Source organism: Pseudarthrobacter sp. S9 (assembly GCF_050156545.1).
Classification (GTDB): Bacteria; Actinomycetota; Actinomycetes; order Actinomycetales; family Micrococcaceae; genus Arthrobacter.
On record NZ_CP189576.1, the window covers coordinates 1,983,278 to 2,038,598 of the forward strand.

Sequence of the window (55,321 nt, forward strand, 5' to 3'; positions counted from 1 at the left end):
TCCGGGTGAGGGCACGCGGACTTCGAGGACTCCGGCGTTGTAGGAGGCCTGGATGTCGTCCTCCTTGACGCCCGGGGGAAGCTGAAAACTGCGCGTGAACACCCCGTAGCGGAATTCGGACCGGTAGTTGTGCTTTCCTTTGTGTTCGGATTCCTCTTCACGACGGGCTTCGATGGTGAGCGTGTTTCCCGAGACGGTGATGTCGACGTCCGTCTCGGGATCGACGCCGGGCACCTCGGCCCTGACGACCATGGTGGATCCGTCGTGGTATTCCTCTACGCGCAGCCAGGAGCCGATGTCCCCTTGCAGGAAGCGGCGGACCGGTTCGGGTACATCGAAAGGCATGTGCCGCATCATGTCGCTCATGAATTCCTCCCTGTGATGAGCGCGCTGCCCCGGGCCGCAGTCGGTGCCCGTGGGAGTCAGCGCTGTGTTAACAGCAACCTACGCCGTCCGGGTGCTATCTGGAAGAGGATTTCAGGGCCGCATGGATGGGCCTTCGGCAGCCGGTGCAGATGTGTCCGACGCTCCGTGGACCATCCCCTCGATCGGGTCGGGGCTGTTCTCCTCGACAGCCCGATCGACAGCCCCGACATCTTGCATGGACGCTGCTGCACGGACCATGGACGGGCTGCTCATCGCGCGGTAGGCTCTCACTGCCGAAGAGCGACAGTCGTCAATCACAAAGGTAAGCCGATGACCGAGAAACCGAACGACGGAGAGGCCACCGCACCGCCTCCGCACGGTGCAGATGTGGGCGAAGCGATCGAGATCGCTGAGTCGGGTACCAAGGCGCAGGGGGAGCACGCGCATCCGGAACAGGCCAAGTCAGGCGAGGCGCCCGTCGAGCAGGTGCTCAACGACCCGGCCATGACCGAGGGGCGCATCGTAACTGGCTCCGCGAAGGCAGCAGGTGCCATACCGCCGGGACCTTCACCTGCTGAAGCCGGATCCGGTGGAGCCCAGTCCTCCACCGGGGCTCGAGAGTCGGACCGTCTCGCGGCTGGCGAACCGCCGACCGCGGGCAGTCCCTTCGACACGGACACGAAGGACACCGAACCCGACGCCGAGGGATAGCGCATTTTGAGTCTCAGCCCGACAGGGTCCCGTGAACTTTCGACCCTCCGTGAGCGAGGCCGCGCGACCGGCCAGGTGCGACCCTGGAGGCGGTGCCCTCCCCGGTGTGGACTCAGCGTTGCAGGAATCGCGCCGAGGCGAAGGCCTTCCTCGTTGCGGTTTCTTCTCGGCAGGCATTCAGCACTGACGTCATAGGCTGTCTGAGTTGAGCGCACTCCATGCCAGCCAGAGTTTCCTTGTCGGTTCCCGCCAGACAGAGCCTCCCCGGTGCCCGCCCGGTCCAGGCCTGTAAGAGCGTGGACGCCCCTGACAAAATGGGTGTGTTGCGCGCAACCTCGTTTGCATGTGCGCCTGCACTAAGGACCGGACATGAAGAAAGAGATGAAAGAGGCCGCGAACGCGGTCGAGGAGGCATCGAACTCCAGGGCTCTCGTGATCGCGGCCAGGGCAGGATTTGCCGTCAGCGGCCTGCTGCACCTTCTGATCGGGTTCGTCGCCATCCGGTTGGCCTTCGGCAAGGCCGGTCAGGCGGACCAGGGCGGTGCCGTTGCCCAGCTCGCCGGCCAGCCCGGGGGACTGCTGCTGCTGTGGACGGGATTCGCCGCCTGCGTGGCTCTGGCGCTCTGGCAAACCAGTAACGCCGTTTTCGACTACGGTCAGCTGGAAGCCAAGAAGAAGGTGGGGAAGAAACTTTCCGCAGGCGGCAAGGCGGTGGTGTTCGCCGTGATGGCGCTGACGTTCGCTGCCTCCGCGAGTGGAAACGCCAAGAACAGCGGACAGTCCACCAGCGATTTCACGGTTTCAATCATGAAAGCGCCCGGGGGTCCGTTCCTGCTGGTCGCCATCGGTGCCGCGGTCGCCGTCGTCGGCATTGTCTTCGTGGTCCACGGATTCAAGGCGTCGTTCAAGAAGGATCTGCGGCTGCCATCCTCGGGCACCGGCCGGTCCGTCGTGACGGGGCTGGGCGTGGCCGGCTATGTGGCCGAGGGCATCGCACTGCTTCTGGTGGGGTTGCTGTTCATCATTGCCACCGTCAGCGCCCGCCCTCAGGAGTCCACCGGCCTGGATGGCGGATTGAAGGCGCTGCGCGAGCAGCCGTACGGGGTCTATATGCTGGCCGCCGTCGGCGCCGGTCTGATCTGTTACGGCCTCTACCTGATGGTGAAGGCCAAACTCGCGCGCATGTAAGCTGCCCGCCGACGCGGCCGACTCCTGCTGCATTGAGTTGACGGCTTGAGTCAGGTCCATCGCGGGGCCCTTTTGGGTACTGGATGCCTGCTGCATGGTGAGTGTGCGGCGGAGCCCGTGTGTGTTGGGGATGACAGCCTCGCCGCGGCCGTCGGCTCAATCCGCTCGCGCACACGCAGGCGGCGTCCTTTTGCGAAGCGTGCCCCGGATACCCTTATGTTGGCCGGATCACACTCCGTGCCTCAACGGCCGGTCCGGCTGACCGAAGACGACGGAATAGTCGTGGCTGTCTCACCAAGGTTCACGACGATTGAGGGAGTCGTGGACGGCATCACGGCTGTGCGTGAAAACGCGGCAATGGGGCTCGTGGTGGACCGTTCTTCCTGCGGACCACTGATACCTTCCAGGATCGTGCCGTCCCTTACTCGTAAGGCGCTGACGGCCGCCTGATTTCGAGCTTTTCCCCGCGGCGGCCGAGACAAAACCTGCGCGACGCGTCAGGCGGCGGCACATGGTTGAGGAGCCTGCCCATGTGATTTCCGGACTAAGCGATCAGCGTGTGCAGATCGACGCCGAAGAACGCGACGAGCGGCCAGAGAATTATCGCCGCAAGGCCTTCGAGAATGTTTCCGGGAATGTTCCAGGCCACGAGGTATCCGTGCGTGGCGGCGACCAGCAGACCGATGGCCAGATAGACCACCCCGAAGAAACCAATTCCGCGTCCGCCCGTTCCGCGTCTGCCAAATCCGCGCATCATCGCTTCTTTCCCATTGTGGGGTGGGAGCTAAAGTATATTCCGCCCAGCCGTCTTTGGATATGGAACTTCCTGCTGGCCCTTTGACCCTGCCGCGGACGGTATTCCTTCGCGGCGACGGGATTCTGCAAAGTGGCCTTTTACGCTTGGAAGGTCCCTCCGCTGAAACGCCGCGACCGCCTCAGATTCATGGCCCTCGGCCGCCGAACTCTCCAGCAAAGACAAAACCGCTGCACAGACAGGCGGTCACGGTGATATCCGGGCTGCGAACGACGGCCGCTGCTTCCACGGCGGCCACATGTGCGAAGTGGTGGACGGCGCCGATGACCTGCTGCTGGCCGTTCGCCACCGGTTCCGCACCGGTGCCTCCGCGATCAAGCTCATGACCTCCGGCGGCGTCATTTCACCCGTGGATCCGCTGGGCGTGCCGCAGTACAGCGCGGCCGAAATCCGCGTCATGATGGAGGAGGCTTCCCTGCGGGGCAGCAACGCTACAGCGCACGCATATTCGCCCGAGGCAATCCGTCATTCGGTGCTCAACGGAGTGCGCTGCATCGAACACGGCAACCTGCCCGATGCCGAAACCGCCCGGCTGATGGCCGAAAATGAGGTCTCCCTGGTACCCACGGTGGTGACCTACGACGCGATGGACCGCCGCGGCGCGGAAATCGGTCTCACCGATGTGGGACCGGCCAAGAACCGGGAAGTATTGGAAGCCGGCAGGAACGCCGTCGGGCTGGCAGGCGATGCCGGAGTCCGGATTGGGTTTGGAACGGACTTCATGGGCGAGCTGGAGGATGAGCAGCTGGAGGGGCTCCGCCTGCAATGTGACGCGTTGGGCGTGTTCGAAGCTTGCGATCGGAAACGTCAGCCAGCTCTGCACCCGGCTGCGGGGCGGTTATCCTTGCCCTGGAACCCGTTTGTCTTCGCAGCCAGGGAACGGCACACTCTCCCGGTTCCTTCATTTTCCGGGTTGTCCCTGTCGGCCCCTGGGCATGAAGTCTGCACCTTGTCGTTGCTGCAAAAATTATTGCTAAATGGTCGGGATCGTTGACAAGGCAAGAAGGCGGCTGTTTAGCTTGCTGCTTGAACTCAGCCCCCGTGGAAGGAGGGCGCGGCGTGAGCACTGCAATGCGGCCGGAGCGCGATCTGCGCCCGCTTTCCGAGGCGGAGGCTGAAATGTATGTGGCCTCCGTGTGCTTCAAGACGGGGCCGCCGGGCGCCGCCGGTGTGGAGATCGAGCGGCTGGTCCACGAGGTCGCGGGGCCACGATGCCCCGTCCCGGTTGCACGGGTCCGCGACGCCGTCGAAGCTTCAACAAAACCGCTTCCGGGCGGGGGCGTCATTAGTTTTGAGCCCGGGGGTCAGCTGGAGGTGAGCTCAGCATGCGCGCCCGACCTTCCCACATTGGCGGCGGCGACCCGCGCCGATCTGGCAACTGTGGAGACCCTTCTCGCGGACGCGGGACTGCGGATCAGCCCGGTGGCTCTTGACCCTGACCGGCCCCCGGTGCGCTCGTTGGAGCATCCGCGTTATGCCGCCATGGAAGAGCATTTCGACCGCCTCGGTCCCGCCGGACGCACGATGATGTGCTCAACGGCGTCTCTGCAGATTTCACTGGACGCTGGATTCGACAACCCGGGGACCGCCGGCGCAGCCGAACGTTGGGCGCGGCTGCACACTCTGCTCCCTGTGTTTGTCGCTATGTTCGCAAATTCCCCCTTCTGCCACGGCATCCCCAGTGGATGGCGTAGCACCAGGCAGCGGGTCTGGCTGGGCACCGACCCTACCCGGACCGCCCCGGTCCCGGCATCGGTGGATCCCGGAGGGGCCTGGGCACGCTACGCCCTTGATGCGCTCGTGCTGTGTATCCCTTCGGGGCAGGGCAGCTGGAACGCTCCGCGCGGATTGACGATGCGGGGCTGGCTCCGCGGAGAAGGCCCGCGGCCTGCGACGCTCAGCGATGTGGATTACCACCTGACGACGCTGTTTCCTCCCGTGCGGCCCCGGGGATTCATGGAGCTCAGGGTGATCGATGCGCAGGCGGGCGGTGGCTGGGAACCTGTCACGGCCATGGTGATGGCACTCATGGACGATGAACACGCGGCCGACATCGCGGCCGAGGCCTGCGGCCCGGTATCCGCCCTTGCCGATCCGATCGGAACTGCGGCCCGGGACGCGCTGGCGGATCCTGTGCTCGCGGCCGCCGCGCTTGGTTGTGCGGAGGCCGCCCTGGAAGCGTTACCGCGGTTGGGGGCCGATGCCGGCACGTGCGCGATGACGGCAGCCTTCATCGACCGGCATACGTCCCGGGGACGGTGCCCGGCTGATGCCCGCCTGGACCTTTGGCGGCGTACCGGCAGCTATTTTGATCCGCCGGAGACAGGGGAGGTCTTCTGATGATGGGGTCCGAGCTGTCCGGTCCCGCCCCTGAAGCCCTCAAGGGTTTCATTGCTGCGGCGCTCGAGCGGGCCAGGGAGCGGACCCACGCGCTCACGGAGTGTGACGAGGAGGATCTCAGGAAGCAGCACTCGCCCCTGATGTCACCGCTGGTCTGGGATCTGGCGCATATCGGCAGCCAGGAGGAACTCTGGCTGGTTCGTGACGTCGGCAAGATGGAGCCAGTCCGGTGCGACATTGACCGGATCTACGACGCTTTCGAACACCCGCGCAGTACCAGGCCCTCTCTGCCGCTGCTCTCACCCGAGGAATCCCGGCGCTACCTGGCACAGGTCCGGACCAAGGCGCTGGACATCCTGGACCGCACCCCGCTGGAAGGATCCCCGCTGCTGGATCAGGGTTTTGCCTTCGGGATGATCATCCAGCATGAGCAGCAGCACGATGAGACGATGCTGGCCACCCACCAGCTTCGGGTCGGCGCGCCGGTTCTGCAGGCCCGGCCGCTACCGCCTGACGTGCTGCCCGGGGAGGCGGACACTCTGGCGAAGGAGGTTCTGATCCCGGCCGGGCCCTTCATGATGGGCACCTCGGTGGAACCGTGGGCGCTTGATAACGAACGCCCCGGCCACGAAGTGGATGTTCCCGCTTACTGGATCGACACGGTTCCGGTGACCAACGACGCGTACCGGTGTTTCATCGGCGACGGCGGCTACGAGAACCCCCGCTGGTGGGCCCCTGGGGGATGGGACCATCGCAAGGAAGCCGGGCTGGTGGCCCCGAAGTACTGGGAACGTGACGGGCAGGGATGGATGCGGACACGTTTCGGTGTGCGCGAGCAGGTGCCAGCGGGGGAACCGGTGCAGCATGTGTGCTGGTTTGAAGCGGACGCGTACGCCCGCTGGGCCGGCCGCCGGTTGCCCACGGAGGCTGAATGGGAGAAAGCGGCGCGCCATGACCCGGTGTCCGGGCGTTCCCGGCGCTACCCCTGGGGCGATGAAGATCCGACACCCCATCATGCGAACCTGGGCGGATCAGCACTGCGTCCGTCTCCGGCCGGCTCGTATCCTTTCGGTGCCTCACCGCTTGGGGTCCGCCAGCTCATCGGGGATGTCTGGGAATGGGTTTCCAGTGATTTCCACCCTTATCCGGGGTTCAACGCGTTCCCCTACCGGGAGTACAGCGAGGTATTTTTCGGGTCCGACTACAAAGTGCTGCGAGGGGGATCCTGGGCCGTGGACAGCTCCGCGTGCCGGGGAACCTTCCGGAACTGGGACTACCGGATCCGGCGGCAAATATTTTCCGGCTTCCGCACCGCCCGGGATGCCGCGCCGGACCAGGTGCGCTGATCGTGTGCCGCCACCTCGCCTATATCGGTCCGCCATTGTCGCTCGCGGATCTGCTCAGCAGCCCCGCACACGGGCTTTTCACGCAGTCATGGGCGCCGAGGCGCCAGCGCCACGGGACCGTCAACGCTGACGGCTTCGGCGTCGGCTGGTACGCAGAAGGTGATCCCGTGCCTGCCCGCTACCGCAGGGCCGTACCGATCTGGGCGGACCGGTCATTCGCCGACGTCGCGCGGGTGACCTCGAGCCGGGCCGTGCTCGCGGCCGTACGGTCGGCGACGTCAGGGATGACGCCGGAGGAGTCAGCGGCCGCCCCGTATGCGCACGGCCCCTGGTTGTTCAGCCACAACGGCCGCGTCGAGGGCTGGCCGGATGCACTGGAAATTCTGGCCGCTTCGCTTCCGCCCGCCCGTTTGCTGACACTCGAAGCCCAGGTGGACTCTGCCCTGCTCTGGGCCCTCGTTCTTGAACGGCTCACTGCGGGGGACTCCGCCGCGGATGCGCTGGCCCGCGTGGCCGCCGATGTGCGGGCCGTCAGCGGTGGCCGACTCAACTTTCTGCTCACCAACGGAACGAGCATCGCTGCCACGGCCGCCGGGGACACCCTGTGCTGGCGGACCGTCCCCGGGGGTGTCGTCGTGGCCAGTGAACCCTTCGACGACGGCCCCGGCTGGCACGATGTGCCCGACAATTCAGTCCTGACCGCCACACACGGCCACGTTGACATCCGTCCGATTCCCGTTCCCGGAAAGGAACAGACACCGTCATGACCTTCTCCACTGACCACCGCAGCGTCTTCCACCACCTCCCGCCGGACCATGTCGGACGCAGCCTGCGCGCCGACGTGCTGGCAGGACTGACAGCGTCGCCGAAAACACTGCCGCCCAAGTGGTTCTACGACGAGCGGGGCAGCGGGCTGTTTGAGCAAATCACCGAACTGCCGGAGTACTACCCGACCCGGGCCGAACGTGAAGTGCTCGAACTCTTCTCGGAGGAAATAGCCGCCGCGAGCCCGGCCGAGATACTGATCGAGCTTGGCTCGGGATCCTCCCGGAAAACCCCGCTGCTGCTCGATGCCCTGAACGAAGCGGGTCCTCTTCGTCGCTACGTCGCCGTCGATGTCAGCGAAAGCGCCTTGGTGGACGCGGGAAACGCCCTGGCCCCGGCCTTTCCCGACCTTGAACTGCACGCCGTGACAGCGGACTTCGAGACCCAGCTGCACCTGTTGCCTCGGCAGGGACACCGGATGGTCGCCTTCCTGGGCGGCACGATTGGCAATTTTGAACCCGCAGCCAGAGCCCGCTTCCTCTCCGACATACACGAGCTGCTTGGAAGCGGCGGTGGTTCGCTGCTTCTTGGCACGGATCTGGTGAAGTCCCCGCGGGTCCTTGTACCGGCCTACGCCGACGCGGACGGCGTCACAGCGGACTTTAACCGCAACGTGCTGCGTGTCCTCAACACCGAGCTGGGGGCGGATTTCGACGTCGAGGCGTTCGAACACGTGGCCGTCTGGAGGCCCCGGGAGGAATGGATCGAAATGCGGCTACGGGCCAGCCGGCCCATGCGCGTGCACCTACCGGGTGTGAATCTGGACATCCGGTTCCACGACGGGGAGGAGCTGCGTACAGAGATCTCCGCCAAATTCCGGGTCGAGGGCGTCGCCGAAGAGCTTCAGGGCGCGGGATTCTCCGTCCTCGGACAGTGGACAGACCGGCAGAACCGTTACGCGCTCACCCTGGCCGACGCCACTTAGCTGACCATGGACGGTGACCGAAAGCGGCCAGGGGCCGTTCACTGTAGGGCGTCAACCAGACGCTGGATCTCGTCCTCGGTGTTGTAATAGTGCGCCGAGGCCCGCACGACCATCTCCGGCGCCTGTGCCCACCGGAGGGCCGGGTCGGACGGGGCAGAGAGAGGGGCCACAGAGACATTGATCCGGAGTTGGGCCAGCCGCCCCCTGATGCCCTCGGCGTCGCGTCCCTGCGCTGAAAACGTGACGATGCCGCATCTGGTTAGCCCACGGTCGTGGACGGTGAGGCCCGGAAGCGCCCCGAGTCCGGCCCGCAACAGTTCCGCCAGCCCGGCCACACGCTCCCGGATCGCGTCCAGTCCCAGTTCGAGGGCATAATCGACTGCCCGTCCCAGGCCCAGCCTTCCGGCGGCGCTGGCCTCCCAGCTCTCGAAACGGCGGGCATCGCCGCGGACTTCATAGGACACCGTTCCGGACCCGACGGCGGAATGCCGGTCCAGCAGGACCGGCTCAAGCCGTTCCAGCACCGATCCACGCACGTAGAGGAATGCGGTGCCACGCGGGCCCCGCAGAAACTTCCGCCCCGTTCCCGTCAGCACATCGCAGCCCAAGGACTGCACGTCGAGCGGCAGTTGGCCCACCGATTGGCAGGCATCGAGGACAAACATCACCCCGGCAGCGCGGCAGCGCCGGCCCACCTCCGCCGCCGGATTTACCAGACCGTTAGCCATCGGCACATGGGTCAACGCGACCAACGCCACGTTTCCGCGCTCGAGCTCGTGCTGCAGGTGATCCACGTCCACCTGCCCATAGGAATCGTCCTCGAGCACCACGATCCGCAGATCATGGCGACGCGCCAGCTGCCGCAGCGCAATGACGTTGCCTACGTACTCCGAACGGCCAACCAGGACCCGCGCCCCGCGGACAAACGGGATACTGTACACCGCCATCGCCCAGGCGCGGCTCCCGTTCTCGGCCAGGGCGATCTCCTTCGGCTCCGCCCCGACCAGCCGCGCCACCGAGGAGTACACGTTCTCCAGCCGATCAGCAGCCTCCTCCGCCGCTTCATAGCCGCCGATCTCCTCCTCACGGCGCAAATGAGCCACCACCGTGTCCATCACGGGGCGCGGGACCAGCGCGCTGCCCGCGTTGTTCAGATGGACCACCCGCCGAACACCGCGGGTCTCACTGCGCACTGCTTCGACATCGATCGGCATACACAACATCCTGCCGCATCCGGGTCAAGCAGCGATCCCAATCCGGCATTTAGGAGGTCGGGACTGCTGAAGATTTGGTTGCTCCTAGTCTTGTCGAGCACTAATTTTTGGCTGCTCGTCCAGCCATCAGTTTCGGGACGAGCCGACGACAGGTCCCGCGAAGGAGACCGGAGGATGCGGACGTGAACGAAAGGCGTCTGACCGGGATGCGGGATTCGCGGCGATCGTCGGGATCGTGCTGATCGAGGCCGCCGGTGCGCCGTGAACGGCCAGGCCGACGTCTCCAACCGTGGAGGCCACCGTTTGGGGTAGGTGCCGTTGCGGAACCGGAACCCCTACACAATCCATCTGACACCCTCACCATGAATCGATCGGATTTTGCTACATTCATTCGGCAGCGCGGAGTGGCCGTCGTCGCAACTCGGGCCCCGGCGGCGAACCGCAGGCTGCCTTGGTCGGCATCGCCGCCACCGACCGGGGTGAGCCTGAACCGGTCAATGACGGCTGTCCCGGATCGATAAGGTCTCACACCTGCCCGTGAGCCGGAGCGCGGCAGGGCCGTCACCGGCCCGGCGCTGCCGCCCAAGAATAGTCACCGGGCTCGGCAATGCTGGGGTGCCGCGCCCGGTGACCAGACCCGAAGTGCGCGGACACCGTGCAACATCAGGACAGGGCAAGTCTGGTCGAAACTCCTTGTGAAAACCCCGAACGTGGACCCCGCCCGCGGGCAAGTCACGGACCCACTCCGGGGCCAAGAGGGTCGTCCGCTGCGCGGCGGGCTGTGGGTCCGACGCCGCGTCGCATGGCTCCGGGGCGCCGCACCCTTGTTCTTGTCGGCGACGCACTTTTGGCCGCAGTCCTTCATCCGGGATGCGCCCGGGGAAGTGGCCACCGGAAGGGCACCTCGCCCCGGGCATCAACATACGACCGCTATGTGGAGCCTCCTAGTGATGTCGTTGATGTAGTTCACAGGGGTTTGAGGCGCTGGTTGCGTCGTTGTGGATGCAGTAGCGCCTTCCGACCAAGAGGCAGCCGACGGGAGTCGCGCTGCGAGCACCAAATGGGAAGGCTCAGCGTGCTTCTCTTCGTCGGCCCAGCTCAACGTCAGTGCCAAAGAGGCTCGGCAGGAGGCATTTGGTAAAGGCTAAGGTGCCGAGTGCCGGAACCGTCGTTGCGGGAAGCGCCAGGAAATACAGAGGGACGGCGGAGGTGGAAAGTTCTAAAGGGTTTGTGGTCGGTCACCGATCAAAGCCCAAAAAGCGATGATCACCACAACTATGACGACCAGCAGTGCTGCTGCCATCAGGATTCCGCGAGGTTTCATGCCGGAAGTGTAGTCCGGGCCGCCGTGATGATCGCGGTTACCGGCGCAGGCGGCTAAGCGACCCTTCAGACCAGGACGAACGGATCGCAAAAGCCGAATGGCAAAATGTATCCCTCCGGCGTTCCCGCCCTTTCTGCAGCCCGAGCGCATCACGTCCGCTCCCGCGCGAGGAAAGCGGAGCGCCGCCCATGCCCGTATTGGACAATGTCCAGAACAGAACGCGCCCTTCCATCACGGCGTTAAACGAGCGGGACTAAAGATATCGTTCGTTTGTTGTTCACAGTGGCGTCGCTGCGTCTGCGATGGGTGCGGTACCGGTTCCAGGGACTGTGCAGCCTTCTGACCAGGGATGGACCGCCGTCCGCCGTTGAAGTTATCGCCGCCGAAGCCCGGCATCGGCTCGGTCACGAAGTTCGCATCCTGGATGAAATGCCGATCCGTACGGTGGCACAAGCTGCCCGACGACCGGTACCGGGGTTGAGGTGGTCACGTCCCGCTGAGTGGCAGCGTGCGGGCCAGTTGTATAGGCGGCGGCGAGTTCCGGGAATGTCACTACTTCTCTGATGGCCTCGACGGGAATATTCATCGTGGTCGCTCGAGCCTGGACGCCTCGGAGAAGTAGCGTCGGTCTGCCGCTTTCCACTCGTCGTGCCGCTCGATCAGGACGGCCCCGGCCAGGCGCAGGAGCGCTGCAGCATTGGAGAACACACCGACGACGTCCGTTCGACACATGCGTCGGTAGGCATGGTTCGTGTTTCGCTGTTTCCGCAGGCAGGGCAGGTCAGGGTGCTGACGGGGGGCATATCACTCACGCCGTGGGTGCGGCGGTGCCGGCGAGCCGGCTGATCAGTGTGAGTCCGGCCGGTGTGCCGGGCCAGTGCCGCTCCAAGGCCTCTATCCCGGCGCGGCGGATGCCGGAACGCAGGATCAGGGCCACGATGATGGCGTCATCGGCGTTCCCGATGACGGGCAGGAAATCCGGCACGAGATCGATGGGCGAGGCAAGATAGATCAGCAGCGCCAGCAACCGGACACGGATCCCGCGCGGCAGTGCCTGGTCAGCGGTGAGGCGGCGCAGCAGAGTGAGTAGGTCCGGAAGCAGCCGCAGGGCGTCCTTCATGCCCACGGTCTCCGCATGCCTGCGGGCATAAAGAGCCAGGAAAACCAGCAGTACCGCGTAGATCAGTACGATGCCGCCGACGACGGCGATGAGAGCGTCCCACCCGTTCCTGATGTGCCGCGGCCGAGGGCCAGGCTGACGGCATTGGGTTCGGGAGTGGAACCACAGCCCCCACAGCAGCCGGAAGCCTCGCCCCGCCCGGCGTTCTGCTCCGCTGCCACATGGGCGCCGGGATCAACCCGACGGCCGTCGTGGTCGCCGCCCCGGCCCGGATCAGGGGCGGCGCAGCAGTCTACCGGTTCGGCGTCGCGCGCCGCAGCGGGGTGCGGGACGGTGCAGCAGACGTCGCCGCGCCAGGCGCTGATGCCCTCGCGGACAGCGATGGCGGCGATGACCAGCGCCGCGCCGGCGTCTGCCCACCACCAGCCCAGCGTGCTGTTCAGCACCAGGCCAATCAGGAGGACGGCAGAGAGGTAGGTGCACAGCAGGGTCTGTTTGGAATCGGCCACCGCTGTCCGGGAACCGAGTTCCCTGCCTGCGCGGCGCTGCAGCCAGGACAGCACGGGCATGATGGCCAGGCTCAGGGCCGCGATCACGATGCCGGGGCTGGAGTGCCGTGCCTCGCCGCCGCCGGTGAGGGAACGGATGGAATCCGCGGTGACGAAGGCGGCCAGGGCGAAGAAGGAGACGGCGATGATCCGCAGGGTCAGGTGTTCGCGGCGTTCGGGAACCCTGGCGGAGAACTGCCAGGACAGGGCAACGGCGGATGCCACCTCGATCACCGAGTCCAGCCCGAAGCCGATCAGGGCGGACGAGTCGGCGACGCCGCCGGCCCAGAGGGCCGCGACGGCCTCGAGGACGTTGTACGTGATGGTCGCGGCGGCGAACAGCCGGATGCGGCGGCTCAGCACGGCGCGGCGGTCTGATGTGGGTGCGAGCTGGAGGGCCGTCATGCCAGGCACGTCCCGTCGGGTGCGCAGCAAGCCGGGTCCACGGCCAGCACGACGCCGATCAGGTCCCTGATCGCGTGGCCCAGCCGGGCATCGGCCAGCTCATACCGGCTCCGCCTGCCGTCCGGCACGGCCACCACGAGGCCGCAGCCGCGAAGGCACGTCAGATGGTTGGAGATGCTCTGGCGCGACACGCCGAGGGAATCGGCAAGGTCGGAGGGGTAGGCCGGTTCGTCGGCGAGGGCCAGCAGGATCCGCGCCCTGGTGGGATCCGAGACCGCGTAGCCGAACCGTGCCAGCACCGGGGCGTGCGTGAGGGTTTCCATAGGTCTAAAGTACATTCAATCGTGTATTCACGCCATCGTGTAGTAAGCCGGTGGTTCAGCCGGCGTCACGGGGTGCGAACATGATGACGGCCACCCCGAGCAGGCAGATCATCCGGACGGCCGGACAGGCGGCTGGCATGAATTGCCTGCCGCCGCTGCACTCTTGCACGCCGGGCCGGCAACCACGTCGCCGTCTACACGACCCACGACACGGTGATCTGTCCGCGCCACCAGCTCTGGCTGGGAGAAGGAACTTACGACCACCGGGACCAGATACCACTTCAGACGTGCCCGGAACTGCCGGCCGCTTTCCGTCATCATCGGAAACTCCTCGCCAGGTTCGGCCCACCTTGCGCAAAGCGTTCTCCACCGCCGACACCCTCAGCTGGCGATGGCATGACCAGGGCCGCCAACCGTCCAGCTTCACCGCCCGGTATCACGCGCTGGTCCCCGCCGGCGAACTGTCCTGGGCCCGGCGCCGGGTAACGGTGGCCGCCGCACTATATCCAGCCGTCGTGGACCTCACCGCGGCAATAGCTTCACCAGTCTGGGCTGCAATCGCCCACTCGTCCCGGCCGGGCGAATTCCTCGACAGAATCCGCCGCCAGGTCACCGGAGGCTGGATGCCCCAGGGCTCCGGCGACCCGCTCCGGCACTGAAACGAACTAATTGCTGCGCCACTTTAGGTGAGACGGGACAGTGGGTCCAGCGACCTCGGATCCTGGCCGTCAGCAACCCCGCCCCGCGTCCGGAAACGCTCACTCCCCGTGGACGGAACTCTGCTTCTCCTCGGACCGGTCCAGGTAGGCCAGCAGGAGATCGCCGGCGCGGTCCAGGTCGCCGGCCTCCAGCGCCTCGCAGATCTCCTCGTTGTCGCCCAGATATCCGCGGTAGAAGTGCGCATCCATTGTGGCTTTGTGGAAGAACAGGCGCATCTCGGCCAGGACCTGGGACATGATGGTGTCCAGCCGCCGGCTCCCGGCCAGGGCCACGATGGCGCCGTGGAAATGCTGGTTGGCGTTGCCCAGGCCTTCCTCATCATCCGCGGCCGCCGCGGCTTTGCCTTCCTCCACCGCGGCGCGGACCGCCGCCACGCGCTCGGGGGTGCCCCCGCCGCGGATCGCGCTGACTTCGATCGCCCGGCGCACCGTATAGACGTCGTGGATGTCGCCGGCCTCCAGGCTCGCGACGAACATCCCCCGGTTGGGGTGCCGCACGACGAGTCGTTCGGCCGCGAGTTCGGCGAACGCCTCACGGACGGTGTTGCGGGAGACGCCGAGTTCCTCGGCAATCGTCGACTCCGTCAGCCGGACTCCCGGCAGAAGTATGCCTTCCGCCAGTTGCAGGCGCAGTTCAGTTGCCACCCTGTCCGCCACCGACGGGACCGCGACGCGCAGCCGGGCTGCGGCGCCGAGGGCCGCCCCCGCCCCGGCGACGCGCAGCCGTGCCGCTCCGGGAAGTGGGGTGGCAGAGAGACTGCGGATTCCTGCTTCGGAGCTTGTCATACTCCAAAATTTACACGATCGTCACATCGTTGAATTGAAGGATTGTTGAATTGAAGGATTGTTGAACAATCTGAATTTTTGGTGCATCCTTGAAGAAGCACTTCAATGAGACGAGGATCACAATATGGCAAGCATCGACCTGAACAGCGACGTCGGGGAGTCCTTCGGACGCTGGACGCTCGGCGATGACACAGCGATGTTCCGTTCTGTCACCAGCGCCAACGTGGCTTGCGGTTTCCACGCCGGCGACCCCAGCGTGATCCGCCGGACCTGCCGCGAGGCCGTGGCGGCGGGCATCGTGATCGGCGCCCACGTCGGCTACCGCGACCTCGCCGGATTCGGCCGCCGTTTCCTCGACATCGATCCGCTCGAATTGGCGGACGACGTCGTCTACCAGATCGGCGCGCTGCAGGCGCTGGCCGCAGCCGAAGGCGGCCGCGTCAGGTACGTCAAACCGCACGGCGGCCTCTACAACGCGATCGTCTCGCACACCGCCCAGGCGCGGGCCGTCGTCGACGCCGTGAAGTCGGTTGATCCGAATCTTCCCATCCTCGGGCTGCCGGGCTCGGAAGTGCTGCGCCTGGCTGAGGCCGCGGGACTCCGCGCCGTCACCGAGGCCTTCGCGGACCGTGCCTACAACCCGGACGGCACCCTTGTTTCCCGTTCGCTCCCCGGAGCCGTCCTGGAGGATCCGGCGCTCGTGGCCGAGCACGTCCTCCGGATGGCCGCCGATTCCGCCATCCGCACGATCGACGGCTCCATCCTGAAGATCCGGGCGGAGAGCATCTGCGTCCACGGCGACTCTCCGGGAGCAGTCGCCATGGCTGCCGCGGTGAGGGAGGCGCTCACCGCCGCCGGCATCACCACCGCCGCCTTCGTAAATCCGCACTCCGCCCAACTCTTCAATCCACCAAGCAGCACAGGCAGCACCCCGCACACCTGGAGGAAAAAACCATGACAGCACAGCACCCGGCATCACCGGACAAAGCCACCAGGAAGCTGCCGCCCGGCGCCCTGAAGGCCTACATCGCCAGCCTCACCGGCACCTCGCTGGAGTACTACGACTTCGCGATCTATTCCGTGGCCTCGGCCCTCGTCTTCCCCAAGATCTTCTTCCCGGGCAACGACGAGTTCGTCGGGCTCTTGCTCTCCTTCTCCGCGTTCGCGGTGGGCTACCTGGCCCGCCCCATCGGCGGCATCATCTTCGGCCGGCTCGGCGACATAATCGGCCGCAAGCAGGTCCTCGTTATCACGCTGCTGCTGATAGGCGTAGCCACCGTACTGATCGGTGCCCTCCCCGGCTACTCCGTGATCGGCGTCGCGGCGCCCGCCATCCTGGTGCTCCTGCGCCTGGCGCAGGGAATCGGCGTCGGCGGTGAATGGGGCGGTGCGGTGCTGCTCTCCAGCGAATTCGGCGATGCTAAGAAGCGCGGATTCTGGTCCTCGGCCGCGCAGATCGGCCCGCCGGCCGGCAACCTGATGGCCAACGGCGTGCTGGTCCTGCTCGCAGCAACCCTCAGTAATGAAGCCTTCCTCTCCTGGGGCTGGCGCGTGGCCTTCCTCGCCTCCGCGTTGCTGGTGGTCTTCGGCCTGATCATCCGGCTCAAACTGGAGGAAACCCCGGTCTTCAAGGCGATCAAGGCACACGGCGAACAGCCCAAGGCCCCCATCAAAGAGGTGTTCACCAAGGAACCCCGCGCCCTTGTGGCCGCCGCCCTCTCACGCGTTTGCCCCGACGTCCTCTACTCCCTGTTCACCGTCTTCGTGGCCGTTTACGCCACTAAGGAACTGGGTATGACCACCGGCAACGTGCTCAGCGCCATCCTCATCGGCTCGGCCTTCCAGCTGGTCCTGATCCCCGCCGCCGGCGCCCTCACGGACCGCTTCAACCGGCGCCTGGTGTACGGCATCGCCGCCGTCGGCACCGCGGTCTACATCCCGCTGTTCTTCCTCATGGTCCAGGGCAAGTCGGTGCTGCTGCTTATCGTCGGCGTCGTGATCGGCCTGGCATTCCACGCATTCATGTACGGGCCCCAGGCCGCCTACATCACCGAGCAGTTCCCGGCCCGGCTGCGCTACGCCGGCAGCTCGCTGGCCTACACCCTCGCCGGCGTGATCGGCGGCGCCGTGGCACCCTTGGTCTTCACCGCGCTTTACGCTGCCTCCGGCAGCTGGCTCCTCATCGCGGCCTACCTCCTTGTGGCCTCCGTGGTGACTGTGATCGGCCTGGCCCTCGGCCGGGATCCGCACACCGACGAGGAAGAGCGTCTCCTGCAGGAATCCCACGCCTGAGCGGCGCGGACCCTGTTGATTTGGCACCGGCGATGATTGAGGCAGCTATGGAATCCCAGGCAGTACACAAGGTCCGCTCCGTGCGGGCCGTGGGAACACGCGCGGTACTCGCCGAGCTGTCCGGGACCCAGGACGTGCTCGCCCTGCAGGCACTGCTCCTCGAAAACCCCCTGCGGGGCCAGCAGGACGTCCTGGCCGCGGCCGAGACGGTCCTGGTCAAGGCCGACTCCCCGGTGTCGGCCCGGCGCATCGCCGATCTCCTGCTTCAGCTTGACCTCGCGGCGCCCACCCGCCGGGACGGCGGCCTGGTGGTCATTGACACCGTGTACGACGGCGAGGACCTCGCCGAGGTGGGCCAGCTGACCGGCCTCGGAACGGACGGCGTGATCGCAGCCCATTCCGGCCAGATCTGGACCGTGGCCTTCGCCGGCTTCGCCCCCGGATTCGGCTACATGGTGGGGGAGAACCAGGCCCTGGAAGTCCCCCGCCGGAGCTCCCCGCGGACCGCCGTCCCCGCGGGCTCGGTAGCGCTGGCCGGGAACTACTCGGCCGTGTATCCGCGCAGCTCCCCCGGCGGCTGGCAGCTGATCGGCCGCACCAGCGCCAAGATGTGGGACCTGGACCGGGAGCAGCCCGCGCTGGCCAGCCCCGGGCACCGCGTGCAGTTCCGCGCCGTCCGGGATGCGGTGGCCCTGGCTCCAGAGCCGGCCGTCAGCGCGTCCGCACCAGAACCGGACGCCGGACAGGAAATCGCCTCCGGGCTGCGGATCGTTTCGCCTGGCCTCCACAGCCTCATCCAGGACCTCGGCCGGCACGGCCACTCCGCCCTCGGCGTCTCGGCCGCCGGGGCGCTGGACCGGGCCTCGCTGCGCCGGGCCAACCGCCTCGTGGGCAACGCCTCCTCCGCGGCCGCCATTGAGACCGTCGCCGGCGGGCTCAAAGTCCAGGCCGTGGGCGACCAGGTCCTGGCCGTCGCGGGGGCGCCGTCGGAACTGACCGTCGAGTCGCCGTCGGACGCTGAAGCGCCGCACCGGCGCACGGTCCCGATGGCCACCCCGTTCGCCCTGCTGGACGGGGAAATCCTGAGCATCGGTGCGCCGGAGGCCGGCTTCCGCAGCTACGTAGCCGTCCGCGGCGGCGTGGACGCCGCCCCGGTGCTGGGCAGCCGTTCCACCGACACCATGTCCGGCATCGGCCCGGCACCCCTGGCCGCCGGCCAGCTCTTCGCCGCCGGCGGCGAGGCCGAATCCGGCGTCGTCGGCAACCCTGAGCTCCAGCCGGACTTCCCGGGCACCGGCGTGACCGTGCTCGACGTCGTCCCCGGCCCGCGTGCCGACTGGTTCGATGACGAGGCCCTCGTCTCCCTCTGCAGCCAGGACTGGGAGGTGACGCCGCAGTCGAACCGGGTGGGCATGCGCCTGCAGGGAACCCCGCTGCATCGCAGCCGCACCGGCGAACTGCCCAGCGAGGGCACCGTTGCCGGGGCCATCCAGATGCCCCCGGAGGGCCTGCCCGTGCTCTTCCTGGCCGACCACCCCATCACCGGCGGCTACCCGGTGATCGCTGTGGTGGTCGACCACCAGCTCGACACCGCAGCCCAGGTCCCGATCGGCGGCAAGATCCGCTTCCGCCGGGCCGGATCTTCCCAACAGCCGCCCTCCGAACAAGTCACCTCCGAACAAGTCACCCCCGAACAAGTCACCCCCGAACGAAAAGCGAGTAACTGATGCGCAAGGTCCTGATCGCCAACCGTGGAGAAATCGCGGTCCGGATAGCCCGGGCCTGCGACGACGCGCAGCTGGGTTCCGTCGCCGTCTACGCAGACATCGACGCCGACGCGCTGCACGTCTCCGCCGCGGACGAGGCCTACGGACTGGGCGGCAACTCGCCCGCGGACACCTACCTGAACATCCCGAAGCTGCTCGCCGTGGCGGCCGAGTCCGGGGCCGACGCCATCCACCCCGGCTACGGTTTCCTCTCGGAAAACGCCGACTTCGCCCAGGCAGTCCTCGACGCCGGCCTCGTGTGGATCGGACCCACGCCGGACGCCATCCGCCTGCTCGGCAACAAGATCACCGCCCGCGAGGCGGCCGTCCGGGCCGGTGCGCCGCTCGTTGCGGGCAGCGACGGCCCCGTCGAGTCCGCCGCGGAGGCCCGCGCCTTCGCCGAACAGCATGGGCTTCCGATCGCCATCAAGGCAGCCTTCGGCGGCGGCGGGCGGGGAATGAAGGTGGTCCGGGCGATCGACGAGGTCGAGGAAGCCTTCGACTCCGCCGTCCGCGAGGCCGTCACCGCCTTCGGCCGCGGCGAATGCTTCGTTGAGCGCTACCTGGACCGTCCGCGCCATGTCGAGGCGCAGGTGCTGGCGGACGCGCACGGCAATGTCGTCGTCGTCGGAACCCGTGACTGCTCGCTGCAGCGCCGGCACCAGAAACTCGTGGAGGAGGCCCCCGCGCCGTTCCTCAGCGAGGACCAGACCCAGCAGCTTTACGACGCCGCGAAGGCGGTCTGCCGGGAAGCCGGCTACTCCGGCGCCGGCACGGTGGAATTCCTCGTGGCGGCCGACGGCACCGTGGCGTTCCTGGAGGTGAACACCCGCCTGCAGGTGGAGCACCCCATCACCGAGGAGACCACCGGAATCGACCTCGTGCAGGAACAGTTCCGCATCGCCGCGGGGGAGCCGCTGCGCATCACGGAGGACCCGGCACCGCGCGGGCATTCTTTCGAGTTCCGGCTTAACGCCGAGGACGTGGGACGCGGCTTCCTGCCTTCGCCCGGCACCATCGGCGACTTCACCGGCCCCACCGGCCCGGGCATCCGCCTCGACACCGGGGTCCGCTCCGGCTCGTTCGTCCCGCCGCAATTCGACTCGCTGCTGGCGAAGCTGATCGTCACCGGCGCGGACCGCCAGCAGGCGCTGCGCCGGGCACGCCGGGCCCTCGCCGAGCTCAGCATCACCGGGGTGGCCACGGTGATCCCATTCCACCGGGCCGTGCTTGAATCGCCCGACTTCACGTCCGAGGCCGGCCTGGGCATCCACACCCGCTGGATCGAAACCGACTTCGCGGACCGCATCCCGGCCGACCCCGGGTTCAGCACCACCCCGCCCGACGGCGAACGGCGCACCATCACCGTCGAAGTGGACGGCCGCCGGCTCGCCGTCGGACTCCCGGCGGAGCTCCTGGACGGCTGGGCCCGGTCCGGTCAGGCACTTCCGGGCGGGGTTTCCTTCGGTTCGGAGTCCGACGGCGGTTCGGCCGCGGGTGGCTCGGCCGGCGGCGCCGCTGACCCCGGCGAGCTCCGGGCCGACATGGCCGGCACCGTGGTGAAATGGCTCGTCGAGCCCGGCACCGAGGTTTCTGCGGGGGATCCCGTCGTCGTCCTCGAGGCGATGAAGATGGAGACCCAGGTTTCCGCCCACCGGGCTGGCACCGTGACGGATGTCCGCGCGGAAGCCGGCGGGGTGGTCGCTGCTGGAGCGGTGCTGGCGCTGATCGGCTAGGCGCTGGTGGCTCCCGGCCACCGGACATGCCCACCTCCGGTGCCCAGGGATGGACATAACCCCACTATGTCCATCCCTGGGGCGCGGCGCAGGGCATGTCCGCACCGGGCTTCGGGACATGTCCACCGCTGGGCCCCAGCAGAGAGCATGTCCCAGCCGGGGTGCCGGAACCGCTAGGTGGCTGGTGTCGAACGGGCGTTGCGCGGGGCGGGGCTGAGAGGGATACCGGCTGCGGAATAGTTGAACGCCGGCTTCTGGGTCGCTGATTTCCGGCGAGGGATCCCCATCATGGGCTGAGCGGCGGCGTCCAGGGCCGTCACAGGCGCCTTGGCGACGTCCATGTGTCCCCGTGGTCTGCCCCTGGGCCTCAGGCCGGGGCGACTACCCATCCTGAATGGGTGGTTTTGCTCAATCCCAGGACGCCGAGGCGTGCGAGGTTGGTCGCGGCTGCCAGGATGGAGAAATCTGCTGCGACCTTGTCCCGGCCGCGGACTCTGGCTCTTCGTCCGCCGTGTTTACGGCGCATCAGGTGCCCGATTTTGCGTTCGACCTTGGGACGGGTTGCCCGGTATTCGTCACGCCAGGCCGGGTCTTTCTGCGTGGTCCGGGCCCTGGCCAGCTCGGCCTCGTACGGGCTGATCGTGATGGTGCGCCCGGTCCTGGCACTGGTGCAAGCAGACGCCAGCGGACAGGTGGCACACGCCGTGCCGAAGGCGGCGGTGCCCCCACCGGCCTTGGCCGGGCGGATGGGCACCGATACCTCCGCCGGACAGGTCACCGTACCGGCGCCGGTATCGATGACGAACCGGTCCTTCGCGAAGCGCCCGCCCGCGGCCGCCGGCGGCTGGACCTTGACCATCACCGCGGCCCCTGCCGTCTCCAGCTCCCGCAGCAACGCCCCCGCCCCGTAGGCGGCGTCACCATAAACAGCCAACGGCCCGGGCCCGGCACCGGCGTCCTGTGTCCCGTTCACGGCACTATCTGCCTCCCGATCGATTACGTCGGTGGCTGGTCCGTCGGGGCGCGCAATACTGTCGCCTTCCGCCTCCCCGGCTCCGGCCTCCCCAGGCTGGGCCTCCCCGGCTCCGGCGTTCGGGGGTGCGGGCATGTTCAGATCGGAGGCGAGCAGATCCGCCGCCGGTGCCGCATCGCCGGTGTTGCCGGCGGTGACCTTCGTCGCGGTGATGATCTCGGTGTCCGGGTCGATGGCCAGGTGCCCCTTGTAGCCGTCGAAGCCGCGAGCCGCTGTCTTGTGCCCGTGGCGGGCCTGCGGATCGACGGTCGAGATCACCCGGTCCTTTGCGACCCGCCGGGCGATATGGAACACCCCGTCCTCGTGGCAGTCCAGGTCCTGGCCCACCACGGTGGCCAGCAGGGATGCGGCCTCGAGGACCGCCGTCCCCGGCTCGCGGCCTTCCAGCAGTGCCAGGGCCGCCATCGCGTCCCTGGCCAAAGCGTCCACCAGTCCCTTCCGGGCGGCGGCATCGTCGTAGTCACAGACCGGTTTGCCGGCCTGGGCGTAGTCGTCATCGCGGGTCAGTACGGCGCGGAGTTCGGCTTCCAGCCCTGGCTCGGCGGCTTTGAGCAGGCCCCGGATGCCCGAGCGCACCAGCGTCACGGTGTCCATGGTGGCCACCGCATCATAAAGCGGCGTCGAATCCAGCACCCGCTTGCGCCCCACCAGACCGGCGGCTTTGGCCGCTTCCAGCGTCACATCGAAGATCCGGTCCGGGCGCGTCGAGGCGGCCAGCCGTGCCCGCATGTCCACCAGCACCGTGTGCACGAATCCCGGGTAATCAAAGGCCAGCCCGCCGGCAGCGTATTTCCATCGTGCATCGAAGCAAAACCGGTCTACTGCCTCCCGGTCCGAGCATCCCTCGATGCGCTGCAGCACCATCACGACCGCCACGATCATAGGTGGCACGCTGCGCCGGCCCACGTCGGTGAACAGGTCCCCGAACAGCCCGTCCGGGAACAGGTTGAAGCACTCCCGATGAAGAACGGCGTAAATCGAGTCCTGCCCGATTCGTCCCTCACAAAAGGACACTGTCGTGCGCAGCAGATCACCCTGTGTAGGCGCCAAACCTAAAGTCATTGACCGCTCCGGGACTTGATGGTTCACTCCACCACCATTTTCCCAAAGTGATCACCGCAACCCGGTCAGCGCCACGCGAAAAACACCAGCCACCTAGGGGCGGACGAGGACTTTCAGTGCCTCGCGGTCGGCCATGGCCTGATACCCCGCGGGGACGTCTTCGAGGCTGACGCTGCGGTCCAAGACCTTGCCGGGCTGGATCCTGCCGTCGAGGATGTCGGGCATGAGTTCCTCGATGTACGGGCGGGGGCGACGACGCCGGTGAGCGTGATGTTGCGCATGACGGTCCCGAAGCCCATGGGCACGTCGGTGTACTGGGCCGCGCCGACCCGGCCGATGGTGCCGCCGTCGCGCACGACGGCGATCGCGGTGTCTATGGCCGCCTGCGTCCCGACGCACTCGAGCACCGTGTGGGTGCCGTCGCCGCCGGTCAGCTCACGGACCCGTTCTATGCCCTCGTCGCCGCGCTCTGCAATCACGTCGGTGGCGCCGAACTCGCGTCCGAGGTCCGTCCGGTCCTTGTGCCGCCCCATGAGCAGGATCCGCTCGACGCCGAGCCGCTTGGCGGCGAGCACCGCGGAGAGCCCGACGGCGCCGTCGCCGATCACCGTGACGGTGGTGCGCGGGTTCACCCCGGCCGTGACGGCGGCATGGTGGCCGGTGCAGAACACATCGGACAGCGTCAGCAGGGAGGGCAGCAGGGCCGAGTCCTCGCTGACCGGAAGCCTCACGAGCGTGCCCTGGGCCTGCGGCACGCGCACGGCCTCGCCCTGGCCGCCGTCGAGGGCGTGCCCCCAGCCTCCGCCATGACGGCACAAGGTCTGCAGCCTCTCACGGCAGAAGTCGCACGTGTTGTCCGCCCAGACGAACGGCGCGACCACGAGATCGCCGTGCTTCAGTCCGGACACTTCCGCGCCGAGTTCCTCCATGACGCCGAGGAACTCGTGGCCCATCCGCCGGCCGTTCCCCGAGGCCGCCAGCGACCCGTAGGGCCAGAGGTCGCTGCCGCAGATGCAGGAGAGCACCACGCGCACGACGGCGTCGGTGGGTTCCTTGATCGCCGCGTCCGGCACGTCCTCCACGCGCACGTCTCCGGCTCCGCACATCACTGTTGCTCGCATGAGCTTCCTTCATTCTGTCGATGCGGCGGCCAGCCGTGCCGGCTGACGCCACGTACCGGCCGTGGTTCCTTCACGTCAGTTCGGTCCGCTGGCTGGCAACCGTGCGTACTCAACGGCTGCGGGTTTCACGCACGAACCATGCACTATCCAGAAAACCGCGGACTGTTATTCCGCGGAAGGTCCTGTCGTTACGGGTACCGTCAGGGCCTCCCACCGGCGCTGGAAGGCTTCTAGGGTTGAACGTATGGACAACCGGAATGAGATTCGCGAGTTCCTGGCGACGCGTCGCGGCAGGGTAAGCCCTGCCCAGGCCGGGCTGCCTGCCTTCGGCGGCAACCGGCGCGTGCCCGGCCTCCGCCGGGAAGAGGCAGCTCTTCTCAGCGGAGTGAGCATCGACTATTACATCCGCCGGGAGCGGGGCAACCTGAGCGGTGTCTCCGAGGTCGTCCTGGAGCCACTCGCCCGGGCGCTGCAACTGGACGATGCCGAGCGGGCTCACCTGTTCGACCTCGCAGGGGCTGCGGGCACGCCTGCTCGGCCGCGGCACCGCCCGCCGCAGCAGATCCGGCCAACGGTACAGAGGGTTATCGACGCCATGACCGATTTGCCGGCCTATGTGCGCAACGGCCGCCGCGACATCCTCGGCGCCAACCGGCTCGGCTACGCGCTTTACTCGGAGCTGTATGCCGATCCGGTCCGGCCGGTGAACGTCGCCCGGTTCGTGTTCCTCAGCCCGGGCGCTCGTGACTTCTTCCTTGACTGGGACCGTGCCGCGAGCGATCTCGTGGCCAATCTGCGCACCGAAGCCGGCAGGAATCCGTATGACCGGGCCTTGTCGGACCTCGTCGGCGAGCTCTCAATGCGCAGCGAGGAGTTCCGCACCCGCTGGGCGGCGCACAACGTCCGCTACCACCACACCGGACTCAAGGACATCCATCACCCCGTGGTCGGCGACCTTCATCTGGCGTTCGAATCCATGGATCTCCCGGCCGACCCCGGGCTCTCCCTCGTTGTGTACAGCGCCGAGCCCGGATCCGCCGCCGAGGAGGCGCTGAGTCTGCTCGCGAGCTGGACCGCCACCTCCGACGGCGAGGCAGCACCCTTGCCAGCGGAGACACTTCGCACGGCGACAAACACAGCGGACGGAGCGACGTCTTGAGCGGCTCCGTGCCCAGCCGCGTCCTGGTCATCGGCGCCACCGGGCAGACCGGGCGCCTCGTCGTTGCCGCCGCAACCCGGCACGGACTGCACGTGCGGGCACTGGCCCGCAACGTCGAGCGTGCACGCAAGGTCCTGCCCGGCGTCGACATCGTCCAGGGCGACCTGGAAGACCCTGCAACCCTGACAGCGGCCGTCAATGGCATCGACGCGATCGTCTTCACCCACGGCGAGAACAGCGCCGGCCGATCCAACGCTTACCGACGCGTCGACTACGGCGGTGTGGCCAACACACTGCGCGTCCTGGGCCGACGGCCGGTGCGGATCGCCCTGATGACCTCGATCAACGTCACCCGTGCCGACAACGGCGCCTACCAGGACCTGCTCGACTGGAAGCGGCGGTCCGAGCGGCTGGTGCGGCTCAGCGATAACCCTTACACGATCGTGCGCCCGGGGTGGTTCGACATGACCGGCCCGAGGGACAACCGCCTGGTGCTCGAGCAGGGCTGTTCAACGCCGCCGTTCCCGACGACGCGGGCGGGCTCGACGGTGTGAGGGACACCGACACTCTGCCGCTGAGCGGGGAGCCTGGGCGCGTCTTGGAAGACCTGCCCCGTTCCGGGGCTGAAACCTCATATCAGAAGGAGAAAGACATGGAGATCCAAGCCAAACAGCCCAGCAACAAGGGACCCGCGTAGATGTTCGCCGGCGACGTGTGGTGCGACGTCATAGCGAAGGGCGAAGACCCTTCGCGGCTGCGCGTGAACATGGTCCGCTTCGCGCCCGGCGCCCACACCGCATGGCACAGGCACGCGAACGGCCAGACCCTGCATGTCACGGAAGGCCGGGGCCTTGTCCAGTCCCGAGACGGCGAAGTCATCGAAATCCGCCCCGGCGACACCATCCACACGCCGCCCGGCGAATGGCACTGGCACGGCGCCGCCCCGGACCACTTCATGAGCCACCTGGCCATGTGGGAAGCCCTGGGCGAGGGCCAGGATGGACCGGAAACGCAGTGGGGCGAGCACGTCACGGATAGGGAATACCACATTCGGTAGAGGATCGCGGTGCCCTTGCGGACCCAAGAAACCCATAAGTTCCTCGCCGTTGCCGCGCCACAAACCGCCTGAGAGGTGCATCGTGCTTGGACTTGAACTGGTCGTGGTCCTGGGTGTGGCGGTGCTGGTGTGCAACGTCGTCGCGCGCCGCTTCGGTTGCCGCACCGGTGCTGCTGCTCGCCAGCGGTGCGCTGCTGGGGTTCATCCCGACGTTGCGCCAGGCGCACCTGCCGCCCGAGGTGGTGCTGCTGCTCTTCCTTCCGGCGTTGCTGTATTGGGAGAGCCTGACGACTTCCCTGCGGGAGATTTGGAACAACCTACGCGGCATCGTACTGATGAGCACCGCCCTGGTGATCGCCACCGCGGCAGCGGTGGCCCTCTCCTGTTCCGCCGGCAAGGAAGACCCCGTCAGGGCATCGCCGAAACTGGACGCGTTCAAACCCCTTATCGACGAACGGCAAGGGCCGCCGACGGGCCGAAAACGAACGCTCGACCCTGTTCCGCTCGCACTACGGGTTCGATGCGTCTACTGCCAGCCCGGCATTGCCGGCGCCCATGAAAAGGGCGGGGTCGAAGGCGACGTCGGCCCCTTCCGACGCAATCGGCTCTCACCGATGCTATTCACGAACTCGCGGCATAATCTCGTGTCCACAAAAGCGGGAACAGTCCAACCATAGTTAGTTTACGTACGAGCTTCCGGTGGGGTGAGTGGTTGGGTTCAGCCGGGGGTGGACGCTTTGCCGGTCTGCGCGCTCTTGCGGTCCGGGTTACGGTGCGTGTGTTTGTATCCAGTTGGGTATGTCGTGGGCGGGGAGCGGCACGCACCAGAGGTAGCCCTGGGCGTGGGGGACGCCGAGGCGGCCCAGTTCGTCCAGTTGTGCCGGCGTTTCGACGCCTTCGGCGATGACGTCAAGGTTCAGGACGCGGGCCATGCCGAGGACGAGCTGGATGATGGAGGCGCTGCTGGGGTCCTTATAGCCGAGTTCGGCGACGAAGGACCTGTCGATTTTCAGGGTGTGGGCGGACAACCATCGCAGGTAGCTCAGGGAGGAGTATCCGGTGCCGAAGTCGTCGATGGCCAGGCGGACACCGCAGGCGCGCAGGCCCTGGAGGGTGATGGTGGCCTGTTCGTCTTGGCTCATGAGAACGGATTCGGTGATTTCCAGGGTGACCGCGTCCGGGTTAATGGCGGTGGCCCGGAGGGCGTCCCTGACGGTGTGGATGAACCCCAGATCCTGGAGTTGGCAGACGGAGACGTTGACGGAGATGGTGAGATCCTCGGCGCCGGGCAGGGCATCGCGCCATTGCTGGGTCTGCAGAAGGGCCTGGTTGAGTACCCAGCGGCCGATGGGGACGATCATGCCGTTGTCTTCGGCGAGGCTGATGAAGTTGCTGGGTGCGAGGAGGCCGTGTTTGGGGTGTTCCCACCGCAGGAGTGCTTCGAAGCCGACCGGCGTGCCGGTTTTGAGGTCGATGACGGGTTGGTAGTGGAGTCTGAACTCGTTCCGGCCCAGGGCGAGCCGGAGGTCGGATTCGAGGTTGAGCCGGTCGGTGGCGGTGGCCTGGGTGCGGGCGTCGCGCACTGCGATGCGGTCGCCGCCGGCGTTTTTGGCCTGGTACATGGCCATGTCGGCTGCGTCGAGCACGGTCTCCGCTGTGTCCCCCGGGCTGGCGGGGGCGATGCCGATGCTGATGTTCAGGAAAATCCGGCGGCCGCCCAGGAGGAAGGCCTCTTTGACGGCCTCCCGGAGACGTTCGGCCACCGCCTGGGCTTCTCTTGCGCGAAGGTTTTTGCAGATCACCACGAATTCGTCGCCGCCGAACCGGCCGACGGTGTCGCCCGGCCGGATGGCGGGGCGGAGTCTGGCCGCGAGTTGAATGAGGATGGCGTCTCCGGCGGCGTGGCCGATGGCGTCGTTGACGGTTTTGAACCGGTCAACGTCGAGGAAGAACACCACAACCTTGGGTGCTTTGCGGCCCAGGAGGTCATGCAGGATGGCGTTGATAAGGATTCTGTTGGGCAGCCCGGTCAGGGCGTCATGAGAGGCCTGATGGGTCAGGACCGCTTCGGCGAGTTTGCGGGCCGTGATGTCCAGGGCCGTGATGAGCACCCTGGTGGGGACGCCGCCGGTGTCGGTGACTCTGACGTTGGCGTGAATCCAGCGGATGTCACCGGAGGGCTGAATGATCCGCACTTCTCGCTCGAGGTGCCCGGAGCCGGCCCGATCCAGGGTGTGCCAGTCTGTCCTGACGCCGTCGCGGTCCTGGGCGTGCGTTTTTGCCAGCAGCATGGCGCCTGAGATTTTTTCCCCGGTCGTGAGGTCCAGGAGGCGGCCGAATTCCTCCGAGTGCCACCACTGGCCGGAGGAGACGTCGTATTCGGCGCTTCCCACGTGGGCCATTTCCTGAGCCTCGATGAGCCGTTCGCGTTCCTTTCCGGCCTCGTCCTGCAGCTGCTCAACCGCCGTGATGTCCCGGGCGATGGTGGAACCGCCGATAAGCATTCCTTCGGCATCGAACACCGGTGAAAGCGTCAGTAGCACCTCGGCGAGCCGTCCGTCGTTGCGCCGCCAGCGGGTCCGGACTGCGGTGGCGGGTCTCCCGGCCCGGAGATGTGTGAGGATCTCCGGATGGAAGACAGATCCGTGCTTGGTTGTGAGCAGGTCATAGTTCCGGCCGATTGCTTCGGCAGGGGTGAAGCCGAACATTTCGGTGGCGCCGGCATTCCAGGCGGTGATCATGCCGCCCAGATCGCTGGTGATCTGGGCCTCGTGGACCGTCGGGTCAGGAGGGCGCATGGGCGGTACCTGTTTCAGGGTCTGGCTTCTTCAGGTCCGGGGCTTGACAGCGGCGGTTTGGCATGTCGGCCGGCGCCTGACGGGCCGGCGGACTTGGCCGTGCGGGTGAGGGCGATGGCCTGCGGGCACGCCGCAGGAACGGGTCACGGAAATCCCAGCTCGGGGCCACCGAGGCGGGCGAACGGCCCGAGGAAATCACCAAGGCGACGGCATCGGCCTTGAACTCATCGGAATAGGATTGGTCGAGCAGACAAGAGCACAATCCTTCAAAACTCGGTCTCACATCAGTAGTACAGCTCAGTCAGGGATTGGGAAACCAACGGTGGGAGGTGCCAGCTGGTCCAGTCCTGGGGCCGGGTGGTGGGCCGGCCCAGGAAGTAGCCCTGTCCGGCGGTCATGCCGAGACCGGTCACCGTGGCGAGTTCTGCACTGGTTTCGATGCCTTCGGCGACGAGTGCCGCGCCGATCTGTTCGGCGAGGCCGGCCATGGCTTCGCCGAGGGCGTGGCGGAGGGTGTCCGAGTCAATTCCGGAGATGACATTGCGGTCCAGTTTGATGATGTCGGGTCTGAGGTGGCTGATGTGGCGGATCGAGCCGAAATACGAGCCGGCATGGTCAATGGCCAGGCGGACCCCCTGCTGGCGTAAGGGCGCCAAGGCCCGCAGGAGCGCGTCGGGCTGGTCCAAGGTCAGGGCCTCGGTGAGTTCAAGCACCGTGCGGCCGGGGGACAGGGTCGAGCGCTCCAGAAGGCCGGGCAGAAGTGGATCCAGGCACGTGGCCGGGGACAGTTTCAGCGCGACATACACGTGTGCCGGGAGCTGCCGGGCTGCGGCGAGGGCCGACTCCAGAGCCGCGAATTCCAGATCGCTTCCCAAACTCGCTTGCCCTGCTGCGGCGAACCAGTAATCCGCGGTGTCGGCCCCGTCTGTGATGAACCGGGTCAACGCTTCGGCGCCGATGACGGCGCCGGTGGAAAGTCCGTGGATCGGCTGGAACGCGGTCAGCAGCATCCGTCCTGCGAGAACCGCCTCGATCCGCGACCGGACGCTCTCCGGTCCGGGGGCCGGCATTCCGACCGGCGGTTGCTCCTCAGACGCTGCCGCGGTCGGCAGGCCGGGGTCGGAGGCAGGAAATCTGTTCGGGGACCTGAGGGAGATCAGGTGTTCCAGCAGCGCCCTTTCCGGGTGCCCGGGATGGGCGGAAATGTGTTTTCGCAGGTTTTCCCGGGCCCCTGCCTGCCCTGGCGCAGGGTCGGAGAGGACCGCCTCGATGATGGCGGAAACCTGGCGGTGGAGCCCCAACGCATCACCGCCACGGGCTGTGCCGGACGACGGGTCTGCAGGATCGTGACCGTCGGTGCATCCTGGAAAGAACGATGGCTCCATCGACATGGACTATTCCTTTGCTTTCCGTGTTCCGGCTGAGTCCGGAACCGGTCCCCGTTCTCCTGCCTCGTGGCCTGGGGCGTCGCGGTGCAGGAGAGCAAAACACCGTGAAGGCACTGTACAACAGGACCGACCGGTCTGATTCGGGGCGCGTTGACTCATCAAAGATGCCCGCGTAGCCGTATTCGAAGAATCATTTGAGAATGCCCGCGTAGCGGCGTGTCCGCCGGGCCGGTGTCCGCCGCTTCGGCATTGTGAGCCATGGAGCTTTCGATGAGTGAACGCAGGGCTGTCACGAAGACCATCGCAACCCGCTACGTCCGTTCGGGCCGGGCGGCGAAGAAGCAGGTTCTGGATGAGCTGTGCGCGACGACGGGCTGGCACCGCGACCATGCCCGCAAGGCGCTGCGGATGGCACTGGTGCTGAAGGTTGCCCGGCCCAGGGCGCCCCGGCCGCCGCTCTACGGGGAGCAAGTGATCGAGGCTCTGCGGTTCTGCTGGGCGGTCCAGGGCACCCCGTGCGGGCGGCTGCTCGCGGCCGCGCTGCCGGATCTGGTGCCGCGCCTGCGACGGTTCAAGGAACTTCAGATTGATGCCGGCACGGCCGCACTGCTGCTGCGGATCGCGCCGGCGACGATTGACCGCCGGCTCCGGGCGGACCGGGTGAAACTGGATCCGCGGGGCCGGTCCCATACCAAGCCCGGTACGTTGCTGAAGGACTCCATCCAGATGCGGACCTGGGCTGAATGGGATGACGCGGTGCCCGGTTTCGTCGAGATTGATCTGGTCGGCCACGAGGGCGGGAACAGTGCCGGTGAGTTCTGTTTCACCCTTGATATCACTGACATCGCGACCGGCTGGACCGAAACCCGGTCCGTGAAGAACAAGGCGCAGAAATGGGTCTTCGAAGCCATCAGGGACGCCACCGCGGCGTTTCCCTTTCCGATCCTGGGCATCGACTCGGACAACGGCTCGGAGTTCATTAATTGGGAGCTGTTCCGGTGGTGCGAGCAGGAGAAACTGACGTTCACGCGGTCCCGGTCCGGGAACAAGAATGACGGGGGCGCACGTGGAGCAGAAGAACTGGCACATCGTGCGCCAGACGGTCGGCTACCACCGGTACGACACTGCCCGCGAGCTGGAGCTGCTGAACCGGATCTGGGACCTGCAGAGACTGCTCACCAACCATTTCGGACCCCAGCAGAAACTCGTCGCGAAGGTCCGCACCGGCGCGAAGATCAGCAAGAAATACGACCTTCCCGCGACCCCGTTCCAGCGCGTCCTGGCAGACACCGGCACCGTCGCCCGGGATGTGAAGGCCCGGTTGAAGCGGGAGAACAAACCCTTGAACCCGGCCGCGATCCAGCGTCAGGTCCAGGCCCTTTCCGCAGAGCTCCTGACCCTGACCACCGCCAAACAGGCCGCCAAACCCCGGCCGGCTACCCGGGCAAAATCAGATGATTCCACGAACCAGCCCAGGCGGGCATCTTGACATGATTCCTCGGGGGGGTCCCGCTTGTTCCCCCTGTCGGCTTCGGACCAAAGAAGGCCCCGTGGCGGACTCACCCGGATCACAGCGCCGGAAGGGCAATGACGAGGACCATTCCGGTAACTTCGCCCGTTTGTCAGGAATCGTTGGACTTTTTGGAAAGTGATCCGGCTGACGTCGTTGGTGAGCACCAGCCATTCATCCTTGTGGGAATATGACAAGGGGTCCTTAAGGAACATCCTCGTCCAGCTGCGGTATTCGGCTATTGGGCCGATACGGCCTTCAGCAGATTCGACGATCCCGGCGGGATCAGCGGTGATGACATCTGCGGAAATGGACGCAGGGACGTCGACAACGACGCATGGCATCCGAACGACCATGGTCATCGAACCGTTGAAGCGGCTAAAGCTCACTTGAAGAGGTGTGGACGTCTCCCAGGACAGGTCCTGGCCCAGGGCGCTGCCTGAAGTTGAGGCATGGGAGCGAACCGTGTCAACACTCTTAAACAATTGAGACCCGTGGCGGACTAATCAGGTGGCGTTCGCTCTTGTCCAGGATGATTTCGCTGTCGCAAGACCGCCCACAAAAACGTCCAGACCCTCGAACGTGACATCCGCGCCTGGGGCCAAGAACTGGGCCCCAAACCATTGATCTGGACCAAAACCGCCGACGACATCCTCGCCAGCATGGCCAGACTAATGACGCGAATTTCAGGCGCAGGACGCTAGCCTGCCGCGGCCGCGGGGCCGCCGGCCGTGCGACCAATACGTTGTTTCGCGGTGTTGCTCCCGGGACCGACGGGTACATGCCTCGTGGCCTTGGCCAGGCCGAAGAGAGGCATGCCGTTGTATACAACCTCAATCCCGCTGGCGGGCACCTCGTACGTCTCGTGCCAAACGCCCACGTCCCCGCGTCCTGCAAGCTCCTTCATGAAACGCCGCCAGGGCTCCAGATGGGGAGACTCCCTGTCGGCAGCGAATTTTCGAAGATGCTCAGGGCTCTCCCAGTAGCTAAGGAGGACGGTCGTGCGCCCGAACCACTGCTCGCAACCCAGCATCCCCGACGTCGGAGTATTGGCAAGATGCCGGAGCATCCTGGGCATCTCCGAAGCTACGCTGAAGACGGTCCCGACCTTCCACCATCGGTTGGCACGCATGCCGATCAGAAATACCGTCAATGATTCGCGCTCGGGATCGGCGGTAAAGCGTCCGGGGAAAACTTCCTGCGCCATGACAGCTCCTATTGGAAGATGATGTTTCATAACATTGTTACGAAACAAGGTTATGAAACAATGAAGCACATGGCAAGACCCATCGTGCATAACGAGTCACTGAGACAGGAACTATTGGCCGTAACCGCAGAGCTCGTTGACCGTGAAGGACCTGCGCGGGTCACCCTGAGGGATGTCGCAGCCGCTGCGCAAACTTCGACCACGGCCGTTTACTCGCTCTTCGGGGGAAAGTCACAGCTGCTTACCGCGGTCGTGGATGATGGGTTTCGCTCGTTTCACGACTCCCAACTGGCCGCGGCGGCCGGCGGGCTGCATGCATTGGGCGTGGCCTACAGGGCATGGGCAATGGAGCACCAGGCCCTCTATCGGCTGATGTTCGGCGGCGCCCTGGCGGCGTATGTGGAGTGCCGGCCGAGCCCTGACGCGGCGGCAGCGACCATGACCCCACTGATCGAGGCCGTGGCTTCAGCCCAAGCCGCAGGCGCCATGCGGGACGCCAGCGTGGACACGGTGGCCTCAGCCATCTGGGGCCAGGTCCACGGGCTCGTGAGCCTGGAACTGGCGCAGGTCGGTCCACCCGAAACCAACTGGGGATCCGTTTACTCCTCGGCGCTGGACGCTATTGCCCGCGGCTGGGCTGCCTGACATGTCCCCTGCCGCCATCGCCTGACGCGCAGGCTGCTGTGCCTTTCTGCCTTTCGAGAGACCGATCAGAACCAGGTGGGGGTGCGCGGCACGTAGGGCTCTTCCAGCGATTGAACTTCGTCGTCGGTGAGCTGGATGTCGAGCGCGGCCACGGCGTCGGCGAGGTGGTGACGTTTGGTTGCGCCGACGATCGGGGCGCTGACGACGGGGTGCTTGAGCACCCAGGCCATCGCGACCTGGGCCATGGAAACTCCCCCGCGCTTCACCAATCCGCTGCACGGCGTCGACAATCTGCTTGTCGCTATCGAGCCAGAGCGGACGGCCGAAGCTGTCGACGCCGGAATCCTGACCCGAACGGGCCGTGCCCTGCTCACCCCACGGGCGCGTGACCTTGCCACCGCAGAGGGGGCTCCACGGGATGCTCCCGACGCCCTGATCCTCGAGCAGGCCGAACATCTCACGTTCTTCCTCACGCTGAATCAGGCTGTACTGGTCCTGCATCGAGATGAACTTCGTCCACCCGTTGCGCTCGGCCACGAGCTGCATTTTCGCGAATCGCCAGGCCCACATCGATGAGGCACCGACGTAGCGGACCTTGCCGGCCTTGACGACGTCGTGCAGGGCCTCCATTGTCTCCTCCACCGGTGTCTGGGGGTCGAAGCGGTGGATCTGGAGCAGATCGATGTACTCGGTGTCGAGGCGGCGCAGGGACGCATCGACCTGTTCGAGGACCGATTTGCGGGAGAGGCCCGAGCCGCCGGAACCGCCGTGCATGGGCCAGAAGAGTTTCGTGGCCAGGGCGATGCGGCTGATCTTCAGCCCTGAGGTGCCGAGGCGTGTGTATTCCAAGGGGATGTCCTATCGAGGGTGTGTTGTCCGTGGTCTTACTTGACCGGGGCGGAGACGGCCGGCTTGTGGGCTCCGGTTCTCGCGGCGCGGCGGGTGGCGCGCTCGGTCGGGACGATCAGGACCAGCACGGCGACCAGAGCGGCGGCAAGCATGACGGATCCGCCGGTGTACGCGATCGCGACGCTGCCGGCTAGCGAGCCGGCACCGGCCGAGAGGGCGACGAGGACGCCGACTCCAACGGCACTGCCGAGCTGGTGCGAAGTGTTGACCAGTCCGGAGGCGGCTCCGGCGTCGTTTGCGGTGACGCCCGCGATCCCGGCGGCCCTGAGGGGCGCGAATCCGAGGCCCTGGCCGATGTCGATGAGGACCATGGGCAGCGCGACGCCGGTGACGTAGGGGGTATGGGCGGTTATCTGGCTGAGCCACGCCATGCCGGCGAGTGTCATAGCGAGCCCGGCGGCGAGCAGGGCTGCGTTGCCGAACCGGTGAGTCAGCCGCGGGACGGCCAGGGCGACAAAGAAGTTGACCACGGTCATCGGGAAGAACGCGACGCCGGCCTGCAGTGGGTTGTAGTGGTAGACGCCCTGAAGGAACTGGGTGGTGAAGAAGAAGAAGCCGATCATGGTGCCGGCAAAGAGGGGGCGGGCAAGGTAGGCGCCGGACCGCTCCCGGTTCGCGAAGAGGTGCAACGGCATGATGGGCTGCTTCACCCGCCATTCGTTGACCACGAGCAGGGCGAGCAGCACCGCGGCCGTGACCAGCGCGGCGATCGTTGCGGGCGCCGCCCAGCCGGCGTCGACGGAGTTGACGATGCCGAACACGAGGGCCCCCATGCCCAGGGTCGATGCCACGGCGCCGACGAGGTCGAACCGGCCTGAGGCGCGCGGGGATTCCGGGATGAACTTGACCGCGGCGCCATGGCGATACCGATCGGCACGTTGATGTAGAAGCCGGCGCGCCAGGTACCCATTCGGCCAGGCACCGCCGACCACCAGGCCCAGGCTGGCGCCGATGCCGGCGACCGCGCCATAGGACGCGACCGCCCGGGTGCGTTCCCGGCCTGCGGGGAAGGTCGCCGTCAGCAGGGACAGAGCGGAGGGCGCGACGACGGCGGCGCCGATTCCCTGGAGCGCCCGGGCCGCGATCAGCCACCATCCGGTCGGCGCCGCGCCGACCAGGAGAGAGGCGAGTGCGAAGACTGCGAGGCCGGCGATAAAAACCCGGCGCCGGCCGAGGATGTCACCCAGCCGTGCGCCCCGGAGCAGCAGTCCCCCGAACACCAGCGTGTTGGCGTTCTGCACCCAGGACAAGCCCGTGGCCGAAAGGTCCATCGCCGCCTGGATCCTGGGCAGGCCGGTGAAGATGATCGAGTTGTCCAGGATGATCATGAAGTAACTGACGAGGATGATCGCCAGGATCGCCGTCGTGTGGACCTGGTTGGCGGAAGTCGAAGTAGCGGTTGCCGCGCACGAGGTATCGCAAGGCAATTGGCCCGTCGCGGCGAACTGCCACTGAGCCCCAGTTTAAATATGCGCCGTTATTGGGGTTTGATCGAGGGCTTGAAACCCAGGCGATGCCTCACGCCGCAATGCCGGATCGCCGCGCAGACAACGCACGCATCCGTGCCCGGGCGAAGGAACAGGGCCTGAACGTCAGTAGCCTGCCGCTGCGGCGGCATGTTTGGAGATGTGTCACAAATTGTGACCTGCCTGGTGTGGTCGGGCGGACCTGTGGGGCCTGCTATTCAAACCCGTCATTCGTCTTCCTCTGTGAGGGCTTCCTCATTGAGTTCGGCTAGAACGTCGGCCGCATCACGGTTTCCGCCGGCCGCGAGGCGCCGAAGTTCATTCAAGTCACTCTTTTCACTGGCGAGTTCAACGAGCTGGTCCGCAGCATCCCTGCTACCCCTGTCAGCGAGACGACGCAGCTCATCGAAATCTTCTCGCTCCGCGGCAAGTTCGATGAGCTCCCCTATTGCGTCACGGTTACCGCGGGCTGCTTGTTCCCGTAGCGCTGAGAGATCAGAATCGGACATCGTGAGCACCCTTCAAGGTTGCAGCTCAAGCTTCAGTTGGTCGTCGAACCGCGGGCAGCCTGACGCAAGGGAGAAGGCCTCCGCAGCGGATAATGAAGCATACCGCCGTAATACGCTTTCTTCTACCAGCGTCAAAAACGCCCGTTTCTGACGCGAAGTAGTCGCAACGGTGGCCTACCTGAGATTCTAAGTGTCGAGGCTGTGTCCGTCTCCGGATTCTGGCGAACGGACCGGCTTTGTCAGTCGTTCCGGATGCTTAGGGTCTTTGCCTCGCTCCCGCCAGTACTCATCGCGCTGCCGGTAGGTCTTTCGTTGCGTTGACCGGTTGAGACTGTCGGAAGTGCGGAACTGCCCGTAAGGGGTGCGCTTCGCAATTGCTTGCCGAGCCCTGATCGGCGTTCTGGCCGCGACCCTGGCGTTCGTGCAAAACGACCGTTTCAGACCGCGCCATCCTCGACGGCGATGTCGGTGACTGCTAACCGCGATGACGGTCATTTGCAGCAAGTCTGGTGGGCGCCGGTCCCGGCCTAGTCGGCCAACACTTGGTACAACAAGCCGGGCGACCTACTTGTATGATCGAGAATCAGCCTTTAGCAGCTCCTCAAAATCCGGTTGTTGATGAAACCGGTTGTAGCGAGCAACAGGATCCGGAGTGTTCCGGGGAAGCCACACACCGTGGCCGGCCCGGAGATAATTCCCTCAGTTCCCCAACGAATTTGGAGGTTCATCGATGGTTCTTCAGGACAGGGCGAAAGCAACCCGTCGGGCCATTATCGCTGGAGCGGCCGCGGTATTTGAGGAGCAGGGCTACGGCAACGCAAGCCTGACTCAGATTGCGGAGGGCGCTCGTGTCACCAAAGGCGCCTTGTACTTTCATTTTCGGTCAAAGGAAGAGCTGGCCAAAGCGGTCATCGAGGAGCAACACAGAATCGTCCTCCAGGACGGTGATCGAATCATGTCGCAAGACCGGTCCGCGCTGGCGCGCATGATCCTTATGTGCCGCGCCTTCGGCCTCCAATTGGTCCAGGAACCGACGGTGAGGGCCGGGATTCGCCTGACATTCGAGGCCACGGCCTTCGGGGGGCCCGTCCGCAAGCCGTACGAGGACTGGATCGCCACCATGGAGCAACTGGTGCGGCAGGGACAGCATGAAGCGCAGATCCGGGCCTCTGTCGACCCGGAGGCTCTCGCCCGCTACGTCGTGGCCTCCTTCACCGGCGTGCAGATGGTCTCCGAGGTGCTCACAGGCAGGGTCGACGTCATGCAGCGCATCGAAGATATGTGGACTATTTTGCTGCCCGGGATCATCCGCGAAGACTTTCACGGCGATCCGCTGTCCCTCTCCGGATTGATGGCTTCTCCATAGGCCTATACACACCTTTAGGGAAGTCCAATAATTCCGAATAAACCGGCCAGCCGTATTGTTTTTGTCTGACCAGGATCTTATTGTGGTCCAGGGCGCCGGCGGCGTCTATTGGGGGAGCCGCCGGCGCGGGTGGGCTTGCCAGCTTTTCGGCGCGGGTTTACCCTGAATCCGGGAGCACAGCTTTAGCCTGAATCTGGGAGTACAGCTCAAACAGAAGGGGCCGATGCCTCCCACGGCTAGGAGCCTGTCAATGTCGACCATCTCCCACACCCGCAGACCCGGCGGTGCCCGTCAGCCGCACGGCCGGCGCCTCTGGTGCACCAAGTGCCGCACGGATCAGCACCTGATCATCGACTCCATCGAGGCCCTTCAACCGCCGGAGACCGGCATGGTCCAGGTGTCCTACACCTGTCTTGAATGCGATTTCTTCTACGCCCACGCCGCGGCCGTGCCGCAGGTCGCGGCCATCCTCAAGCGCCCCGGCACCGGCACCACCGCGGGGTTTCTGCAGCTCGGGAGCGAGTTCATCCACTGCGGGGAGCCGATGCACGTTGCGGGCTCCGAGCTGCAAAGCATTTACGCCCCGGTGACCACCGGGCAAGCCGGCGAAGGGGTCCTTGATGTTTATCTCAGGACCCGGGTCCTGCGGTGCGGGTGCGGTTTCCGGATGGAGATCCCGGTTTAAAGCCCGGGCTCCGGTCACACACAGCAGTTGCGGGTCCGAGGGGAGAACGATCGAGATGATGGCCGGCGCTCTGCTGGCAGGATGCGTCGCCCTGGGTGCGTTGAGCGTCGGCTACCAGGCGGTCGCCACCGGGCTGGACCGGCGTCGTTTCCCTCCGCCGGGCGCGCTGGTCGACATCGGCGGACGGCGTCTGCACCTGTGGCGCGCCGGCAGCGGCGCTCCGGCCGTGGTGGTGGTGACCGCGCTTTGCGCGGCCGCGCTCGAGTGGGCGCCGGTGCAGCGGGCCCTGGCCCGGGACACCACGGTCTGCCTCTACGACCGGCCCGGTCTCGGGTGGAGCCAGGCTCGACCCCGGCTGGAGACCGTGACCGGAATGGCTGAGGACCTGGACCGGGTCCTGCGGGCCGGGCGCGTGCCCCCGCCCTACATCGTCGTCGGGCACTCGCTCGGCGGTATGGTGGCCCGCGTCTACGCCGCACGACACCCGGACCGGATGGCTGGGCTGGTCCTGGTCGACACCCCTCATGATCGGCAGTTCGAGCGCGCCGGGCAGCTCCTCGACAGGAGATCCCGGACGCGGAGGCTGGCCAGCAGAGTGCTCTCCGGCGTCCGGCAGGCTGCGCCGCTTGGCCTCGTCCGCCTCGGGGCGGACCTCGGAATCGCCCGGAAACCCCGCGCCGAGGCACAGCAGCGGTACCCCGGCGCCCCGATCGGGCTCGGGCTGGCACTGCAACTGCGGACGCGGCACCGCTGCTCGCTCATCGGGGAGGTGCACGCCCTGCTGACCGCCGGGCCCGCCGTACGGGAACACGCCCCAGGCCTCGGCGACCTCCCGCTCACCGTGATTACCCGCGCGGCATACCAGCCCGATCCGGCAGCCTCCGGCCGGACCGGGGCCGGGACCGCCGCCGCGCTCAAGCTGTGGGCCGACCTCCAGGCCGACTTCGTCAGTCTGTCGACCCGTGGCACCCTCGTCATCGCCGAACACGCCGGCCACCACGTGCACCGCGACGAACCCGAACAGATCATCCGGGCAGTCCGGCAGATCATCGCGGGCTGAAGCCCAGACGTAATCGTTGCAGCCCTCACGGCGGCGCAGATCCTCCTGCCTGTCAGCTTCGATCGCCGCCTGTTCCGCAAGGATCGGAAAAGTCACCCTGGTTTCAAGCGCGGCCACTGAGCGCATCGACGCGTTCGAACCGGTCAGCGACTTCGGGATGGTCATCCACGACAACTCAGCGGGAGTGGTCCACGGGCTTCCAGCCTCCCGGTGGCCTCATCTGGGAGATTGCGCACTAACCGCCTGCGCTGAGGACCCGGTACCGAAGGTGTGCGACGTCGGGTGCCTGGAGTACTCGGATCAACTTGAGTGCGATGTGCTCAGGTCTGAGGTGGTCGAACAGACGTCGGCCCCTGCCGAGGAGCGTGGGGACGAGTTGGATCTCCATCTCGTCGAGCAGTCCTCGCCGGAGGGACTCCTGCGCGGTGGTGGCGCCGTGGAGCATCACGTCGCGGTCACCGGCGGCGGCCCTGGCCTGTGCGGTGCAGGATTCGATGCCGTCGGTGACGAACCGGACGTGACCCGGGGCAGCGCCGTCGGGCGCAGCGTGGGTGGGAACGAACACGGGCACGCCGTCGTGGTGGTCGCCGTTCCACCCGCGGGCGAGGTCAAAGGTTCGCCGGCCTGCGATCACCGCCCCGGTGGCCATCATTTCGTCGAACACCGTCGCGCTCGGCTCCAGGGAAGGACGGTGGGACTCCGGGTCGACGCCGCCGTCCCTGAGCCAGTGGTGCAGGCGTTGGCCATCGCGTCCCAACGGTTGGTCCAGGTCGTCGTCCGGGCCGCTGATGAAGCCGTCCAAGGACATGGACATGTACAGCACAATCCGAGCCATGACTGTTCCTCGCTTCAGTGAGATTCAAAGTTGTGGGATTGCTGTCGGGTGCGCCGGCGTCCGAGGCGTCCTCCGGGTTTGAACATGGCGAGCGTCGCGGCGAGCGTGAGGGCGGCGACATCGTAAGCCGAGCCGGCGATAAGGGTGGTGTCATCGAGTTGCGCGTTGGCGTCGAGGACGGGGCGCAGCACGGTTGCGCCGACCACGATCACCGAGATGATCAGTGTCAGCTTGGCGATCACCCAGGGGTAGCGGAAGAGGCCCCAGCCGATGGTGAGCGCGAGAGCGGTGCCGGTGAGCACCGCGGCCAGGCTGAGCGGGATGCCGAAGAAGAGCGCGAACATGCCGAGGAGCTCATGCGTGGATGCGACCAGCGCCGGGCTGTCGGAGACGGATCGGCGGATCGCGACGGCGAGGAAGCCCGCCGAGTCGCCGAGCAGTCCGATGGTCACGATGATGTGGACGGTCAGCAGGGCCAGGAACGGGCGCCGTCCCGGCCGTCGGCGGAGGACAGGGGCCTCCGGGCCTGCGGTGATGGAGCCGGCCGGCGGGCCGGTCACGACGCTCCCGGCGCGCCGGGGGCTCCCGGGGTGCCGGCGATGAAGCTGTAGTGGATACTCGCCAGTTGCCACTCGCCCCGGTCCTGCACCGAGGTCAGTGTCACCCCGGCCGCCTCGGGGATGGGCCGTCCCTGCGCGTTGCTTTTGGCGTTCCAGCGTGCGGTCGTCACCGCGCAGTTCCCGTGGAACCGGGTCGTGACCTCATCGAGGCTGAGCTCGTCGTAGTGGAGACCACGGCCTGTCTGTCGCTGCAGCCAGGCGGGTTTGGGGGGCTGGAAACCCAGCGGGCCAATCCCGATGAAATCGTCGGTGAGAAGCCGCCCGGTCGCGGCTGCGTCCCCGCTGCGTTCCGCGTCGGTCCAGGCGTCGAGAAAAGCGTCGAAATCGTTCATGTCATTGCTCCTCCGTTGCTCCCTTGCTGGTCCTCTTCGCTTATGCTGGGCTAACCATCAAACTTGGAGTGAATCAAAGTTTATGGCAGCACTAGGATTCATGGAAGAGCACAAGGGAAGAGCACGGACATTGGTCGACGACTCAACCACGTTCCCGGCACCCGGACGACGTGCGCGCAAGAAACAGCAGACGAAGGATCTCATCGCCGAGACCGCGCAACGGCTGTTCCTCGAGCGCGGCTTCGACGCCGTCACTGTGACGCAGGTCGCCGAGGCCGCCGACGTCTCGGAGCAGACGGTGTTCAATCACTTCCGGACCAAGGAGGATCTCGTGTACCGGCGGATGGAAGCGTTCGAGGACGAACTGCTCGACGCCATCGGTGAGCGCGAGCCGGGGGAGAGCGTGCTTGGTGCCTTTGGCCGGTTCTTGCGCAGCCGCCACGGTCTGCTGCATGGTCATGAGGCCGACGCGCGTGAGCAGCTGTCCGGATTCACCCGGATGATCGCTGCGAGTGCCGCGCTGCGCCGACGCGAGGAGTTCGTCTTCACGACCTATGCGGCCGCGCTGGCCGGCCTGATCGCTGACGAAACCGCGGCCGAGGAGGGCGACGTTCTACCCCGGGTCGCCGCCAACGCCATGATCGGGGTGCATCGCATGTTGGTCGACGTCAGCCGTCGGGGCATTCTCCAGGGCGTCGTTCCGCAAGAACTCGCCCGTGAGATCGACCGCCAGGCCGAACGCGCAATCGACCTGCTTGAGCACGGCCTGGGCGGATACGCACCCAAACCGGCGGCCGAGGCCCTGCCACAGCCCTAGGCGAGACCAAATCGTGCCATGATTTGTCCCGCTTTGGAATGGCCGCAGATTTTGCCCCCGGAATCGGCGTACCCATCCATGGTGGCCGCGGGCTCCTTGAGCGGTTGTTTGGCGGTAGTGTTCCCTTATGATCAGTGGCGGGAACGCGACGATTTACGTGAGCGACATGGACCGTTCGGTGCTGTTCTACACCGAGGTCCTCGGCCTGAGGCTGGCCTTGAGGGCCGGTAACCATTGGGCCAGCATCGATGCCGGCGACGGGATGGTGCTGGGCCTGCACCCCGCGGGCCCGCGCAGCCCGGTGCCGGGCACCACCGGCGCGGTGACCGTGGGCCTGGCTGTTGACGAGCCGATCGAAGGGGTGGTCTCGACGCTGGAGGGGCGCGGCGTGGTCTTCCACGGGTCCATGGCCGAGGAAGGAGGCCTGCGGCTGGCCTTCTTCACCGACCCGGACGGCAATGAGCTCTACCTGGCGGAGTCCGCGCGGTCCTAGGGTCAATACCGTTTACTTAGGGTGTTCGGGATGCGCTTGAGCGGCCAGTTCGACATCTTGCGTTTGATGACCCGGGGGTTGGTTCGGGGTCTTCGCGGGGGCAGCAGCTCGTGGAGGATTTCCATGGCGAACGCCACGAACGCTTCTTTGGCCCGGTGAGGGGAAAAGGCCGGGGGCCCGGCGATGGTCCGCCTGGCTGCCCGGAGGGTCCGTGTGAAGGATAGCCGTAGGGGGACTTCCTCGAAACTGGTGGGCGACGTCGGCGATCAGGGACCGCAGCGCGTAGTGGGCGCAGAGGTGGCCGTAGATTTCCTGGAGCACCCCGTCGGGGGTCTTGGCAGCACGATGGCGGGCCCGCGCTGGTGGGTCTTGAGCTCGTCGAAGCAGGATTCGATTTCCCAGCGTTTGGCGTAGAGGTCGGCCAGGTCCTCAACCGGTGCCTGAGGCGGCCGTAGGCCCTTGGCCGAAGTGTCGGCGACGTCCAGGGTCGTGCCGTCCACGCTGACCAGCCGCCAGGACTTGTAGACACCGGGCCCGCCGGGGGCCGCCAGCGGTGGTGTACGCGCCGGAGCACGGTGTCATCGCCTTCACCGTGCCCGGGATGGCGGGATTTATCACCCGGCAGCCCGGATCGTAGCCGGGGCAAGCACGGACCGGCTGCGTTCACCCGACGGCGGTCCGCCTCCGGTGCCCGCAGCCCTGCCCGGCACCGTAAGCAGCAGTCCTGCCGGGAATGAACGATGTACCCGGTGGCCGATGGAGTCTCAGGCAGGGATCCCCTCGGCCCCTTCCGGAGCGGGAAGTCCTTCCAGCCACTCCACGGCGACCACCGTGGAGGTAAAGAACGCCTGCGGGCACTTCCGCTTCCGTTGCAGAGCCGCGGCGACCACCCTGTCCACGACCGTGGCGCCGACCAGGGCGACGGCGGCGACGAACCGGGTTTCCAGGAAGATCCGCCGGGCACCGGCAGCCAGGTGCACGTCTGTGAGTGCGACCAGAAGAGGGCGCATTTCCTTGCCGCTGAGCCGCTGCACGGCAAGCACTGCCTCTGTCGCGCCATCCGCTTCGACGATCGAACCGGGCGTCCAGGTCAGGCGAAGAATCCCTTGGGGATCCGTGACAATCGTCCCCTTGCCGCCCCCGAGTATGAACTCTGTCAAAATTTCGTCCCGTCAGAGCTCACTTCCCGCACCCGGAAATCATGATCCACCTCACATAAGGATAGTGCGCGGCGACTGAAGCGTCGGCGTCGCCGGCGACAGGTCAAAACGAACGTACTTGAGCCGATGCTCGGATGCCGACACAAGGGACCGGGAGCCGGGACCGACCAAATATGGCGGAGCGTGCAGAGGTCTTCGGACAAATCCATGTCACAGTCCCTTGCACAAGAACCGTTCTGCCGCATGAACTGGTGCAGCCGACGCCGGAAAATGACAGGAGAAACTGGTGGCCGCGCGTCCCGCTTCCAAGACACTGAGACGCCCGGATCCGATACGTAGTCGGGGCTGACGCGGGTATGTCGGGGGTGGAGATGGACAATAGCTCCATGAGAATAGAACTGCTGCATATCGATGAGTGCCCCAACTCAGCCGAAGCAGGCCAGCGTGTGGAAGCGGCCCTGGCCGCCTTGGGGCACAACGACGTGGCGGTACACATGCGGCTGTTGGAGTCTTCAGCAGACACAACGGGCACTGCATTCGCCGGTTCGCCGACGATCACGGTAGACGGAGCCGATATTTTCCCCGACGGAGCCCCGGCCAGCGATCTCGCCTGTCGGATCTATCTGACCCCCGGCGGCTATGCGGGTCTGCCTACGGTCGATCAGTTGAAGGAAGCGCTCAAGAAGTATGGATTCTGACGGCGAATACATGTGCTCCTGTTGCGGCAGGACGATGCGGCGCGGAAAGCTGCATGCCCTCGGATACGAACATTCGTATATTTGCCGACGATGCGGCCTGTGGGTTGCGCTTCGGCTTCGGCCCGATCATGTACGACCCAGCTGACGTTGGGGAGAGTTCCCGCAGCCGGCCCGACCATGCCGGGCCGGGACGAAACGGCTGATCGAGAACATGCGGACGGTTCCCGCGGTCGTGCTCGGGAAGCGCACGGAGGTGCTGGCCTGGAACAGTGCAGGACACCGCCTGGTCGGATCACATCTGGATTTTGATTGCCCGGATGCGCGGTCCCGCCCGAACATGACCCGGATGCTGTTCCTCGATGAACCTACCCGCGGTCTTTATTCCTATTGGCGTTCCGAGGCAGGACGGCACGTCGCTTCGCCGCGGCTGCTGTCCGGACGGTTCGCCGACGACGCGGAGCTCGCGGCGCTGGTCGGCGAGCTGACGCTCAAGAGCCCGGGCTTCGCCGTGATTTGTTTCCAGGGCGATCTTTTCGATCCGCTTCCAGATGCACTGCTCTGCAACACGCCTTACGTGCCGACAGAAAAAATCGAGACGATGCCCCCCGAAGCGCGAGTGTACGAGCCACACGTAACCCTCGATGGAGGCGCGGACGGCCTTGACGTTCAGCGAAGGGTCGCCGCTGAGGCAGCCAATTGGCTGGCGCCAGGTGGTCACCTCCTTGTGGAGGCAAGCGAACGTCAGGCACCCCTCACGGCAGAGATCTTTGCCAGAAATGGTCTGACCCCGAGCATCCTTAGCTCTGAGGAACTGTACGCGACCATCATTATCGGACGAGACATACCTGACTACAGCCCAGCTCCCCAAGGGCTATTGCTTAGCCGCTATTCCATGTCCTCAAAGGCACCGGCTCAAGTGCTGGCGGGTACCTTGAAGCGAAATAGGCCAGGATCGCGCTCTTCCAGGCCCCGCAGGCTGCTGCCGAGTCCGGCCACCTGCGGTTGGGGGCACGACTGAAGGATGAGAGGACGTCGACCGCCAGCGTCTAGTTAAGCTCGGCCATCGAAGAAGCATGGTTCACTCGACCGCCTGCCTGCGTGGTTCGCTCCCGCCCAGACATTGCGGTCATCAAAGGTTCGTTTCCGAGAACCAGGGCTCAGGACATGAGCGCCGGGTCGCTGGGTACGTTCCTTGGTTTTCCGGTGTTTTCGTGGCTCCAGGCCTGTTAATCTCCCACCATTTGCGATAAAATACGTGAAAGAACATTTGTCGCTGTTGAAGGGTGGGATGATGGGCGTGATGACTGCCCAGCTGCCCCTTCCGGTCCCGATGATTGCCGGTGCAGCGCACGTGGGCCTCGCCGTTTCCCTGGTTGAAGACGGTGACGGCGGCCGGGTCTTCATTCACGGCGAACTCGCCTACGTCTGGGATGCCCCTGACACGGTGACGCGCCGGTTCACGGCCGTGAAACTGGCTGACATCAAGGCCGCTTCCGTGGCCGAGATCGCCGGGGCGTTCGGGGTTGAGCCGGTGACGCTGTGGCGGTGGCGCCAACTCCTGGCAGCCGAGGGCGTCGCGGGTTTGGCGCCGGAGAGAATGGGTCCGAAAGGGCCCAGCCGGCTGACCGGGACGGTCATGGCCGAGATCGTCGCATTGCGGGCCACGGGCCTGTCCCTGCGCGCTGTGGGTGCCGCCGTGGGTGTCTCCGAATTCAGCGTCCGCCGGGCCCTGGTACTGAAAGCCGGCGACGGAAACGAACCAGGGACACCGGAACCGACAAACACCGTGGGCACCACCTCCGCCACGGTGACCCAGCCGGTCCTGCCGGTCCTGCCGGCACCGGTGGACCGGTCCGGGGAGCGCGCCGCCGCCCGAGCCGGCCTGCTGGAGTGCGCGGCCCCGGCCTTTGCCCCGGCAGCCAGGGTGCCGTTGGCCGGGTTGTTCCTGGCCCTGCCGGCCCTGGAAGCCACCGGGTTGCTGGCCTGTTCACGGGCAACCTTCGGGGCGTTGCCGGACGGGTTCTACGGCCTGGACTCCCTTCTGCTGGATGCTGTTTTCCGGGCCCTGGCCGGTGAACCCCGGGCCGAGGGCGCCACCCGCTTCGACCCGGAAGCGCTGGGACGGGTGCTCGGGCTGGACCGGGCACCCGAAGTAAAAACGATCCGCCGCAAACTCACCCACCTGGCCGGGACCGGGAAAGCCGATGAGCTCATCACGGCCATGGCCATCAAACACCTCGGCACCGGCAGCGCCAACGGCGGCAGCGGTGAGGATGGTTTGGCGGCGGTGCTTTATGTTGACGGGCATGTGCGCGCCTACCAGGGCACGAAGAAGATCGGCAAGGTCCACTCAACGAGGTTGAAGTTCCCTGTCCCGGCCACGGAAGAGACCTGGGTCTCCGATGCGGCCGGCGCTCCCGTGTTCGTGGTCCTGGCGGAACCCGGTGCCGCCCTGACCGGGGAACTGCGCCGCCTCCTGCCGTCCCTGCGGACGATCATCGGGGATGAGCGGCGGGTGCTGGTGGGCTTTGACCGGGGAGGCTGGTCCCCGGCCCTCTTCAAACACATGTCCGAGGCCGGCTTTGACGTGCTGACCTGGCGCAAAGGCGCCACCACCGACATTGACCAACGCCTTTTCACCACGGCCGCCCACACGGACGGGCACGGGGAGGCACGGTCCTGGACCGCCGCCGACACGCACGTGGACCTGCCCCTGGGTGCGACCGGTGAGGTCTTCCGGATGCGGCAGATCAGCCGGATCGTGCCCACCCGCGGCGGAGGCACCCGCCAGATCCACATCCTCACCACCACCGAGGGCTTGCCGGCCGGGGAAGTCATTTACCGGATGGGGTCCCGGTGGCGGCAGGAGAACTACTTCCGGTACGCGCGCATGCATTTCGCCCTTGATTCCCACGACGCCTACGCCAGCACCGATGACGATGCGGAGAGGTCGGTGCCGAACCCGGCGAAGAAGAAGGCCTACCAGCAGGTGCTGGCCGCCCGGGCCCGCCATGGCCAGGCGAAGGCCGAGGCGGACGCGGCACTGCTGGCAGCCCGCACCCCCCTGCCAGGTTCCAACGAGGTGACGGTCACCAGTGCCGCCCACAACGCGGCCACCGCGCCGCTCTGGGACGCTGAAACAGCCTTGGAGGCGGCGGAAGCCGCGCACCAGGGGAGCCCTGCCCGGGTGCGGCTGGGCGATCTTGCCCCGGGCCAGCAGGTCCTGGACACCCAGGTCAAACTGCTCTCCCACGCGATACGGATGGCCGCGTTCAACACCGCCACCACCCTCGCCAGGGAAGTGCGGACAAACACCTGCTACGCCCGCGCCGCAGAGGAAGCCCACACCCTGGCCCGGCAGGCCCTCACCGGCAGCGGCGACATCGACACCACCCAGCCCGGCCACCTGACAATCCGCCTTGACCCGTTCCCAACCCAGCGGGCCACGACCGCGATCGCCGAGCTCTGCGAACACCTCACCAGCACGCAAACCCGCTACCCCGGCACCGACCTCGTCCTGCGCTACGAGATCAAAAACAAGAAACCATCACTCACCGATTAAATCGCCATGTCAGGAGCCCTGGAGAACGGCCGACAGGTCGCAGTCCACCTTGGGAATTTCCCAGGCCTGCCGCCAGGCAGCAGTCGCAGCGGCGCAGAGGTGTGACTGTAATAACTACATTTAGCGGTTTTTTCGCAGATTCGTTTGGCGGTTTAGCTGATGCCGATGACCCATCGACAAGAACATTGGCCAGGAATAGCCTTAATCCGTTCGAGAGTGACCCGACGAAGATGACGAAGAGGTGCCCGACACGGGAACCGAAGTGAATGCTGAACTCGTCCGGCGCGGATACGAGGCCTTCACTGCAGGGGATGTGGCGACACTCGGCGAATTATTCGCGGAGAACGCAGTCTGGCACGCTGCCGGAAACGGCGTCCTGTCGGTACAAAGCAAGGACGCGACGCTATCCTGGCGTACTTCGGAGAGCTGGGGACACGCTCCGACGGCAGCTTCAAGGTGACCGTCCAGCAGATCATCGGAGGGGAAGACCACACGGTGGCGCTGCAGCACGAGCATGCTGAGAGCAACGGCAAAACTCTGGACAGGGACGGCGCACTCGCGTTCCAGCTTCGGGAGGGACGGATTATCGAGGGCCGGGAGTTCTTCGCAGACACAGCACAGGGTGACGCATTCTGGGCATAGCCTCCAGCCAGGACGGCCACAGCATTCTTGTTCCACCCCTGTTACTGGGCGACCTCCGGGTAGCCGGTCCATCGAGTAGAAGCCGAGGAGGAGTATCTTCAAATCTTCCGGTTGTTCAAGACTCGGTCGACAGTCGTTGTAGGAAAACTAACCGTGGCTTGAGGCCACGCCGTCCCGAAATCGACCGGTTGTGAGACAACGGGCCAGTGGCGGAACGCTGCAGGCCCCCTGGCTCGCACGGGGCGGCGTCGGCCCGGACCGCGCCCCGGCAATACCGGGCCCGGATCCCCAGCGGCCCGCAAGCCTTGGTCTGCAGAGCGAGGAGAGTGTTGCCAACCGTTCCGTGCTGCACGCTCCGCTCCACGCGCTGGCCGGGAGTACCGAGGGAGCGAGTACCCGCTACTCGTGACAGAGAGACAACCGTGTCCTATGATGCAGGCGCCGGAAAGATCCGGCGCCTGGAGTGGTCGGTCTCGCCGCGCCCGGCTTCACAGCCCCAATAAACACCGGGGACTCAATTTCCGGGAGAGACCCATGAAAAAAACCCTGCTCGCGTTCGCCACAGCAATCGCACTGATGTTCGCCGCCCCGATGGCCGCAACAGCCACCACAGCGACCAACAACAACAGCAATAGCAACAGCAACAACAACAACAGCAACAACAACAGCAACAACAACAGCAAGAACAGCAACAGCAACAGCAACAAGAACAACAACAACAAGAACAACAAGAACAACAACAACAAGAAGGCCCCGGCCCCGGTCTGCCAGCGCGGCACGCCGCCACCTTCCAACCAGTACCCGGGTGTACCTGTGGTGGCAACCAGTTTCGAATCCGGAACGCTGGAGGGATTTATTGCCAGCACATCGGGGACCGGGACGGCCTCTGTCACCTCCGACCAGCACCATTCAGGGGGCTGCGCGGCCTTCGTGCACGTCACGGATGACTCAGGCTCGGTGGCAAACATGTCAGCAACCCTGCCGGCGGGCTCCTCGGGCGCCTACGCCGACGGCTGGTTCAACATCACGACGGCGGGCAACGTAGGAAACAACGTCCCGTATTTCCGGTTCTTCAATGGGGGCATCCGTGTGGCCGATGTTTTCCGGGACAACGGCAACGGCCAGCTGTGGCTGCGCGTAGCGTCCCCTTCGGGCACTTACGGGTACACCAACCTTGGACTGGCGGTACAGCTCGGCTCCTGGCACAAGGTGGTGATGCACGTGGTGGCCAACGGTGCCGCTTCCACGGTTGAGGTCTGGTTCGACGCCAGGCTCCTCTACTCCAGCAACCAGGTCAGCACAGGGTTCACGACGCTGACCCGGGTGCAGCTGGGAGCGGAGCACCCCCGGCAGGTGGGCGACAGCTATCTCGACGATGTCATTATCAAAGCTTCATAACGCCGCTGCCATACGCGGACTGGCTACCGGCGCATGTGGGTTGAGATCCCGCACGGAAGAAGCTCGAACCTGACCAGCTGGGAGGGACGTTCTGCAGCAGGGTGGAAGAATGGGAGGGACGCTCTGCAGCGGTAAATGGCCGCATGCCCGGATCCCGTAACGGGAACCCCCTGTGGGACTACCGCGTCATGGAGTCGCAAGGGTATCTGACGTCCGACGCGCCGGATGCTACCGTCGGATCATGACCCCGCAGGAGCTCGAGAACCTCGCTCACCTGCGACGTGCCCGGGATCTGATCGACCGTGAGTACGCGAAACCGCTCGACGTCCCGACAATGGCCCGCAGGGCGCTCATGTCGCCTGCGCACTTCTCGCGCCGGTTCCGCGCGGCGTATGGCGAGACGCCGTACAGCTACCTGATGACTCGCAGGATAGAGCGCGCGATGGCGTTGCTGCGGGCGGGCGTGAGCGTCACGGACGCATGCATGGCGGTCGGCTGCACCTCCCTCGGCTCGTTCAGCTCGCGGTTCGCCGAGATCGCCGGGGAAACCCCGCGCGACTACCGGAGCCGCGAGCACGACGCGGTCAAGGCCATGCCCGCCTGTGTGGCAAAGATGCAATCGCGCCCGGTCCGGAACGCATCGAGCAGTATCGGAGAAGCGGCCGGGGAGGCCGCCGTATAGAGTCACGGCTATGACAATCGCACTCCAGTACTGCAACATCACCGTCAACGACGTCGACGAGTCGATCGCCTTCTACCGCGACGCGCTCGGCCTCGAGGTGCGCAACGACGTGCCCTCGGGCGGATTCCGCTGGGTCACGCTCGGCAGCGACGCGCAGCCCGGACTCGAGATCGTGCTCTCCGTGCCTCATGCCAGCCGTTCGCAGGCCGATGGTGACGCGCTACAGGATCTCCTCACCAAGGGCGTCTTGCCGATGATGGTGTTCCGCTCCGACGACGTCGAGGCGACCTTCGAGACGGTGCGCGCATCCGGCGCCGAGGTCCTCCAGGAGCCCGTCGACCAGCCCTGGGGCCCGCGCGACTGCGCGTTCCGCGACCCGTCGGGAAACACCGTCCGGATCGCGCAGGCGCCCGCGGCCTAACTGCGCAGCCGCACCTCGAGTAACCCGCCCCAGATAGAAACACTCAGAATCCCGCTACCCCGGATTGATCTGTGCCGGCCACGATCGTACCCCGTCGTATCCGCGGTGTGCAGGCCACCAACAGCACGACATGCACACCTCACTGAAAGGACTTGCCATGACCTCTCTCGAATCCGTAACCCTCGAAGTACCTGATCCCACGGTCGCCAACGCCTTCTACACCGCCGCCTTCGGTTCGAGTACTCAAGTGGGCATACGCGCCTCGGAGGCACCGACGACCGGCTTCCGTGGATACACACTGTCGCTCATGGTGTCGCAACCAGCCACCGCCAGCGGTCTCATCGACGCCGCCATCGATGCCGGGGCCACGTCGCTGAAACCGGCCGCAAAGTCGTTCTGGGGCTATGGCGGCGTCGTACAAGCCCCGGACGGTACGATCTGGAAGGTTGCCACCGCGGCGAAGAAAGACACGGGCCCGGCCACTCGGCAGATCGACCAGATCGTGCTGCTGCTCGGGGCCGACGACGTTGCCGCGAGCAAACAGTTTTACGTTGACCGCGGCCTCGCCGTAGCGAAGAGCTTCGGCCGCAAGTATGTCGAGTTCGCCACGCCGTCGAGCCCCATCAAGTTTGCGCTTTACGGCCGTCGTGCCCTCGCTAAGGACGCCGGCGTCTCCGCGGATGGCACCGGATCGTCATCGGCAGCGATGCCGGGCCCTTCACCGACCCGGACGGGTTCGCGTGGGAGCCCGCATCAGTCTGAGGCGGGCGGCGGGCCGACCTCGACGGCGTCATCGCACAGGCGCAGGCCAGCGCCGCCGAGGGCATCCAGGGACCGACAGAGCAGCCCTGCGGTGCTCGCTACTGCGCCTTCCGCGATCCCGTGGGGAACGCCTCGGGGCCGAGTGCAATCACGTTCGACTGGGTGAGCTGCCACAACAATGACCGCGTCTACGGCCACCTCGGGAACATCCCACCCGGGCAATACGAGCACAACCACCACGCTAAAAAGTTCGGCGCATCCACCGGTGACTCCGCAAACCAGTGGCGAGTTTGTCGGCGATGACGGCCGGGTTCGACAGCGGCCTGCCGAACCTGGTGCCATTCTGCCGGGCTGCAGTGATGCCGGCGTTGACTCGTTCGACGATCAGCTCCCGTTCGTACTCGGCCAAGGTAGCGAGCATGTTGAGCATCAGCCTGCCCGTGGACGTCGCAGGGTCTATGCCATCTGAGATTGACCGGACGTGGACTCCGCGGTCGCGCAGGAGGTTCACCGTGTTCAGGACATCGACCAAGGAACGGCCGAGAGGCCAACGCGCCACACGACGACGGTGTCACCGGACTCGGCGTAGCCGAGCAGTTTCTTCATGCCGGGCCGCTCGATAGCGGTCCTCAGCAAAGACGTCGCGTTTCTGAACACCAACGGCAATCAAGGCGTCGAGCTGCAGCTGTGCATCCTGGCCCGACGTACTCACACGCGTATACCCGAGGTGTCTCACCCGGCCATTGTGCCTCAGAAACCCTCAGCCAGCACCGACCTGAGACGATTCACGGTGAGACATCTTTCTAAGACGCGGGGCGGCCCGGCACGACGTCGATTCATTCGCTAGTCCAAAACACGGGGTCCGTGTCTCGAAAACCTGTTGTATTTCGAGACGCCAACCATGTGTCACATAGGGCACGCCCCTGCGGGCATTTTCATCGGGCGGGCCAAACGCTACAGAGCGCGTTGGCGAGGCCTGGTGCCTGACGAGCCAGGCTCAGCAGCTATGACGTTTTTGAGCCATGAGCCGATTCGTCGAGGACGAGCGCCAGAAGTCCGGGGAAGCGTCGATCGATTTCTTCGCGGCGGAGCCAGTTGCGGTGCCTGTTTCCCTGCGCCTCTTGCTTGATGAGACCTGACTCGCGGAGAACGCGCCAGTGGCGCGTGAGGGCGGACTTGGAGACGCCGTAGTCCGTGTTGCTGCACGCCCGGCCCGGCTCCTCCGCGAGCTGCATGACGATGGCCCTGCGCACCGGGTCGGTGAGGGCTGACATCACCTCGAAGAGATTGAACTCTTCCTCGGCGGGGATGGTGAGCGGGTTTGCCAAGCGACTAGCCATGGTTTCTATCCTAATCCGCGTCGTTTTAATCATGTACCGCTTTGCGCGTACATGATCTATAGTAGATGTACGGTTAAGCGCGTACATCAATCATGCTGGTTGGTGCACGGAACAGCAAGCCCCCGTAATCACTTATCCAGAGCGCAACCCCCGGGGCTGTGCTCCACATGAACGAAAGAGGAACACCGATGAAGGTTTCTGTCATCGGCGCCGGTGCAATCGGCGGCAACATTGCACGTCGACTAAGTGAAGCCGGGCACGACGTGTTCATTGCGGATGTGCTCGGGCCGGAAAGTGTAAATGCTGAGGTGGCCGCGGCGGGTGCGCAGCCGGTTGAGCTTGCTGCCGCGACCAAGGACAGGGACGTTGTCATCCTGGCGATCCCGTTCGGTGTGCAGCCCAAGCTCAAGGACCTGGTCGCGGCCGTGCCGAAGAGCACGGTGGTCGTGGACACGTCGAACTACTACCCCGGCATGAATGGGCACATCGAGGCAGTCGTTGACGGGCAAGTCGAAAGCCTGTGGAGCCAGGAGCAGTTGGGACGCCCAGTCGTGAAGGCGTGGAACGCGGCTTTGGCCGAGACGCAGCGGACCATGGGAAAGCCGGCGGGTAGTCTCGACCGGATCGCGATCCCGGTCGCGTGTGACTCGGCGGAGGCTCGCGCAACCGTGATGCAGCTCGTGGACGACAGTGGCTTCGATGCGTACGACGCCGGGACCCTCGCGGAGTCGTGGCGCCAGCAGCCCGGGACCCCGGCCTATTGCACTGAGCTGAGCGTCGACGACCTCGGTCAGGCTCTCGCCGCGGCGGAGAGGGACAAGGCGCCTGGGACGCGCGACCGACTGATGGAGCACTTCGGCTCTCTGGACAAGATGCCCTCACGCGAGGAAACCGTAGCGATCAATCGCGCCGCCCACCACTGACCCGACCTGCCTACTCGCAGAAGGAAGAAGACAAACATGACGACCGGAAAACAGATGATCCTCGGAATGCACCTTGGGAACGGCTATGGATCGCAGAGCTCGGCCTGGCGGGCCCCGGGGGTCGACCCCGCGAACTACACCAGCTTCGACGCACAGGTGCGCTACGCCCAGGCCGCCGAGCGCGGGAAGTTCGCGTTCTTGTTCCTGCCTGACTTCCTGGGCGAGCAGACGGACCTGACTCGCGAATCGCTCATGATCACCCTTGAGCCCATGATGACCCTGGCGGCCATCGCCCGGGAGACCGAGCGGATTGGCCTCGTGGCCACCGGCTCCACGACGTTCAACGAGCCCTTCAACATCGCCCGCCAGTTCAAAGCTCTCGATGTGATGAGTCACGGTCGCGTCGGCTGGAACGCGGTGACCACCAGCGACCCAGCGGCTGCCGCGAACTACGGGCAGGCCATCGCGCCGCGACCGCAGCGTTACCAGCGCGCCCACGAGACCATCCAGATCGCTCAGGCTCTGTGGGGCAGTTGGCAGCAGGACGCCTGGGTGAAGGACACCGCGACTGGCCGGTTCGCCGATCCTGCGAAGATCCAGCCCATCAACCTGCAGGGCGAATACGTCGCCTCCCGCGGCCCACTGCCCATCCCCCCTTCCGAGCAAGGCCAGCCCGTCATCTTCTCCGCCGGCGGCGGAGTGAACGGGGCAGAACTCGCCGGCCGGTACGCCAGCGGGGTCATCGGCGCCGTGTTCACGATCGAGGACGCCCGCAACCAGCGCGAAGCGCTCCGCGAGGCGGCCCGCCGGGCAGGCCGCAATCCCGACGAAGTGAAGTTCTTCGCCGGCGTGATGCCAGCCATCGGCCCCACCAAGCGGGCGGCCCTGGACCGCCGCGTGGCCCTGGGCGAAC

The 55,321-nt window shown here is 66.1% G+C and carries 54 protein-coding genes and 7 pseudogenes (2 of these 61 cut by a window edge); 36 read left to right on the plus strand and 25 right to left on the minus strand.

The window, feature by feature from the left end; translation table 11 throughout:
* Window positions 1-366, minus strand: the 5' portion of a protein-coding gene (locus ACQCSY_RS09390) for an Hsp20/alpha crystallin family protein (protein ID WP_427135104.1). The gene continues 192 nt to the left of window position 1, outside the view; only the first 366 of its 558 coding nucleotides appear in the window; the start codon lies at window positions 364-366; its stop codon lies beyond the left edge, outside the window.
* A gap of 330 nt (window positions 367-696) precedes the next feature.
* Between ACQCSY_RS09390 and ACQCSY_RS09395 the strand changes: the two genes are divergently transcribed.
* The 3 genes from ACQCSY_RS09395 (at window position 697) to ACQCSY_RS09405 (ending at window position 2,715) form a co-directional block, all read left to right on the plus strand.
* Window positions 697-1,077, plus strand: coding sequence for a hypothetical protein (locus ACQCSY_RS09395; RefSeq protein WP_427135106.1), 381 nt, complete (start codon window positions 697-699; stop codon window positions 1,075-1,077).
* 369 nt (window positions 1,078-1,446) lie between these two features.
* Entirely contained in the window at window positions 1,447-2,265 is an 819-nt protein-coding gene (locus ACQCSY_RS09400; protein WP_427135108.1) for a DUF1206 domain-containing protein, read from the plus strand.
* 282 nt (window positions 2,266-2,547) lie between these two features.
* Complete coding sequence (locus ACQCSY_RS09405; protein ID WP_427135110.1) at window positions 2,548-2,715, plus strand: hypothetical protein; 168 nt, start codon at window positions 2,548-2,550, stop codon at window positions 2,713-2,715.
* Between the two features lie 94 nt (window positions 2,716-2,809).
* Here the strand turns inward: ACQCSY_RS09405 and ACQCSY_RS09410 are convergent, their stop codons facing one another.
* Complete coding sequence (locus tag ACQCSY_RS09410; protein ID WP_427135112.1) at window positions 2,810-3,022, minus strand: hypothetical protein; 213 nt, start codon at window positions 3,020-3,022, stop codon at window positions 2,810-2,812.
* 295 nt (window positions 3,023-3,317) lie between these two features.
* On the opposite strand from ACQCSY_RS09410, the gene ACQCSY_RS09415 reads away from it, so the two are divergent.
* From ACQCSY_RS09415 to egtD, 5 genes are all read left to right on the plus strand, one after another.
* A complete protein-coding gene (locus ACQCSY_RS09415; RefSeq protein WP_427135114.1) occupies window positions 3,318-4,073 on the plus strand; it encodes an amidohydrolase family protein in 756 nt (251 codons plus the stop codon).
* Between the two features lie 65 nt (window positions 4,074-4,138).
* Entirely contained in the window at window positions 4,139-5,419 is a 1,281-nt protein-coding gene (egtA, locus tag ACQCSY_RS09420) for an ergothioneine biosynthesis glutamate--cysteine ligase EgtA (protein WP_427135116.1), read from the plus strand.
* On the plus strand, window positions 5,419-6,765 hold the full coding sequence (gene egtB, locus ACQCSY_RS09425; protein WP_427135118.1) for an ergothioneine biosynthesis protein EgtB: 1,347 nt from the start codon (window positions 5,419-5,421) through the stop codon (window positions 6,763-6,765). The genes egtA and egtB overlap by 1 nt, the downstream gene beginning before the upstream one ends.
* A 2-nt stretch (window positions 6,766-6,767) precedes the next feature.
* The gene (gene egtC / locus ACQCSY_RS09430) at window positions 6,768-7,532 is read left to right on the plus strand and encodes an ergothioneine biosynthesis protein EgtC (protein ID WP_427135120.1); all 765 of its coding nucleotides are present in this window, start codon (window positions 6,768-6,770) and stop codon (window positions 7,530-7,532) included.
* Window positions 7,529-8,515 (plus strand): L-histidine N(alpha)-methyltransferase, encoded by a 987-nt coding sequence (gene egtD / locus ACQCSY_RS09435; RefSeq protein WP_427135122.1) that lies wholly within the window; start codon window positions 7,529-7,531, stop codon window positions 8,513-8,515. Before egtC ends, egtD begins: the two co-directional genes overlap by 4 nt.
* Before the next feature lie 38 nt (window positions 8,516-8,553).
* Here egtD and ACQCSY_RS09440 read toward each other — a convergent pair whose 3' ends face one another.
* From ACQCSY_RS09440 to ACQCSY_RS09460, 5 genes and pseudogenes are all read right to left on the minus strand, one after another.
* Complete coding sequence (locus ACQCSY_RS09440; RefSeq protein WP_427135124.1) at window positions 8,554-9,729, minus strand: aminotransferase class V-fold PLP-dependent enzyme; 1,176 nt, start codon at window positions 9,727-9,729, stop codon at window positions 8,554-8,556.
* A gap of 1,927 nt (window positions 9,730-11,656) precedes the next feature.
* Window positions 11,657-11,779: pseudogene (locus tag ACQCSY_RS09445) on the minus strand (transposase); the annotation flags it as partial.
* Window positions 11,780-11,861: 82 nt separating this feature from the next.
* Entirely contained in the window at window positions 11,862-12,173 is a 312-nt protein-coding gene (locus ACQCSY_RS09450; RefSeq protein WP_427135125.1) for a YkvA family protein, read from the minus strand.
* Window positions 12,174-12,235: 62 nt separating this feature from the next.
* Window positions 12,236-13,126 (minus strand): cation transporter, encoded by an 891-nt coding sequence (locus ACQCSY_RS09455; RefSeq protein WP_427135127.1) that lies wholly within the window; start codon window positions 13,124-13,126, stop codon window positions 12,236-12,238.
* Window positions 13,123-13,449 carry an ArsR/SmtB family transcription factor gene (locus tag ACQCSY_RS09460; RefSeq protein ID WP_427135129.1) on the minus strand — a complete coding sequence of 109 codons (327 nt, stop codon included), beginning with the start codon at window positions 13,447-13,449 and terminating at the stop codon, window positions 13,123-13,125. Before ACQCSY_RS09460 ends, ACQCSY_RS09455 begins: the two co-directional genes overlap by 4 nt.
* Window positions 13,450-13,799: 350 nt before the next feature.
* Here ACQCSY_RS09460 and ACQCSY_RS09465 point away from each other — a divergent pair, with 350 nt between their 5' ends.
* Window positions 13,800-14,108 carry a hypothetical protein gene (locus ACQCSY_RS09465; protein WP_427135130.1) on the plus strand — a complete coding sequence of 103 codons (309 nt, stop codon included), beginning with the start codon at window positions 13,800-13,802 and terminating at the stop codon, window positions 14,106-14,108.
* A 99-nt stretch (window positions 14,109-14,207) separates the two neighbouring features.
* Here the strand turns inward: ACQCSY_RS09465 and ACQCSY_RS09470 are convergent, their stop codons facing one another.
* Window positions 14,208-14,954, minus strand: a complete 747-nt coding sequence (locus ACQCSY_RS09470; RefSeq protein ID WP_427135131.1) for a GntR family transcriptional regulator — start codon at window positions 14,952-14,954, stop codon at window positions 14,208-14,210.
* 124 nt (window positions 14,955-15,078) lie between these two features.
* Between ACQCSY_RS09470 and ACQCSY_RS09475 the strand changes: the two genes are divergently transcribed.
* From ACQCSY_RS09475 to ACQCSY_RS09490, 4 genes are read left to right on the plus strand one after another with little or no spacing between them, the layout of a single operon-like run.
* Window positions 15,079-15,912 carry a LamB/YcsF family protein gene (locus ACQCSY_RS09475; protein ID WP_427135133.1) on the plus strand — a complete coding sequence of 278 codons (834 nt, stop codon included), beginning with the start codon at window positions 15,079-15,081 and terminating at the stop codon, window positions 15,910-15,912.
* A complete protein-coding gene (locus ACQCSY_RS09480) occupies window positions 15,909-17,246 on the plus strand; it encodes an MFS transporter (RefSeq protein ID WP_427135134.1) in 1,338 nt (445 codons plus the stop codon). Before ACQCSY_RS09475 ends, ACQCSY_RS09480 begins: the two co-directional genes overlap by 4 nt.
* Window positions 17,247-17,278: 32 nt before the next feature.
* A complete protein-coding gene (locus ACQCSY_RS09485) occupies window positions 17,279-18,973 on the plus strand; it encodes a 5-oxoprolinase/urea amidolyase family protein (RefSeq protein WP_427135136.1) in 1,695 nt (564 codons plus the stop codon).
* Window positions 18,973-20,748 (plus strand): biotin carboxylase N-terminal domain-containing protein, encoded by a 1,776-nt coding sequence (locus ACQCSY_RS09490; RefSeq protein ID WP_427135138.1) that lies wholly within the window; start codon window positions 18,973-18,975, stop codon window positions 20,746-20,748. Before ACQCSY_RS09485 ends, ACQCSY_RS09490 begins: the two co-directional genes overlap by 1 nt.
* Before the next feature lie 173 nt (window positions 20,749-20,921).
* Here ACQCSY_RS09490 and ACQCSY_RS09495 read toward each other — a convergent pair whose 3' ends face one another.
* The 3 genes and pseudogenes from ACQCSY_RS09495 to ACQCSY_RS09505 form a co-directional block, all read right to left on the minus strand.
* Complete coding sequence (locus ACQCSY_RS09495; RefSeq protein ID WP_427129472.1) at window positions 20,922-21,089, minus strand: hypothetical protein; 168 nt, start codon at window positions 21,087-21,089, stop codon at window positions 20,922-20,924.
* A 26-nt stretch (window positions 21,090-21,115) separates the two neighbouring features.
* Window positions 21,116-22,843 (minus strand): transposase, encoded by a 1,728-nt coding sequence (locus ACQCSY_RS09500; protein ID WP_427129474.1) that lies wholly within the window; start codon window positions 22,841-22,843, stop codon window positions 21,116-21,118.
* A gap of 93 nt (window positions 22,844-22,936) precedes the next feature.
* A pseudogene (locus ACQCSY_RS09505) lies at window positions 22,937-23,964 on the minus strand (zinc-binding dehydrogenase).
* A gap of 244 nt (window positions 23,965-24,208) precedes the next feature.
* Between ACQCSY_RS09505 and ACQCSY_RS09510 the strand changes: the two are divergent.
* The 5 genes and pseudogenes from ACQCSY_RS09510 to ACQCSY_RS09530 form a co-directional block, all read left to right on the plus strand.
* Window positions 24,209-25,123 carry a helix-turn-helix transcriptional regulator gene (locus ACQCSY_RS09510; RefSeq protein WP_427135140.1) on the plus strand — a complete coding sequence of 305 codons (915 nt, stop codon included), beginning with the start codon at window positions 24,209-24,211 and terminating at the stop codon, window positions 25,121-25,123.
* Window positions 25,120-25,677, plus strand: a complete 558-nt coding sequence (locus ACQCSY_RS09515; RefSeq protein WP_427135142.1) for an NAD(P)H-binding protein — start codon at window positions 25,120-25,122, stop codon at window positions 25,675-25,677. Before ACQCSY_RS09510 ends, ACQCSY_RS09515 begins: the two co-directional genes overlap by 4 nt.
* Window positions 25,678-25,820: 143 nt before the next feature.
* Window positions 25,821-26,180: a (R)-mandelonitrile lyase gene (locus tag ACQCSY_RS09520; RefSeq protein ID WP_427135144.1), complete on the plus strand. Its 360-nt coding sequence runs from the start codon at window positions 25,821-25,823 to the stop codon at window positions 26,178-26,180.
* Between the two features lie 167 nt (window positions 26,181-26,347).
* Window positions 26,348-26,512, plus strand: a pseudogene (locus ACQCSY_RS09525) (Na+/H+ antiporter); the annotation flags it as partial.
* Between the two features lie 121 nt (window positions 26,513-26,633).
* Window positions 26,634-26,812, plus strand: a pseudogene (locus ACQCSY_RS09530) (IS21 family transposase); the annotation flags it as partial.
* Window positions 26,813-26,947: 135 nt separating this feature from the next.
* Here the strand turns inward: ACQCSY_RS09530 and ACQCSY_RS09535 are convergent.
* Together ACQCSY_RS09535 and ACQCSY_RS09540 are read right to left on the minus strand one after the other, a co-directional pair.
* Entirely contained in the window at window positions 26,948-28,978 is a 2,031-nt protein-coding gene (locus tag ACQCSY_RS09535) for a putative bifunctional diguanylate cyclase/phosphodiesterase (RefSeq protein WP_427135146.1), read from the minus strand.
* 284 nt (window positions 28,979-29,262) lie between these two features.
* Window positions 29,263-30,369 (minus strand): EAL domain-containing protein, encoded by a 1,107-nt coding sequence (locus ACQCSY_RS09540; RefSeq protein ID WP_427135147.1) that lies wholly within the window; start codon window positions 30,367-30,369, stop codon window positions 29,263-29,265.
* Between the two features lie 1,048 nt (window positions 30,370-31,417).
* Here ACQCSY_RS09540 and ACQCSY_RS09545 point away from each other — a divergent pair.
* Window positions 31,418-31,855, plus strand: coding sequence for a hypothetical protein (locus ACQCSY_RS09545; RefSeq protein WP_427135148.1), 438 nt, complete (start codon window positions 31,418-31,420; stop codon window positions 31,853-31,855).
* Between the two features lie 721 nt (window positions 31,856-32,576).
* On the opposite strand, the gene ACQCSY_RS09550 is transcribed toward ACQCSY_RS09545, so the two are convergent.
* Window positions 32,577-33,083, minus strand: a complete 507-nt coding sequence (locus tag ACQCSY_RS09550; RefSeq protein WP_427135150.1) for a DUF4188 domain-containing protein — start codon at window positions 33,081-33,083, stop codon at window positions 32,577-32,579.
* 114 nt (window positions 33,084-33,197) lie between these two features.
* Between ACQCSY_RS09550 and ACQCSY_RS09555 the strand changes: the two genes are divergently transcribed.
* The gene (locus tag ACQCSY_RS09555) at window positions 33,198-33,728 is read left to right on the plus strand and encodes a TetR-like C-terminal domain-containing protein (RefSeq protein ID WP_427135151.1); all 531 of its coding nucleotides are present in this window, start codon (window positions 33,198-33,200) and stop codon (window positions 33,726-33,728) included.
* A 65-nt stretch (window positions 33,729-33,793) separates the two neighbouring features.
* On the opposite strand, the gene ACQCSY_RS09560 is transcribed toward ACQCSY_RS09555, so the two are convergent.
* From ACQCSY_RS09560 to ACQCSY_RS09575, 4 genes and pseudogenes are all read right to left on the minus strand, one after another.
* Window positions 33,794-33,949 (minus strand): aldo/keto reductase, encoded by a 156-nt coding sequence (locus ACQCSY_RS09560; RefSeq protein WP_427135153.1) that lies wholly within the window; start codon window positions 33,947-33,949, stop codon window positions 33,794-33,796.
* 217 nt (window positions 33,950-34,166) lie between these two features.
* A pseudogene (locus ACQCSY_RS09565) lies at window positions 34,167-34,502 on the minus strand (aldo/keto reductase); the annotation flags it as partial.
* A 110-nt stretch (window positions 34,503-34,612) separates the two neighbouring features.
* The gene (locus ACQCSY_RS09570; RefSeq protein WP_427135155.1) at window positions 34,613-36,064 is read right to left on the minus strand and encodes an MFS transporter; all 1,452 of its coding nucleotides are present in this window, start codon (window positions 36,062-36,064) and stop codon (window positions 34,613-34,615) included.
* Window positions 36,065-36,330: 266 nt separating this feature from the next.
* Window positions 36,331-36,612 (minus strand): hypothetical protein, encoded by a 282-nt coding sequence (locus ACQCSY_RS09575; protein WP_427135157.1) that lies wholly within the window; start codon window positions 36,610-36,612, stop codon window positions 36,331-36,333.
* A 730-nt stretch (window positions 36,613-37,342) separates the two neighbouring features.
* Here ACQCSY_RS09575 and ACQCSY_RS09580 point away from each other — a divergent pair.
* The 3 genes from ACQCSY_RS09580 (at window position 37,343) to ACQCSY_RS09590 (ending at window position 39,723) form a co-directional block, all read left to right on the plus strand.
* Window positions 37,343-37,978, plus strand: a complete 636-nt coding sequence (locus ACQCSY_RS09580) for a ScbR family autoregulator-binding transcription factor (protein WP_427135159.1) — start codon at window positions 37,343-37,345, stop codon at window positions 37,976-37,978.
* A gap of 250 nt (window positions 37,979-38,228) precedes the next feature.
* Window positions 38,229-38,663: a hypothetical protein gene (locus ACQCSY_RS09585; protein WP_427135161.1), complete on the plus strand. Its 435-nt coding sequence runs from the start codon at window positions 38,229-38,231 to the stop codon at window positions 38,661-38,663.
* A 55-nt stretch (window positions 38,664-38,718) separates the two neighbouring features.
* On the plus strand, window positions 38,719-39,723 hold the full coding sequence (locus tag ACQCSY_RS09590) for an alpha/beta fold hydrolase (RefSeq protein WP_427135162.1): 1,005 nt from the start codon (window positions 38,719-38,721) through the stop codon (window positions 39,721-39,723).
* Between the two features lie 235 nt (window positions 39,724-39,958).
* On the opposite strand, the gene ACQCSY_RS09595 is transcribed toward ACQCSY_RS09590, so the two are convergent.
* The 3 genes from ACQCSY_RS09595 to ACQCSY_RS09605 are packed head-to-tail and all read right to left on the minus strand — an operon-like array spanning window position 39,959 to window position 41,510.
* On the minus strand, window positions 39,959-40,558 hold the full coding sequence (locus ACQCSY_RS09595) for a dihydrofolate reductase family protein (protein ID WP_427135164.1): 600 nt from the start codon (window positions 40,556-40,558) through the stop codon (window positions 39,959-39,961).
* A 14-nt stretch (window positions 40,559-40,572) separates the two neighbouring features.
* Window positions 40,573-41,118: a DUF2269 family protein gene (locus ACQCSY_RS09600; RefSeq protein WP_427135166.1), complete on the minus strand. Its 546-nt coding sequence runs from the start codon at window positions 41,116-41,118 to the stop codon at window positions 40,573-40,575.
* Window positions 41,115-41,510, minus strand: a complete 396-nt coding sequence (locus ACQCSY_RS09605) for a nuclear transport factor 2 family protein (protein ID WP_427135168.1) — start codon at window positions 41,508-41,510, stop codon at window positions 41,115-41,117. Before ACQCSY_RS09605 ends, ACQCSY_RS09600 begins: the two co-directional genes overlap by 4 nt.
* 100 nt (window positions 41,511-41,610) lie before the next feature.
* Between ACQCSY_RS09605 and ACQCSY_RS09610 the strand changes: the two genes are divergently transcribed.
* Window positions 41,611-42,327, plus strand: coding sequence for a TetR/AcrR family transcriptional regulator (locus ACQCSY_RS09610; protein ID WP_427135169.1), 717 nt, complete (start codon window positions 41,611-41,613; stop codon window positions 42,325-42,327).
* Between the two features lie 127 nt (window positions 42,328-42,454).
* Window positions 42,455-42,820, plus strand: a complete 366-nt coding sequence (locus ACQCSY_RS09615) for a VOC family protein (protein WP_427135171.1) — start codon at window positions 42,455-42,457, stop codon at window positions 42,818-42,820.
* 158 nt (window positions 42,821-42,978) lie between these two features.
* Here ACQCSY_RS09615 and ACQCSY_RS09620 read toward each other — a convergent pair.
* Together ACQCSY_RS09620 and ACQCSY_RS09625 are read right to left on the minus strand one after the other, a co-directional pair.
* Window positions 42,979-43,275: pseudogene (locus ACQCSY_RS09620) on the minus strand (transposase); the annotation flags it as partial.
* Window positions 43,276-43,584: 309 nt separating this feature from the next.
* Window positions 43,585-43,980, minus strand: coding sequence for an STAS/SEC14 domain-containing protein (locus ACQCSY_RS09625; protein WP_427135173.1), 396 nt, complete (start codon window positions 43,978-43,980; stop codon window positions 43,585-43,587).
* Window positions 43,981-44,366: 386 nt separating this feature from the next.
* Between ACQCSY_RS09625 and ACQCSY_RS09630 the strand changes: the two genes are divergently transcribed.
* The 9 genes from ACQCSY_RS09630 to ACQCSY_RS09670 all read left to right on the plus strand — a co-directional run bounded on the left by ACQCSY_RS09630 (window position 44,367) and on the right by ACQCSY_RS09670 (window position 52,311).
* Window positions 44,367-44,678, plus strand: a complete 312-nt coding sequence (locus ACQCSY_RS09630) for a thioredoxin family protein (protein WP_427135174.1) — start codon at window positions 44,367-44,369, stop codon at window positions 44,676-44,678.
* Between the two features lie 232 nt (window positions 44,679-44,910).
* Window positions 44,911-45,696 carry a hypothetical protein gene (locus ACQCSY_RS09635; RefSeq protein WP_427135175.1) on the plus strand — a complete coding sequence of 262 codons (786 nt, stop codon included), beginning with the start codon at window positions 44,911-44,913 and terminating at the stop codon, window positions 45,694-45,696.
* A gap of 237 nt (window positions 45,697-45,933) precedes the next feature.
* Entirely contained in the window at window positions 45,934-48,240 is a 2,307-nt protein-coding gene (locus ACQCSY_RS09640) for a putative transposase (protein WP_427130798.1), read from the plus strand.
* A gap of 313 nt (window positions 48,241-48,553) precedes the next feature.
* The gene (locus ACQCSY_RS09645; RefSeq protein ID WP_427135766.1) at window positions 48,554-48,700 is read left to right on the plus strand and encodes a hypothetical protein; all 147 of its coding nucleotides are present in this window, start codon (window positions 48,554-48,556) and stop codon (window positions 48,698-48,700) included.
* Window positions 48,667-48,882 (plus strand): hypothetical protein, encoded by a 216-nt coding sequence (locus tag ACQCSY_RS09650; protein ID WP_427135768.1) that lies wholly within the window; start codon window positions 48,667-48,669, stop codon window positions 48,880-48,882. Before ACQCSY_RS09645 ends, ACQCSY_RS09650 begins: the two co-directional genes overlap by 34 nt.
* A gap of 534 nt (window positions 48,883-49,416) precedes the next feature.
* Window positions 49,417-50,280: a hypothetical protein gene (locus ACQCSY_RS09655; RefSeq protein ID WP_427135177.1), complete on the plus strand. Its 864-nt coding sequence runs from the start codon at window positions 49,417-49,419 to the stop codon at window positions 50,278-50,280.
* Window positions 50,281-50,521: 241 nt separating this feature from the next.
* Window positions 50,522-50,962 (plus strand): helix-turn-helix transcriptional regulator, encoded by a 441-nt coding sequence (locus ACQCSY_RS09660; RefSeq protein ID WP_427135179.1) that lies wholly within the window; start codon window positions 50,522-50,524, stop codon window positions 50,960-50,962.
* Between the two features lie 10 nt (window positions 50,963-50,972).
* Window positions 50,973-51,383, plus strand: coding sequence for a VOC family protein (locus tag ACQCSY_RS09665; protein ID WP_427135181.1), 411 nt, complete (start codon window positions 50,973-50,975; stop codon window positions 51,381-51,383).
* A gap of 157 nt (window positions 51,384-51,540) precedes the next feature.
* A complete protein-coding gene (locus tag ACQCSY_RS09670) occupies window positions 51,541-52,311 on the plus strand; it encodes a glyoxalase (protein WP_427135183.1) in 771 nt (256 codons plus the stop codon).
* A gap of 117 nt (window positions 52,312-52,428) precedes the next feature.
* On the opposite strand, the pseudogene ACQCSY_RS09675 reads toward ACQCSY_RS09670, so the two are convergent.
* Together ACQCSY_RS09675 and ACQCSY_RS09680 are read right to left on the minus strand one after the other, a co-directional pair.
* Window positions 52,429-52,881: pseudogene (locus ACQCSY_RS09675) on the minus strand (recombinase family protein); the annotation flags it as partial.
* 268 nt (window positions 52,882-53,149) lie between these two features.
* A complete protein-coding gene (locus ACQCSY_RS09680) occupies window positions 53,150-53,485 on the minus strand; it encodes an ArsR/SmtB family transcription factor (RefSeq protein ID WP_427135185.1) in 336 nt (111 codons plus the stop codon).
* Between the two features lie 188 nt (window positions 53,486-53,673).
* Here ACQCSY_RS09680 and ACQCSY_RS09685 point away from each other — a divergent pair, with 188 nt between their 5' ends.
* Together ACQCSY_RS09685 and ACQCSY_RS09690 are read left to right on the plus strand one after the other, a co-directional pair.
* Window positions 53,674-54,408 (plus strand): NADPH-dependent F420 reductase, encoded by a 735-nt coding sequence (locus ACQCSY_RS09685; RefSeq protein ID WP_427135187.1) that lies wholly within the window; start codon window positions 53,674-53,676, stop codon window positions 54,406-54,408.
* A gap of 36 nt (window positions 54,409-54,444) precedes the next feature.
* Window positions 54,445-55,321 carry the 5' portion of an NtaA/DmoA family FMN-dependent monooxygenase gene (locus ACQCSY_RS09690; protein WP_427135189.1) on the plus strand. It continues 512 nt past the right edge of the window, so only the first 877 of its 1,389 coding nucleotides appear in the window; the start codon lies at window positions 54,445-54,447; the stop codon falls past the right edge of the window.

Excerpts from the sequence above, each read along its gene's own strand:
- ACQCSY_RS09590 (WP_427135162.1), top strand. The coding sequence starts at position 38,719 with ATGATGGCCGGCGCTCTGCTGGCAGGATGCGTCGCCCTGGGTGCGTTG.
- ACQCSY_RS09520 (WP_427135144.1), top strand. The coding sequence starts at position 25,821 with ATGTTCGCCGGCGACGTGTGGTGCGACGTCATAGCGAAGGGCGAAGAC.
- ACQCSY_RS09665 (WP_427135181.1), top strand. The coding sequence starts at position 50,973 with ATGACAATCGCACTCCAGTACTGCAACATCACCGTCAACGACGTCGAC.
- ACQCSY_RS09535 (WP_427135146.1), bottom strand. The coding sequence starts at position 28,978 with ATGCGCCCTCCTGACCCGACGGTCCACGAGGCCCAGATCACCAGCGAT.
- egtD (WP_427135122.1), top strand. The coding sequence starts at position 7,529 with ATGACCTTCTCCACTGACCACCGCAGCGTCTTCCACCACCTCCCGCCG.
- ACQCSY_RS09605 (WP_427135168.1), bottom strand. The coding sequence starts at position 41,510 with ATGAACGATTTCGACGCTTTTCTCGACGCCTGGACCGACGCGGAACGC.
- ACQCSY_RS09540 (WP_427135147.1), bottom strand. The coding sequence starts at position 30,369 with ATGTCGATGGAGCCATCGTTCTTTCCAGGATGCACCGACGGTCACGAT.
- ACQCSY_RS09440 (WP_427135124.1), bottom strand. The coding sequence starts at position 9,729 with ATGCCGATCGATGTCGAAGCAGTGCGCAGTGAGACCCGCGGTGTTCGG.
- ACQCSY_RS09630 (WP_427135174.1), top strand. The coding sequence starts at position 44,367 with ATGAGAATAGAACTGCTGCATATCGATGAGTGCCCCAACTCAGCCGAA.
- ACQCSY_RS09415 (WP_427135114.1), top strand. The coding sequence starts at position 3,318 with ATGTGCGAAGTGGTGGACGGCGCCGATGACCTGCTGCTGGCCGTTCGC.
- ACQCSY_RS09595 (WP_427135164.1), bottom strand. The coding sequence starts at position 40,558 with ATGGCTCGGATTGTGCTGTACATGTCCATGTCCTTGGACGGCTTCATC.
- ACQCSY_RS09470 (WP_427135131.1), bottom strand. The coding sequence starts at position 14,954 with ATGACAAGCTCCGAAGCAGGAATCCGCAGTCTCTCTGCCACCCCACTT.
- ACQCSY_RS09585 (WP_427135161.1), top strand. The coding sequence starts at position 38,229 with ATGTCGACCATCTCCCACACCCGCAGACCCGGCGGTGCCCGTCAGCCG.
- ACQCSY_RS09495 (WP_427129472.1), bottom strand. The coding sequence starts at position 21,089 with ATGGACGTCGCCAAGGCGCCTGTGACGGCCCTGGACGCCGCCGCTCAG.
- ACQCSY_RS09660 (WP_427135179.1), top strand. The coding sequence starts at position 50,522 with ATGACCCCGCAGGAGCTCGAGAACCTCGCTCACCTGCGACGTGCCCGG.
- ACQCSY_RS09610 (WP_427135169.1), top strand. The coding sequence starts at position 41,611 with ATGGAAGAGCACAAGGGAAGAGCACGGACATTGGTCGACGACTCAACC.
- ACQCSY_RS09550 (WP_427135150.1), bottom strand. The coding sequence starts at position 33,083 with ATGGCGCAGGAAGTTTTCCCCGGACGCTTTACCGCCGATCCCGAGCGC.
- ACQCSY_RS09455 (WP_427135127.1), bottom strand. The coding sequence starts at position 13,126 with ATGACGGCCCTCCAGCTCGCACCCACATCAGACCGCCGCGCCGTGCTG.
- ACQCSY_RS09475 (WP_427135133.1), top strand. The coding sequence starts at position 15,079 with ATGGCAAGCATCGACCTGAACAGCGACGTCGGGGAGTCCTTCGGACGC.
- ACQCSY_RS09460 (WP_427135129.1), bottom strand. The coding sequence starts at position 13,449 with ATGGAAACCCTCACGCACGCCCCGGTGCTGGCACGGTTCGGCTACGCG.
- ACQCSY_RS09500 (WP_427129474.1), bottom strand. The coding sequence starts at position 22,843 with ATGACTTTAGGTTTGGCGCCTACACAGGGTGATCTGCTGCGCACGACA.
- ACQCSY_RS09400 (WP_427135108.1), top strand. The coding sequence starts at position 1,447 with ATGAAGAAAGAGATGAAAGAGGCCGCGAACGCGGTCGAGGAGGCATCG.
- ACQCSY_RS09450 (WP_427135125.1), bottom strand. The coding sequence starts at position 12,173 with ATGAAGGACGCCCTGCGGCTGCTTCCGGACCTACTCACTCTGCTGCGC.
- ACQCSY_RS09480 (WP_427135134.1), top strand. The coding sequence starts at position 15,909 with ATGACAGCACAGCACCCGGCATCACCGGACAAAGCCACCAGGAAGCTG.
- egtB (WP_427135118.1), top strand. The coding sequence starts at position 5,419 with ATGATGGGGTCCGAGCTGTCCGGTCCCGCCCCTGAAGCCCTCAAGGGT.
- ACQCSY_RS09410 (WP_427135112.1), bottom strand. The coding sequence starts at position 3,022 with ATGATGCGCGGATTTGGCAGACGCGGAACGGGCGGACGCGGAATTGGT.
- ACQCSY_RS09395 (WP_427135106.1), top strand. The coding sequence starts at position 697 with ATGACCGAGAAACCGAACGACGGAGAGGCCACCGCACCGCCTCCGCAC.
- ACQCSY_RS09680 (WP_427135185.1), bottom strand. The coding sequence starts at position 53,485 with ATGGCTAGTCGCTTGGCAAACCCGCTCACCATCCCCGCCGAGGAAGAG.
- ACQCSY_RS09510 (WP_427135140.1), top strand. The coding sequence starts at position 24,209 with ATGGACAACCGGAATGAGATTCGCGAGTTCCTGGCGACGCGTCGCGGC.
- ACQCSY_RS09615 (WP_427135171.1), top strand. The coding sequence starts at position 42,455 with ATGATCAGTGGCGGGAACGCGACGATTTACGTGAGCGACATGGACCGT.
- ACQCSY_RS09485 (WP_427135136.1), top strand. The coding sequence starts at position 17,279 with ATGATTGAGGCAGCTATGGAATCCCAGGCAGTACACAAGGTCCGCTCC.
- ACQCSY_RS09580 (WP_427135159.1), top strand. The coding sequence starts at position 37,343 with ATGGTTCTTCAGGACAGGGCGAAAGCAACCCGTCGGGCCATTATCGCT.
- ACQCSY_RS09670 (WP_427135183.1), top strand. The coding sequence starts at position 51,541 with ATGACCTCTCTCGAATCCGTAACCCTCGAAGTACCTGATCCCACGGTC.
- ACQCSY_RS09655 (WP_427135177.1), top strand. The coding sequence starts at position 49,417 with ATGAAAAAAACCCTGCTCGCGTTCGCCACAGCAATCGCACTGATGTTC.
- ACQCSY_RS09575 (WP_427135157.1), bottom strand. The coding sequence starts at position 36,612 with ATGTCCGATTCTGATCTCTCAGCGCTACGGGAACAAGCAGCCCGCGGT.
- ACQCSY_RS09685 (WP_427135187.1), top strand. The coding sequence starts at position 53,674 with ATGAAGGTTTCTGTCATCGGCGCCGGTGCAATCGGCGGCAACATTGCA.
- ACQCSY_RS09545 (WP_427135148.1), top strand. The coding sequence starts at position 31,418 with ATGACGGGGGCGCACGTGGAGCAGAAGAACTGGCACATCGTGCGCCAG.
- ACQCSY_RS09490 (WP_427135138.1), top strand. The coding sequence starts at position 18,973 with ATGCGCAAGGTCCTGATCGCCAACCGTGGAGAAATCGCGGTCCGGATA.